At 57.7% G+C, this 56,881-nt stretch carries 54 protein-coding genes and 1 tRNA gene (1 of these 55 running past the window's edge); 27 read left to right on the plus strand and 28 right to left on the minus strand.

Features of this window, described 5'->3' with window-relative positions; translation table 11 throughout:
• The 4 genes from BMZ01_RS04575 to ychF form a co-directional block, all read right to left on the minus strand.
• Positions 1-685, minus strand: partial view of an ABC transporter ATP-binding protein gene (locus tag BMZ01_RS04575; RefSeq protein WP_092284911.1) — the 5' portion only. It extends 107 nt beyond the left edge of the window; 685 of the gene's 792 nt are visible here — the first part of the coding sequence; it begins with the start codon at positions 683-685; its stop codon lies beyond the left edge, outside the window.
• On the minus strand, positions 682-1,446 hold the full coding sequence (locus BMZ01_RS04580; protein WP_092285067.1) for a class I SAM-dependent methyltransferase: 765 nt from the start codon (positions 1,444-1,446) through the stop codon (positions 682-684). Before BMZ01_RS04580 ends, BMZ01_RS04575 begins: the two co-directional genes overlap by 4 nt.
• A gap of 43 nt (positions 1,447-1,489) precedes the next feature.
• Positions 1,490-1,837 carry a cupin domain-containing protein gene (locus tag BMZ01_RS04585; RefSeq protein WP_092284913.1) on the minus strand — a complete coding sequence of 116 codons (348 nt, stop codon included), beginning with the start codon at positions 1,835-1,837 and terminating at the stop codon, positions 1,490-1,492.
• Positions 1,838-2,236: 399 nt separating this feature from the next.
• Positions 2,237-3,322 carry a redox-regulated ATPase YchF gene (gene ychF / locus BMZ01_RS04590; RefSeq protein WP_092284915.1) on the minus strand — a complete coding sequence of 362 codons (1,086 nt, stop codon included), beginning with the start codon at positions 3,320-3,322 and terminating at the stop codon, positions 2,237-2,239.
• Positions 3,323-3,634: 312 nt separating this feature from the next.
• Between ychF and BMZ01_RS04595 the strand changes: the two genes are divergently transcribed.
• The 5 genes from BMZ01_RS04595 to BMZ01_RS11010 all read left to right on the plus strand — a co-directional run bounded on the left by BMZ01_RS04595 (position 3,635) and on the right by BMZ01_RS11010 (position 9,552).
• Positions 3,635-5,284, plus strand: a complete 1,650-nt coding sequence (locus BMZ01_RS04595) for a sodium-dependent transporter (RefSeq protein WP_092284917.1) — start codon at positions 3,635-3,637, stop codon at positions 5,282-5,284.
• A complete protein-coding gene (gene metS / locus BMZ01_RS04600) occupies positions 5,281-5,475 on the plus strand; it encodes a methionine/alanine import NSS transporter subunit MetS (RefSeq protein ID WP_092284919.1) in 195 nt (64 codons plus the stop codon). The genes BMZ01_RS04595 and metS overlap by 4 nt, the downstream gene beginning before the upstream one ends.
• Positions 5,476-5,564: 89 nt before the next feature.
• Entirely contained in the window at positions 5,565-7,202 is a 1,638-nt protein-coding gene (locus BMZ01_RS04605; protein ID WP_092285069.1) for an AI-2E family transporter, read from the plus strand.
• Positions 7,203-7,245: 43 nt separating this feature from the next.
• On the plus strand, positions 7,246-8,334 hold the full coding sequence (locus tag BMZ01_RS04610) for a DNA recombination protein RmuC (RefSeq protein WP_092284921.1): 1,089 nt from the start codon (positions 7,246-7,248) through the stop codon (positions 8,332-8,334).
• Between the two features lie 114 nt (positions 8,335-8,448).
• Positions 8,449-9,552 carry a DUF6542 domain-containing protein gene (locus tag BMZ01_RS11010; protein WP_143067448.1) on the plus strand — a complete coding sequence of 368 codons (1,104 nt, stop codon included), beginning with the start codon at positions 8,449-8,451 and terminating at the stop codon, positions 9,550-9,552.
• Positions 9,553-9,675: 123 nt separating this feature from the next.
• Here the strand turns inward: BMZ01_RS11010 and BMZ01_RS04625 are convergent, their stop codons facing one another.
• Entirely contained in the window at positions 9,676-10,629 is a 954-nt protein-coding gene (locus tag BMZ01_RS04625) for a 4-hydroxy-3-methylbut-2-enyl diphosphate reductase (protein WP_092284927.1), read from the minus strand.
• A gap of 295 nt (positions 10,630-10,924) precedes the next feature.
• On the opposite strand from BMZ01_RS04625, the gene xseA reads away from it, so the two are divergent.
• A complete protein-coding gene (xseA, locus tag BMZ01_RS04630) occupies positions 10,925-12,178 on the plus strand; it encodes an exodeoxyribonuclease VII large subunit (protein ID WP_092284929.1) in 1,254 nt (417 codons plus the stop codon).
• A 26-nt stretch (positions 12,179-12,204) separates the two neighbouring features.
• Positions 12,205-12,468, plus strand: coding sequence for an exodeoxyribonuclease VII small subunit (locus tag BMZ01_RS04635; protein WP_092284931.1), 264 nt, complete (start codon positions 12,205-12,207; stop codon positions 12,466-12,468).
• Here the strand turns inward: BMZ01_RS04635 and BMZ01_RS04640 are convergent.
• A complete protein-coding gene (locus BMZ01_RS04640) occupies positions 12,465-13,040 on the minus strand; it encodes a DUF4245 domain-containing protein (RefSeq protein WP_092284933.1) in 576 nt (191 codons plus the stop codon). The genes BMZ01_RS04635 and BMZ01_RS04640 overlap by 4 nt on opposite strands.
• 187 nt (positions 13,041-13,227) lie before the next feature.
• Between BMZ01_RS04640 and glpX the strand changes: the two genes are divergently transcribed.
• The 4 genes from glpX (at position 13,228) to BMZ01_RS04660 (ending at position 18,437) form a co-directional block, all read left to right on the plus strand.
• Positions 13,228-14,235: a class II fructose-bisphosphatase gene (gene glpX / locus BMZ01_RS04645; protein WP_092284935.1), complete on the plus strand. Its 1,008-nt coding sequence runs from the start codon at positions 13,228-13,230 to the stop codon at positions 14,233-14,235.
• A gap of 257 nt (positions 14,236-14,492) precedes the next feature.
• Positions 14,493-15,899 carry a class II fumarate hydratase gene (locus BMZ01_RS04650; protein ID WP_092284937.1) on the plus strand — a complete coding sequence of 469 codons (1,407 nt, stop codon included), beginning with the start codon at positions 14,493-14,495 and terminating at the stop codon, positions 15,897-15,899.
• A 246-nt stretch (positions 15,900-16,145) separates the two neighbouring features.
• Positions 16,146-16,784 (plus strand): TetR/AcrR family transcriptional regulator, encoded by a 639-nt coding sequence (locus BMZ01_RS04655; protein ID WP_092284939.1) that lies wholly within the window; start codon positions 16,146-16,148, stop codon positions 16,782-16,784.
• A gap of 6 nt (positions 16,785-16,790) precedes the next feature.
• Entirely contained in the window at positions 16,791-18,437 is a 1,647-nt protein-coding gene (locus BMZ01_RS04660; RefSeq protein WP_092284941.1) for an MDR family MFS transporter, read from the plus strand.
• A gap of 299 nt (positions 18,438-18,736) precedes the next feature.
• Here BMZ01_RS04660 and BMZ01_RS04665 read toward each other — a convergent pair whose 3' ends face one another.
• From BMZ01_RS04665 to BMZ01_RS04675, 3 genes are all read right to left on the minus strand, one after another.
• Entirely contained in the window at positions 18,737-19,063 is a 327-nt protein-coding gene (locus tag BMZ01_RS04665) for a hypothetical protein (RefSeq protein WP_092284943.1), read from the minus strand.
• Positions 19,064-19,300: 237 nt separating this feature from the next.
• Complete coding sequence (locus BMZ01_RS04670) at positions 19,301-19,906, minus strand: LGFP repeat-containing protein (RefSeq protein ID WP_092284945.1); 606 nt, start codon at positions 19,904-19,906, stop codon at positions 19,301-19,303.
• Between the two features lie 101 nt (positions 19,907-20,007).
• Positions 20,008-20,670 carry a type 2 periplasmic-binding domain-containing protein gene (locus BMZ01_RS04675; RefSeq protein ID WP_092284947.1) on the minus strand — a complete coding sequence of 221 codons (663 nt, stop codon included), beginning with the start codon at positions 20,668-20,670 and terminating at the stop codon, positions 20,008-20,010.
• 83 nt (positions 20,671-20,753) lie between these two features.
• On the opposite strand from BMZ01_RS04675, the gene BMZ01_RS04680 reads away from it, so the two are divergent.
• Positions 20,754-21,098, plus strand: coding sequence for a DUF5997 family protein (locus BMZ01_RS04680; protein ID WP_092285071.1), 345 nt, complete (start codon positions 20,754-20,756; stop codon positions 21,096-21,098).
• A gap of 61 nt (positions 21,099-21,159) precedes the next feature.
• On the opposite strand, the gene glyA is transcribed toward BMZ01_RS04680, so the two are convergent.
• A complete protein-coding gene (glyA, locus tag BMZ01_RS04685; RefSeq protein ID WP_092284949.1) occupies positions 21,160-22,446 on the minus strand; it encodes a serine hydroxymethyltransferase in 1,287 nt (428 codons plus the stop codon).
• Positions 22,447-22,562: 116 nt separating this feature from the next.
• Here glyA and coaA point away from each other — a divergent pair, with 116 nt between their 5' ends.
• Positions 22,563-23,486: a type I pantothenate kinase gene (gene coaA, locus BMZ01_RS04690; protein WP_092284951.1), complete on the plus strand. Its 924-nt coding sequence runs from the start codon at positions 22,563-22,565 to the stop codon at positions 23,484-23,486.
• 63 nt (positions 23,487-23,549) lie between these two features.
• On the opposite strand, the gene BMZ01_RS04695 is transcribed toward coaA, so the two are convergent.
• The 4 genes from BMZ01_RS04695 to mca are packed head-to-tail and all read right to left on the minus strand — an operon-like array spanning position 23,550 to position 26,096.
• On the minus strand, positions 23,550-24,074 hold the full coding sequence (locus BMZ01_RS04695) for a flavodoxin domain-containing protein (protein ID WP_092284953.1): 525 nt from the start codon (positions 24,072-24,074) through the stop codon (positions 23,550-23,552).
• A gap of 37 nt (positions 24,075-24,111) precedes the next feature.
• Positions 24,112-24,891: an isoprenyl transferase gene (locus tag BMZ01_RS04700; RefSeq protein WP_092284955.1), complete on the minus strand. Its 780-nt coding sequence runs from the start codon at positions 24,889-24,891 to the stop codon at positions 24,112-24,114.
• A 21-nt stretch (positions 24,892-24,912) separates the two neighbouring features.
• Entirely contained in the window at positions 24,913-25,176 is a 264-nt protein-coding gene (locus BMZ01_RS04705; RefSeq protein WP_092285073.1) for a hypothetical protein, read from the minus strand.
• A 32-nt stretch (positions 25,177-25,208) separates the two neighbouring features.
• Positions 25,209-26,096 (minus strand): mycothiol conjugate amidase Mca, encoded by an 888-nt coding sequence (mca, locus tag BMZ01_RS04710; protein ID WP_092284957.1) that lies wholly within the window; start codon positions 26,094-26,096, stop codon positions 25,209-25,211.
• Between the two features lie 141 nt (positions 26,097-26,237).
• On the opposite strand from mca, the gene BMZ01_RS04715 reads away from it, so the two are divergent.
• The 3 genes from BMZ01_RS04715 (at position 26,238) to BMZ01_RS04725 (ending at position 27,952) form a co-directional block, all read left to right on the plus strand.
• Complete coding sequence (locus BMZ01_RS04715) at positions 26,238-26,678, plus strand: DUF4307 domain-containing protein (RefSeq protein WP_177180063.1); 441 nt, start codon at positions 26,238-26,240, stop codon at positions 26,676-26,678.
• A gap of 191 nt (positions 26,679-26,869) precedes the next feature.
• Positions 26,870-27,394 carry a transcription elongation factor GreA gene (greA, locus tag BMZ01_RS04720; protein ID WP_092284961.1) on the plus strand — a complete coding sequence of 175 codons (525 nt, stop codon included), beginning with the start codon at positions 26,870-26,872 and terminating at the stop codon, positions 27,392-27,394.
• 45 nt (positions 27,395-27,439) lie between these two features.
• On the plus strand, positions 27,440-27,952 hold the full coding sequence (locus BMZ01_RS04725) for a hypothetical protein (protein WP_092284963.1): 513 nt from the start codon (positions 27,440-27,442) through the stop codon (positions 27,950-27,952).
• A gap of 190 nt (positions 27,953-28,142) precedes the next feature.
• Here the strand turns inward: BMZ01_RS04725 and BMZ01_RS04730 are convergent, their stop codons facing one another.
• From BMZ01_RS04730 to BMZ01_RS04775, 10 genes are all read right to left on the minus strand, one after another.
• Positions 28,143-28,967, minus strand: a complete 825-nt coding sequence (locus BMZ01_RS04730) for a Bax inhibitor-1/YccA family protein (protein WP_092284965.1) — start codon at positions 28,965-28,967, stop codon at positions 28,143-28,145.
• Between the two features lie 433 nt (positions 28,968-29,400).
• Positions 29,401-29,474: transfer RNA gene (locus BMZ01_RS04735), tRNA-Leu, on the minus strand.
• A gap of 40 nt (positions 29,475-29,514) precedes the next feature.
• A complete protein-coding gene (locus BMZ01_RS04740; RefSeq protein WP_092284967.1) occupies positions 29,515-30,486 on the minus strand; it encodes a Ppx/GppA phosphatase family protein in 972 nt (323 codons plus the stop codon).
• On the minus strand, positions 30,483-31,097 hold the full coding sequence (locus BMZ01_RS04745) for a DUF501 domain-containing protein (protein WP_092284969.1): 615 nt from the start codon (positions 31,095-31,097) through the stop codon (positions 30,483-30,485). Before BMZ01_RS04745 ends, BMZ01_RS04740 begins: the two co-directional genes overlap by 4 nt.
• Before the next feature lie 49 nt (positions 31,098-31,146).
• Positions 31,147-31,749: an FtsB family cell division protein gene (locus BMZ01_RS04750; RefSeq protein ID WP_092284971.1), complete on the minus strand. Its 603-nt coding sequence runs from the start codon at positions 31,747-31,749 to the stop codon at positions 31,147-31,149.
• A 141-nt stretch (positions 31,750-31,890) separates the two neighbouring features.
• Positions 31,891-33,168, minus strand: a complete 1,278-nt coding sequence (eno, locus tag BMZ01_RS04755; RefSeq protein ID WP_092284973.1) for a phosphopyruvate hydratase — start codon at positions 33,166-33,168, stop codon at positions 31,891-31,893.
• 147 nt (positions 33,169-33,315) lie between these two features.
• The gene (locus tag BMZ01_RS04760) at positions 33,316-34,101 is read right to left on the minus strand and encodes a lytic transglycosylase domain-containing protein (protein ID WP_092284975.1); all 786 of its coding nucleotides are present in this window, start codon (positions 34,099-34,101) and stop codon (positions 33,316-33,318) included.
• 81 nt (positions 34,102-34,182) lie between these two features.
• A complete protein-coding gene (locus BMZ01_RS04765) occupies positions 34,183-34,794 on the minus strand; it encodes a MazG nucleotide pyrophosphohydrolase domain-containing protein (RefSeq protein ID WP_317845919.1) in 612 nt (203 codons plus the stop codon).
• A complete protein-coding gene (gene mfd, locus BMZ01_RS04770; protein ID WP_223845917.1) occupies positions 34,787-38,509 on the minus strand; it encodes a transcription-repair coupling factor in 3,723 nt (1,240 codons plus the stop codon). Before mfd ends, BMZ01_RS04765 begins: the two co-directional genes overlap by 8 nt.
• Before the next feature lie 78 nt (positions 38,510-38,587).
• Complete coding sequence (locus BMZ01_RS04775; protein ID WP_092284979.1) at positions 38,588-39,256, minus strand: TetR/AcrR family transcriptional regulator; 669 nt, start codon at positions 39,254-39,256, stop codon at positions 38,588-38,590.
• Between the two features lie 428 nt (positions 39,257-39,684).
• On the opposite strand from BMZ01_RS04775, the gene BMZ01_RS04785 reads away from it, so the two are divergent.
• The 4 genes from BMZ01_RS04785 (at position 39,685) to BMZ01_RS04800 (ending at position 44,096) form a co-directional block, all read left to right on the plus strand.
• Positions 39,685-39,894 carry a PspC domain-containing protein gene (locus BMZ01_RS04785; RefSeq protein ID WP_092285077.1) on the plus strand — a complete coding sequence of 70 codons (210 nt, stop codon included), beginning with the start codon at positions 39,685-39,687 and terminating at the stop codon, positions 39,892-39,894.
• Positions 39,895-40,142: 248 nt separating this feature from the next.
• Positions 40,143-41,396, plus strand: coding sequence for an MFS transporter (locus tag BMZ01_RS04790; RefSeq protein ID WP_223845919.1), 1,254 nt, complete (start codon positions 40,143-40,145; stop codon positions 41,394-41,396).
• A 234-nt stretch (positions 41,397-41,630) separates the two neighbouring features.
• A complete protein-coding gene (gene glmU, locus BMZ01_RS04795; RefSeq protein ID WP_092284981.1) occupies positions 41,631-43,094 on the plus strand; it encodes a bifunctional UDP-N-acetylglucosamine diphosphorylase/glucosamine-1-phosphate N-acetyltransferase GlmU in 1,464 nt (487 codons plus the stop codon).
• 24 nt (positions 43,095-43,118) lie between these two features.
• Positions 43,119-44,096 (plus strand): ribose-phosphate diphosphokinase, encoded by a 978-nt coding sequence (locus tag BMZ01_RS04800; protein WP_092284983.1) that lies wholly within the window; start codon positions 43,119-43,121, stop codon positions 44,094-44,096.
• A gap of 101 nt (positions 44,097-44,197) precedes the next feature.
• Here the strand turns inward: BMZ01_RS04800 and BMZ01_RS04805 are convergent, their stop codons facing one another.
• Entirely contained in the window at positions 44,198-46,033 is a 1,836-nt protein-coding gene (locus BMZ01_RS04805) for a siderophore-interacting protein (RefSeq protein WP_177180064.1), read from the minus strand.
• Between the two features lie 211 nt (positions 46,034-46,244).
• Here BMZ01_RS04805 and BMZ01_RS04810 point away from each other — a divergent pair, with 211 nt between their 5' ends.
• From BMZ01_RS04810 to BMZ01_RS04830, 5 genes are all read left to right on the plus strand, one after another.
• On the plus strand, positions 46,245-47,432 hold the full coding sequence (locus BMZ01_RS04810) for an AI-2E family transporter (protein WP_092284987.1): 1,188 nt from the start codon (positions 46,245-46,247) through the stop codon (positions 47,430-47,432).
• Positions 47,433-47,669: 237 nt separating this feature from the next.
• On the plus strand, positions 47,670-48,308 hold the full coding sequence (locus BMZ01_RS04815) for a 50S ribosomal protein L25/general stress protein Ctc (RefSeq protein WP_092284989.1): 639 nt from the start codon (positions 47,670-47,672) through the stop codon (positions 48,306-48,308).
• A 187-nt stretch (positions 48,309-48,495) separates the two neighbouring features.
• Entirely contained in the window at positions 48,496-49,032 is a 537-nt protein-coding gene (gene pth / locus BMZ01_RS04820; protein WP_223845923.1) for an aminoacyl-tRNA hydrolase, read from the plus strand.
• Positions 49,033-49,138: 106 nt separating this feature from the next.
• Positions 49,139-50,077 (plus strand): fumarylacetoacetate hydrolase family protein, encoded by a 939-nt coding sequence (locus tag BMZ01_RS04825; RefSeq protein ID WP_092284993.1) that lies wholly within the window; start codon positions 49,139-49,141, stop codon positions 50,075-50,077.
• A 7-nt stretch (positions 50,078-50,084) separates the two neighbouring features.
• Positions 50,085-50,798: a maleylpyruvate isomerase family mycothiol-dependent enzyme gene (locus BMZ01_RS04830; RefSeq protein ID WP_177180065.1), complete on the plus strand. Its 714-nt coding sequence runs from the start codon at positions 50,085-50,087 to the stop codon at positions 50,796-50,798.
• A 1-nt stretch (position 50,799) separates the two neighbouring features.
• Here BMZ01_RS04830 and BMZ01_RS04835 read toward each other — a convergent pair whose 3' ends face one another.
• Together BMZ01_RS04835 and BMZ01_RS04840 are read right to left on the minus strand one after the other, a co-directional pair.
• Positions 50,800-51,048, minus strand: a complete 249-nt coding sequence (locus BMZ01_RS04835; protein WP_092284997.1) for a hypothetical protein — start codon at positions 51,046-51,048, stop codon at positions 50,800-50,802.
• Positions 51,049-51,177: 129 nt separating this feature from the next.
• Positions 51,178-52,635, minus strand: coding sequence for a glyceraldehyde-3-phosphate dehydrogenase (locus BMZ01_RS04840; RefSeq protein WP_092284999.1), 1,458 nt, complete (start codon positions 52,633-52,635; stop codon positions 51,178-51,180).
• Between the two features lie 241 nt (positions 52,636-52,876).
• Between BMZ01_RS04840 and pth (BMZ01_RS04845) the strand changes: the two genes are divergently transcribed.
• Entirely contained in the window at positions 52,877-53,542 is a 666-nt protein-coding gene (gene pth, locus BMZ01_RS04845) for an aminoacyl-tRNA hydrolase (RefSeq protein WP_244887587.1), read from the plus strand.
• Between the two features lie 51 nt (positions 53,543-53,593).
• Here pth (BMZ01_RS04845) and BMZ01_RS04850 read toward each other — a convergent pair whose 3' ends face one another.
• Positions 53,594-54,253, minus strand: a complete 660-nt coding sequence (locus tag BMZ01_RS04850) for an HtaA domain-containing protein (RefSeq protein ID WP_092285003.1) — start codon at positions 54,251-54,253, stop codon at positions 53,594-53,596.
• Positions 54,254-54,986: 733 nt separating this feature from the next.
• Between BMZ01_RS04850 and BMZ01_RS04855 the strand changes: the two genes are divergently transcribed.
• Positions 54,987-56,648 (plus strand): peptide chain release factor 3, encoded by a 1,662-nt coding sequence (locus BMZ01_RS04855; RefSeq protein ID WP_092285005.1) that lies wholly within the window; start codon positions 54,987-54,989, stop codon positions 56,646-56,648.
• The last annotated feature ends 233 nt before the right edge of the window (positions 56,649-56,881 follow it).

Consider the following 56,881-nt stretch of genomic DNA (forward strand, 5'->3'; position numbering starts at 1 on the left):
GCGGCGTGGTGATTTCTTGATGGACATGTTGGTCCTCGTTTTCTGTCAGCTGCCAGCCACCCGGTGGTCCGGATAGCAGCAATTGACGGGTAGCAACTTCGGTAAGTTCGGTGCGGTCATGGGAAACCCACACACAAGTCAATTCGGTTTGCGCGATCAGTGTGGCGAGATCCTTGCGCAGGCGCTCCGAGAGCGCCGCATCCAGGGCGGAAAATGGTTCGTCCACTAACAGCAACTGCGGTTTAGTAGCGAGAGCGCGCGCAATGGCGACGCGTTGACGCATTCCCCCAGACATCTGTGCCGGATAAAGGTCATAGGCATCGCCAAGACCGACGCGTTCCAGCCAACCCATTGCCTGAGCAATGGATTGTGGTCCTGGTGGAAGTGGTAGCAGCACGTTGTCGAGTGCATTACGCCACGGCAGTAGGCGCGGTTCTTGAAAAACGCAGGCAAGGTCCGCATCGGGGCGTAAGACAGTGCCCGTATAGTCACTGCTCGTACCAGCAATAATGCGTAGCAAGGTCGTTTTTCCGCACCCTGATGGGCCAGATACCCCGAGAATGTCCCCTGGCGCTAAGTCAAAGGTGAGATCGTCAATAAGGTGCAGCCCACGCCGATACACATCCACATGCAGCAGGTGCAAAGAAGCACCGCCAGAGGCTAAAGACGTGGGCTCGCGGGTCATGACGCCAGTGGTTTACGCGCTACGAAAGCGACTGCCTGCAGGTTGTCATCATGTGTTCGGAACTGTTTGCGCATCTCCATGATGCGTTTACGCGCAGCTGGGTTACGTGCGACATTAAAGAAGAACTTCGCAGCACCCTTCGGCCCCTCATCGCTAATGATGCGTTTAGGTTCCAAGAGGTGCATCGGGTTGGTATCGGAGTATTCGATCTCAAACCCTGTCTCTTCCAGCAGCTCACTCCACAGCGGTACGGTCAAAGGACGCGCACCAACCTTGATGGAACGCGAGAGTGCTTTCGCAATACCCTTCACGAATTCAGGTGAGGCATCATCAGGGCGGATACCCAGCTCATGGATTGCATAGCGTCCCCCGGGAGCAAGCACCCGGAAGGCCTCTTTCATGATGGTGAGCTTGTCTTCATCGGATTGCATAGACAGCATCGCTTCACCGACCACGAGGTCAGCGGAGGCATCATCGAGGCCGGTTTCTTTAGCGTCGGCGCATTCCAGCCTGGCTTGCGGGTAGTTCTCGAGAATCTTCATCAACGCGCTCGTACCCTCCGGATTCGGGTCAATCGCTACGTATTCCGCCGGCTGTTGTTCTAGCAGTATCGAAGCCGTGCGCCCCACACCGGGTCCGAATTCGACAATGCGATCGCCAGCAGCCGGCTTAGCATGCTCAATCAGCCGCTTAGTGAGCTCAATGCCACCTGGTCGCAATACGCGTTTACCAAGTTTGGCCAGCAACCAGTGGCCTTGCATGCGCTGTTCTTCTGGACCGGAGCGCTGTCCGCGCACTTGATTTTTATTCGTGGTCGTGGTCGCAATCCACCATGACGAGCGCCATGTGGCAGGGCTCATCGGCAACCACCGCGTGCCGCTCATCGGGTGCCAAATAGATAACATCACCGGGGGAAAGCACATTGGCTTCACCCGCAACAGTGAAGGTCATTTTGCCACTCAGTAGCTGGACCACAACGGCGCGTGGCGAAGAGTGTTCAGTGAGCTGTTGACCGGCATCCATCGCAAACAACACCACCCGTAACAGCGGATTGTTGACTACCACGCGAGAGGTAGTGGCCTCTTTCGTGATCGGTAGATCAGCGAGTAATTCGGTTACGGCCAATGATTGATTGAGTAGCGTGCGCGCCATCGAAACTCCTCAGATTACGGGTTTATCAGAGGCCTACCTTATCGTGATAAACATAGGAAAGTGGAGGATAAGTTACGATTGTCACACATAAGGTCCCATTTGCCACGCTCTTAATCCGTCCTGAAGGAAACTATCTTCGAACCCCTTACCACCGGCTCTCACCGTTCAACCGATGTCCTTCAGATAAAGTCCACTGGCCGGATTAGGGAGTACACAAAGGCCCCCTCAGCTCAATTTCTTTTGAGAAACGAGTTTTGCTGGACCTACTCAAACTCCACAGGTTGCCGCCGCACCCCAACCAACCGACACCCCGCACCCAAAAGGAAAACCCCGGACCATCTGGCACACTTCCCGCCAAACAATCCGGGGCCAAGCTACTGCGCCCCGCACACAGCCTTCCTACACGTTGAACTTAAACTCCACTACGTCGCCATCGACCATCACATAGTCTTTACCTTCTTGGCGGACCTTGCCCTTGGCACGTGCCTCCGCCATGGAGCCCAAAGCATCCAGGTCCTCAAAGGACACAACCTCAGCCTTAATAAAGCCACGCTCAAAGTCCGTGTGGATCACCCCAGCGGCCTGCGGTGCCGTCGCACCCTGCGGAATCGTCCAGGCACGAGATTCTTTCGGCCCAGCGGTCAAATAGGTCTGCAAACCCAAGGTCGCAAACCCCGCCTTAGCCAAAGAGTGCAAGCCCGGCTCATGCTGACCAACTGATTCCAGCAGCTCAGCGGCCTCCTCCTCATCCAACTCCAAAAGGTCGGCTTCCGTCTTGGCATCCAAGAACACGCAATCCGCCGGTGCTACCAAATCACGCAGCTCCTGCTTGCGCGACTCATCGGTGAGCACACCTTCATCGGAGTTAAAGACATAAAGGAAGGGCTTGGCGGTCATCAGGTGCAGCTCGCGCAGCAGCTCTAAATCAATCTCACCCTTCTTGCTGGCAGAAAAGAGCGTGCGGTCATCTTCTAAAACGGCCTGCGCCTTCTTGGTTTCCGCCACCGCATCGGCAAGTTCCTTATTCTTTCGCGCTTCCTTTTCCAAGCGCGGCAAGGCCTTCTCAATGGTCTGCAGATCAGCCAAAATCAGCTCAGTATTAATAACCGCAATGTCATTGCTGGGATCAACCTTGCCATCAACGTGAATTACATTGTCATCACTAAAGGCACGCACCACTTGGCAAATGGCATCAGCTTCGCGGATATTCGCCAGGAATGCGTTGCCCATGCCTTCGCCCTGCGAAGCACCCTTCACAATGCCGGCGATATCCACAAAGGACACCGTTGCCGGCAGGATGCGCTCTGATCCGAAGATCTCAGCCAAGCGCTTCAAGCGCTCATCAGGTAGCTCCACCAGGCCGATATTCGGCTCAATAGTGGCGAAGGGATAGTTCGCCGCCAAGACGTCATTTCGGGTCAAGGCGTTGAACAAAGTGGACTTGCCTACGTTCGGTAGGCCGACAATTCCAAGAGTTAGGCTCACGATCGACCATCCTAGCAAGCGCCCTACTACCCCCTCCGCGGGGGCGATCCTTGCCTAAACTCACCTATAGCGTGTTAGATATTCGACATTCCACCGAACGTATGACACATGATTGCTCCCCACCCATAGGAGCATCACGCTTACCGCTGTACATCTCCACATATTGGTTTCAATTTCTTCGAGCACCGCTCGCGGTTCTTCGAGCACCCCTCCGGCACCACCCCTTCGCCGCAGCTGGGGGCTCACCCGAAATCAATCACGCGGAAGCTTTCTTTGACCCCTGTCGATTCACGTCCCTGAAAGGTTCAGCTCATGACTGTTGAGCAACCACAGCGCCGCGAAGTGTTCTCCAGCCGCTTTGTCTTCCTCATTGCGGCTATCGGCTCCGCCGTGGGCTTGGGCAACATCTGGCGCTTCCCCTACGTCGCCTATGACAACGGTGGTGGCGCATTCCTCATTCCTTATCTGGTCGCCCTCCTTACCGCCGGCATTCCCCTGCTGTTCCTGGATTATGCGCTGGGTCACCGCTTCCGCGGCTCCGCCCCGCTGACCTTCCGACGCATCCGCGCTTGGTCTGAACCCGTCGGCTGGATCCAGGTTGGTATCTCCTTCTTCATCACCATCTACTACGCCGCCATTCTCTCCTGGGCAGCGCTGTACACGGTGAAGTCCTTCCGCAAGGCCTGGGGCGAAGATCCCGGCACCTATTTCTCCTCGGACTTCCTACAAGCTGATACTTCCGTTACCTTCTCCACCGACTTCGTCGGCCAAATCGCCATTGCCCTCGCACTGGTGTGGATCATCACCATTGTGGTCCTGGCCATGGGCGTGGATAAAGGCATTGGTAAGGCCTCCCGCATCTTCCTGCCCATCCTGACCATCATGTTCATCATCATGGTCATCCAGGCGCTGCTGCTGCCCGGCGCGGCCATGGGTCTCGACGCCCTCTTCACCCCGAACTGGGCTGCCCTTGCTAACCCGACGGTATGGATCGCCGCTTATGGCCAGATCTTCTTCTCGCTCTCGGTCAGCTTCGGCATTATGTTGACCTACTCCTCCTACCTCAAGCCACGCACCAACCTCACCGGCACCGGCCTGGTCACCGGTTTCGCTAACTCCTCCTTCGAGGTGCTCGCCGGTATCGGTGTGTTCTCCGCTTTGGGCTTCATGGCCACCCAGCAGCACACCGAGGTTTCTGAGGTCGCCACTTCCGGCATTGGTCTGGCCTTCATCGCCTTCCCGACCATCATCAACCAAATGCCCGGCGGCGCTATCTTCGGTGTGCTCTTCTTCGGTTCGCTCACCCTGGCTGGTTTCACCTCGCTCTTCTCCTTGATGGAGGTCGTGGTCTCCGCGGTTCGCGATAAGCTCAACCTCCCGCGCCGCGCCACCGCCGTTGGTGTCGGTACCGTCATGGGCCTGATCTCGGTGGCACTATTCTCCACCACCTCCGGCCTGTCCTCCTTGGACATCATGGATAAGTTCACCAACAATATCGGCATCGTTGCCGTCGCCCTCATCGCGATTATCGTGCTGGACTGGGTGCTGCGCCGCATGGATGAATTCGCCGCACACCTCAACGCTGTCTCCAGCTTCCGCGTGGGCACTGTCTGGCGCATCGCCGTTGTGAACGTCACCTCCCTGGTGCTGGGTTTCACCCTCATCCAGGAATTGATCTCCCTGGTCCAAGAACCCTATGGCGACTACAGTCAGCAGCAGATCATGCTCTACGGCTGGGGCGTGCTGGGCGTCATCTTGGCAGTTTCCTTCATGCTCACGGTCGTCCCCTGGCGCGGCACCCAGCTGCTCACTGGTCCTCCCGGCTCGGACTTCGGTGTCGACCCCGAGTTCCGTCGCGTGCTGCGTGAACCACGTCGCCACGCCGATCGTCCGGTTGAGTCCGTGGATCCGCGTCCCGCTGCGCACACCCTGAACAACTCCCAGGAAGGAGATAAAGCATGAGCGGCATCGCAATCATGATGATGACCCTGTTCATCGTCATCATTTGGGGTGGCCTCGCCGCTAGCGTCTTCGCGCTTCGCCGCCACCCAGATGAAATCTCTGGTGAGTTCGGTGACGCCGAGTACGCCCGCAATGAGCTACTCCTGGAGCAGGAATTAACTGCCCAGCAGCTGGCCAACTCCCAGAACTAACCTCATAGCTTCACCTTTCCTACACCCCTACCTCGGCGTTTCTCATGTCCTCCGCCGCCGAGGTGGGGGTGTACGGCACAATGAACACCATGAGCGATCGATCTTCGCGAGATTCCCACAGCACCACCCCCGCCGCCGATTCGGCAGACGGGGGTTCAGCGTGCTCGACTCCCGCAACCCCGCAGTCTTTGGCGAAGAGCAATGCTCGAGATCGGGTGGCTAAGCAGGACACTTCCGCTGCGGGTAGTGCACCTAAAAAGGTAGACACACGCGCTGCTTTGCAGGCCTCCCCGGAGGCAGAAGCCGATGCCGACTTCGTTGGCTTGGATCCAGAGGATGATCGCATCGACCGCATAGTCGTCGTCGGTGAAGGGGTCCGCGCCGCCGCTACTTGGGCGGTTCGCCTACTCATCCTGCTCGCCGTCACAGTGGCGTCCTGGTACGTCATGAAGACCTTTTGGCGCGGCGTACTCCCCGTCCTGCTCTCGCTCATCCTGTGCACCGTGTTGGTTGCCCCCGTCAGTTGGATGCGCAAGCACCGCATCCCTGCCGGTCTTGCCGCAGCCATTACCCTGCTGTGTTCTTTCGCCGGCATGGGAACGCTCATCACCTTCATCGCCCCGGATGTCCTACGCCAATCCCGGATCCTCTACCTCCAGGCCTTTGAAGGCATCCAATCAGCACAGCTGTGGCTCCAAGGACCACCGCTGAACCTCGACCCAGCTGATCTGGACCGCTGGGTGAATGATGCCGCCAAGTGGCTCCAAGAAAACTCCGGGAAAATCGCCGGCGGCATTTTCTCCGGCATTGGCTTAGCCACCACCGCTGCTTTCACCTTGATGGTGGTGCTGGTGTTGACCTTCTTCTTCCTCAAAGATGGCCACCGCTTCCTACCCTGGTTAAGCAATGTGGTGGGGCGGCGTACCGGCTGGCACCTCACCGAGGTCCTCACCCGCGCCTGGACCACCCTTTCTGGTTTCATCCGCGCCCAAGCGCTGGTCTCCCTTATTGACGCCGTCTTCATTGGCCTCGGCATTAAATTAATCGGCGTTCCCATGGCGCTAGCTCTTTCCGTGCTCACCTTCTTCGCCGGTTTTATCCCCATCGTGGGTGCTGTGGTGGCCGGCGCCATCGCCGTCTTCGTGGCCCTAGCCTCCCTTGGTTTAGGCCCCGCACTGCTGACCTTGCTAGTGGTTTTGGTTGTGCAGCAGCTAGAGGGCAATGTGCTCTCCCCTATCCTGCAATCCAAGGCCATGAACCTTCACCCCGTGATCGTCTTGGTGTCGGTGACTATCGGTGGTGGTCTCTTCGGGATCATGGGTGCTTTCTTGGCGGTACCTTTTGCTGCCATGGTGGCGGTTGGTTTCCGCTACTTACAGGACATGACCACGCTGCGCACCGGTGAGAAAACCAGCCAAGACATCACCTTCAGCACCCCAGAAGGTTTATTGGCTGGCCGCTATGCCGAGGAAGCTGGGCGCCGCCTGCGTGAGTCCATGCGCGAAGAATTGATCGTGGTCAATGAAGATATTTTGGATCGCGATACCGAGGACTTGGATGCCGAAGCCACACTACGCACCCCGGAACCTAGCCGCGTGGATCCCACGGTTACCCCATCAGCTTCGCGTACCGATGCCCCCAGTTCTGCTCAAATCCGCAGTAAGTTGCGTCAAACTCGCTCCACCTTAGGCAAGCGACTCGTACGCAAATTCGATAAAAAGCGGTAGTTTCGCGAGGGTCTGACCCACCCCATGCGCTTTACTGGGATGCATGGCTATGCAGATCCTCTTCCTTCTCATCGGTATCGCACTTGGCGGTGCGCTTGGCTGGTTCGCGGCCAAGGCACAGTCGCCGGCGAAAAACGCTGAGCACCCTGCCCCAACCCCCACACCGGCGGCACCGGAGTTGGCGGCGGTGAAGGAAACCTTGGGCGAATTATCCTCTCGCCTGCACACCATGGATCGTGATCGGGCCGGCGCTTATTCTGCCCTGGCTAGCCAAGTACAAGCGATTACGCGTACCTCCATTATGTTGGGTGATCGCACCGAGAAGCTCCTCCAGGCGCTGAAAAGCCCCCAAACCCGTGGGCGGTGGGGTGAGATTCAATTAGAGCGCGTGGTGGAACTAGGTGGCATGGTTAAACACTGCGACTTCGATACCCAGGTCTCACGCACCAAAGAAGGTGCCACGGTGCGCCCCGATATGGTGATCCATCTCAGTGGTGGGCGCCAGATCATTGTGGATGCCAAGGTGCCTTTTAGTTCCTACCTGGATGCGCTTGAAACCCCGGATCCAGAAGAACATGCCGGTTATTTACGCCGCCATGCGCATCAACTTCGGGCACATGTTATGTCCTTATCCACCAAGGATTACATCAGCGCTTTCGACCCCAGCCCGGAGTTTGTGGTGCTCTTTGTTCCGGCGGATCCTTTCTTAGATGCCGCGCTAGAAGTGGACCCAGAGCTACTCGAATATGCCTTTAGCCGCGATATTGTGATTGCCACCCCCACCACATTGTTCGCGTTGCTTCGCACAGTGGCATTGGGCTGGCGCCATGATGATTTGGATAATAAGGCCCGCAGAGTGCAGGAATTAGGTGCGGAGCTTTATACCCGCCTGAACACCATGGCTACGCACTATGACCGCGTGGGCAAGCAATTAGGCAAAACCGTGGAAGCCTATAACGCCACCTTGGGGACTATGGATTCGCGTGTGATGGTTACGGCACGGCGGTTAGCGGAGATCGATATGCCTACCGCACCAACCCGGCGCCCGGTGGAGGTTGATCCGGTGGATGCGTCGCCGCGGCGACCATTGGCGTTGGATTCTGAGGAGTTGTCCTGGGAAACGTGGCAATAGTTCTAGTTCGTTTTAGCCGGACTAGCTGGGGATCAGGCTCGCCTTAGCTGTCAATCCCGTGGCGATCAACATCTTCTCTGCTTCGCCCAAGTAAGATCAAGCAGCGTGTCACACGTGTCCGGTCACCAGAACCCCCGCCCAGGCGAAGGCGACTACTCGCGCGCGCGCAGGGGCGAAGAAAACGCTAGCTACTCGCCTAGCCGAGCACGCAGCGCCAACCGAACGCCGCGGACACGTCCTTATACCCCGAGTACGCGCGGTCAAACCGCCAGAGGCTATGACACGCGTAGCCTGCGGGCTGAAGGGCCCACCAGCCCGCAGGGCCGCCAGCCCCAAGAAGGCGCTCGACCGGAAGGCCCGCTAAGCCCAGGGGGTCGCCGGCCGGTGAGCGGACCACGCCAGCAAGGCACACCGCGCTCGCAAAACACTCCCCGCCAGCAAGGCACACCGCGCCAGCAGGCTGCTTCACGGCGAGCACATAGCCGGCGGGCAAAGCCACAGCAAGGCTTCCAAGGTTTACCCGTGTGGGCAGGCCCCGCGATTATTGCCGCAGCTTTGTTGACTGGGTTATTGATCAGTTTGGGGATGCATGCCTTCGGGTGGCCCTATTTGGTCTGCTTTATTCTCAGCGCGCTGCTGACCACACTTTTTGTGCAGGCCCGTGGGCTATTTATCACGGTGAGCTCGGTGCCCATTTTGTTTGGGATTATCACCCCGATTACCGCATGGAGTGTGTCGCGGGCGATCTCTTTAAATGCTGGGCCACGGTTTTCTACCACCGCGATTATTTCGGCGATCTACCCGATGGTGCAGCACTTCCCGGTGCTATGTGGCACCACCATTGCTTGTGTGGTGCTAGCGATCCTGCGGTTATGGCTGCTTAAGCGCCAACAGAAGCTCAAGGAGAAGGCACTGCTGGAGGCCCGCCGCCGCGATCAGGCAGCCGAACGTCGCAACCTGGAGACCGCTGGGCGGGCTCGCCGCGCTGTGGAAGGGGCCCCCAATGAGCTGAGCGTGGAAGAGCTGGTGCGGCGTAATCGCGAAGCTCGCGAAAGGGCACGCAGCACCACCAGAGTGTCCTATGTGGATCGCGCTTTAAGCCCGGATTCGGATTTGCGGGCAGCGCGCGCGGAACGTACCCAGCGCTATGGGCGTCGCTATCAAGAACAGGCTCATCCGCGGCGCCGCAGCTTAGGCGACGATCTTTATCAGGGCTAAAACTCGCGCCTAAAAAATTTTCCAGGTGCGGCAAAGCCCAAGCACGAACCCACCCGGCAGCATCTGTGGCAGACGTGTGCGGGAGGGTCTCGGGGAAAGCAGAAAACTCTAGGTGCGGGAACTCTAGGTGCGGGCGGGCCTAAGTTCGCGCGGGAGGGCGAAAGTAATTTTTTCGCTAGCGGTGGTGATTTCCTGGATCTCAGTGAAACCGTGGTTAGCGAGGTATTCGAGCACATCACGCACCAGGATCTCCGGCACCGAAGCACCAGAGGTCACGCCGACGCTGGTGACACCTTCAAGCCACACATCATCGATTTGGGAGGCGTAGTCGACCAGGTGCGAGGCCTCGGCGCCATTTTGGAGCGCCACCTCCACCAGACGCTTGGAGTTGGAGGAGTTCTGGGAGCCCACCACGATCATCAGCTGCACTTCCGGGGCGATGGCTTTGACCGCTACCTGACGGTTTTGGGTGGCGTAGCAAATATCATCGCTCGGGGGATTTTCCAGGTGCGGGAAGCGTTCCTGGAGGAGCTTGACGATGGTCATCGTTTCATCCACCGAGAGCGTGGTTTGGCTAAGCCAAATGAGCTTGGTGTCTTCGGGGAAATCAGGCAGAGCACGAACGCCTTCTACCCCATCAACCAAGTGCGTGACCTCGGGGGCCTCACCGGCGGTACCTTCCACTTCCTCGTGGCCTTCGTGACCAATGAGCAGGATCTGGTAGCCCTGGCGCGCGAAACGCTTGACCTCATTGTGGACCTTGGTGACCAGCGGGCAGGTGGCATCCAGGGTTTGGAGGCTGAGCTGGCGGGCTTCGGCGTGTACGGCGGGGCTGACACCATGGGCGGAAAACACCAGGTGAGCGCCTTCGGGAACCTCATCGGTTTCATCGACGAAGATGGCGCCGCGTTCGCGCAAAGTATCAACCACATAGCGGTTGTGCACGATTTCTTTGCGCACATAAACCGGGGCGCCATATTTGGCCAGCGCCTTCTCAACCGTCTCGACAGCTCGATCCACGCCGGCACAGTAGCCACGTGGGGCTGCCAGCAAAACCTTCTTGGCGTGCTCACTCATGCCGTACACGTTAGACGAGTATGAACTTTTCGGCTTGTGTGGGGTACCTAAGTAATCCACGCGAGGCACAAAAGACACCTCAAAGCAAGGGGGAATAGGAGCAAGATCCAACACCAAGTGTGGTGTTTGAGGCGGCGGCGCTCACACGAATAGGTGTGACAAGCAGAATGTGGATAACTTGCGGGCACAGCTGGGTTATTCACAGACCGTAGGCGTGAGGTGCTGCCGAACGGCCGCTGCGCACCGTAGACTAAGCCGTGGTAAATAGCCGGGAACACCGTGGAAGGGTGACACTATGTGCGCCGCGAGTAACCAAGGCCCGACGTCACCGGAACGTCCGTGGCGGGTCAGTCGACTCAACGCTGAACTTAAGGGGTGGATTAATCGCCTAGGTGCGGTGTGGGTGGAAGGTGAGCTCGCCCAGATTAATTACAAGCCCTCGTGGTCTTTGAGCTATTTGACGCTGCGGGATACCGAGGAGCAAAAAAGTATTCGGCTGACCTGCCCCTCCTCTTTGGTGGCGAACTCCCCTACCCCTTTGCAAGAAGGCGCGCGGGTGGTGGTGCATGGTCGCGTGAGCTTCTATGAAGGCCGCGGGGAGCTCTCCATTTGGGTGAGCGAAATCCGGCCGGTAGGTATTGGGGAGCTTTTGGCGCGGATTGAGGCTTTGCGCAAGCAACTAGCCGCCGAGGGGCTATTTGATCCGGCGCGGAAGAAACCGCTGCCTTTCCTGCCGAATTGCGTTGGGCTGATTACCGGGCGTGATTCTGCAGCCGAACGCGATGTGTTGAAGGTGGCGCATGAGCGGTGGCCGGAGGTGCGCTTCACCACGATCCACAGTGCGGTGCAAGGCGCTAATGCGGTGCCGCAGGTTATTGCAGCACTGCAACAACTTGATGCTGACCCCGAGGTGGACGTGATTATTATTGCCCGCGGTGGTGGCTCGGTAGAAGACCTGCTGCCCTTCTCTGAAGAGGCTTTGCAGCGCGCAGTGGCACTATGTCGCACCCCGGTGGTCTCGGCGATTGGCCATGAACCAGATAACCCCATTTTGGATAATGTGGCGGATCTTCGGGCCGCAACCCCTACGGATGCAGCCAAGAAGGTGGTTCCGGATGTTAATGAGGAACGGCTGCTGCTTATGCAGCTGCGCCAACGCAGTGCCGCAGCGCTATATGGCTGGGTGGATCGCGAGCGCAAACAATTAGAAGCGATTCGCTCACGCCCGGTGTTGGCGGAACCAGAACGCCTGATTGGCCTGCACCGTGAGGAAGTGGAGCGCTCCTGGCAGCAGATCCGCCGCGAGATCCGTTACCTGGTGGATCAGGAAACTAATCGCATTGCTTCGCTGCGTTCGCAGGTAGCAGCACTTGGTCCCGGCGCGACCTTGGCGCGTGGGTATGCGGTGGTACAGGTGATTCCGCGGGATCATTCTGAGCCGCAGGTGGTCACCACTATTGAACAATCCCCGCCGGGGTCGCAATTACGTATTCGTGTCACTGATGGTTCCATTAGCGCCGCAGCTATGGGTACCACCCCAGCAGATTAGCCAGCAGATTAGAAGGAAAATTTATTATGAGCAGCCCGAATCAGAATCCCGATGTGATTGGCCGTGGGGTTCCTAACCCCAGTTCCTTAACTCCGGTGGAGGAGCTTAACTATGAGCAGGCCCGCGGTGAACTTCAAGAAGTTGTGCGGATCCTAGAGCTTGGCCAGATGGGTTTGGACGAGTCCTTGACGTATTGGGAGCGCGGCGAGGCCTTAGCGAAGCGATGTGAGGAGCATCTTGACGGGGCTTCTCAAAGAATCGCTAAAGCCTTAGGCGCCGAGGAGGACTAGTCCGAATGCGGTAGTGGTGGGGCGCTGACCGCAGCATCCATGAAGGTGCGGAACTCCTCTTGGGTGGCCGCACCGCTAATAAGCAGGCGAACATCACCCATGTCGATGGCCCAGAGGTCGCGCACATCGCGGTCTTCCGAGGTATAGCGGATGGCTTCGTGGCCGCCGGCGATCTGTTGGCGGGAGTCTTCTTTGCGGAGTTGGCCATCCACGCTTTTGACGGCGTCTTCTAGCTCCACATCGGTTTGGATGAGCTGGAGGTAGCCGCCGTCTGGAGTGACAACACCCATGGTGGGGGCGGGGGTGCCGGCGATGGCGCTGCGGCGCGCGGAGTTGGGGGTCCAGTCTTCTGGCAGTGCGGGTTCGCGCACGGGGAAGTTCATGCCGCGGGCTTCCAAACTGAGGAAGGAGTGCGCATCAACTTCATGGACTGGCCCATTTTCGGGCGTGCCTTTGGAGAAGGTGCACATGCCCGTCGGCCATACCGCTAGCACCACGATGAGGGTGATGAGCGCCAAGGACATCGTCATGTCTTTGCCGCCTTGGAAGATACGAGGTTTCTCTTCAGCCACGGTGCTAAGTATGTCATGTATAAAGCCGAACAGGTCAAGCCCCTCTTTCGGGGGGCTTTCCGGCACTAAGAGTGCGCAATTAGTGGAACAATCATGAGTGGCAGGTGTCGCACACTATTTCTTGCGTCCCACGGCTGGGACGCGACGTTACCTGCGCAGTGACTAACCTTCAGGAGGCCGTGCTCATATGAACGAAACTCACCAGGAAGCCCTAGATCGCAACCTGGCCATGGAATTGGTCCGCGTTACCGAGGCTGCCGCACTGGCATCCGGGCGCTGGGTGGGCCGCGGGATGAAGAATGAGGGCGATGGTGCCGCTGTGGATGCCATGCGCAAGCTCATCAACTCCGTGAATATGGCCGGCGTTGTGGTGATCGGCGAGGGCGAAAAAGATGAAGCCCCCATGCTTTTTAATGGCGAGGAAGTGGGCACCGGGTTTGGTGCTGCGGTGGATATTGCCGTGGACCCCGTTGATGGCACCACCTTGATGGCTGAGGGTCGCCCCAATGCTATTTCGGTGATCGCGGCAGCTGAGCGCGGCTCCATGTATGACCCCTCGGCAGTGTTCTATATGAAGAAAATTGCTGTTGGCCCGGAGGCTGCAGGAAGCATCGATATCGAGGCTCCGGTGGAGCACAATATCAATGCGGTGGCGAAGGCTAAGGGCATTTCGCCTTCGGATGTCACTGTGGTGGTACTCGACCGCCCGCGTCACGTGGATTTGATTAGCGATATTCGTCGCGCTGGTGCGAAGGTGCGCCTAATCTCTGATGGTGACGTAGCTGGTGCGGTGGCTGCCGCGCAGGACACCAACTCTGTGGACATCATGATGGGAACCGGTGGCACCCCGGAGGGCATTATTACTGCCTGCGCCATGAAGTGCATGGATGGTGAAATCCAGGGCATTCTTGCCCCCAAGGATGATGCCGAACGCCAAAAGGCCATTGATGCTGGGCTGGACCTGGATCAGGTGCTGCTGACCAATGACCTGGTTTCTTCGGATAATTGCTACTTCGCTGCCACCGGTGTCACCAATGGTGACATGCTGCGTGGGGTGAGCTACCGCTCTTCTGGTGCTACCACCCGTTCGCTGGTGATGCGCTCGAAGTCCGGCACAATTCGTTTCATTGAGTCGCGCCACAAGCTCGCCAAGCTGCAGGAATACTCCGTGGTGGATTATTCCCCCAAGGTCTAGGCAATCCTCATTCCCCGCAAGCTTCACAACCACCCGGTGTGCTTGCGGGGAATTCTCGTATCCACAAGGTGCGATGCGGCAAACCTTAAGCAACTGCGAAGCCGCGGCTTGACTGCGCAGCGCAGCACGCCGATCTCGAGTAAAGCAAGAGATCTTCCTCACCTCGTGGGGTGAAGGTGGGTAGAGCTCACCCCCTGGAAACCAAAACTAAGCCATACTTGAAAAGACAGATAGCTCTCAACACAGAAGGTGATTGTATGACCGAACAGGAATTCCGCATTGAACACGACACTATGGGCGAGGTTAAGGTACCCGCTAAGGCGTTGTGGCGAGCGCAAACTCAGCGTGCGGTAGAAAACTTCCCGATTTCCGGGCGTGGCTTGGAAGCCGCGCAGATCCGCGCCATGGGCCTGCTGAAGGCTGCGTGTGCGCAGGTCAATAAGGATTCTGGGGTGCTGGATGCCGAGCAGGCTGATGCCATTATTGCGGCTGCGAAGGCTGTGGCTGAGGGCAAGCACAATGATGAGTTCCCGATCGATGTCTTCCAGACCGGCTCCGGGACCTCCTCGAATATGAATACCAATGAGGTTATTGCTTCGCTGGCTCACCAGGCTGGCGTGGAGGTTCACCCCAATGACCATGTGAATATGGGTCAATCCTCCAATGACACCTTCCCCACCGCCACGCATGTGGCTGCCACGGAAGCTGCCGTGAAGGACCTTATTCCGGGCCTGAAGGTGCTGCAGGAATCCCTGGCGAAGAAGGCGCATGAGTGGAAGGACGTTGTAAAGTCCGGCCGCACGCACCTGATGGATGCCGTTCCGGTGACCCTGGGCCAGGAATTCGGTGGCTATGCCCGCCAAATTGAGTTGGGCATTGAGCGCGTGGAAGCCTGCCTGCCGCGCCTTGGTGAGCTGGCTATTGGTGGTACCGCCACCGGCACCGGGCTGAATACCTCCGCTGATTTTGGTGCGAAGGTAACCGAGGAGCTGCGCAAGCTCACCGGTATTGATGAGCTTTCCGAAGCCAAGAACCACTTCGAGGCACAGGCTGCCCGCGATAGCCTGGTGGAATTCTCTGGCGCTATGCGCACCATTGCGGTGTCGCTTTATAAGATCGCCAATGATATTCGCCTGATGGGTTCCGGCCCGCTGACCGGTTTGGGTGAAATTCACCTGCCAGACCTGCAGCCGGGTTCCTCGATTATGCCGGGCAAGGTCAACCCCGTGCTGTGCGAAACCGCCACCCAGGTTTCCGCGCAGGTGATTGGTAATGATGCCGCCATTGCTTTCGGTGGTTCCCAGGGCCAGTTCGAGCTCAATGTGTTCATCCCGATGATGGCCCGCAATGTGCTGGAGTCCTCCCGCCTGCTGGCTAATACTGCCCGCGTGTTCGCGGAGCGCCTGGTTGATGGCATTGAGCCGAATGTGGATCATATGCGCACCTTGGCTGAGTCCTCGCCTTCGATTGTGACTCCGCTGAACTCTGCAATTGGTTATGAGGCTGCTGCGAAGGTAGCTAAGACGGCGCTAAAGGAAGGCAAGACCATCCGTCAGACCGTTATTGACCTGGGCTTTGTTGATGGTGAGAAGCTCACCGAAGAAGAGCTCGATAAGCGCCTTGATGTGCTGAAGATGGCCAACACGGACCGCGATAATCTCTAAGTCCGCTGCGCTTCACCGCTTTAGAGCGACCTAACGCGGTAGGGCGAAGCACTTCCCCTTAACCCCGCACTAGCTAGCACTGCTGGTGCGGGGTTTTGGCTGCGCTGGTGCGGGACACTGCCATGGGACGCACTAGGCCACCCCAGACCCCAAATGTGAGGGGCACAACTGTTTCCTGTAAGGGTCACTAATTTCACGGGGTGCAAACTTTCACTCAGTGCAAGTTTGAGACTATGTTGGTCATCTATGACAGAAGAATCTCTACGAGAAAGCAAGCGTCGGGCTACCCGCGCCGCCATCGAGGAGCACGCCACTCGCCTGGTTGCCCAAGATGGGCTTGAATCTGTCACCGTCGAAGACATTTGTCACGCCGCCGGAATCTCTAAACGCACCTTCTTTAACTACGTTGATGGCAAAGAAACCGCGATCTTCGGCGATCCCCCACGGCCACCCAGCCCAGCTCAAGAAGAAGACTTCTTAGCTCAGCCGCATGAGGATCTACCAGCCGCCGTGATCACCTTGGCTTTCCACCAACTCAGCACCGGTCAATGCATTGATCGTTCCCGCCGCGGGATCGTGATGCGCCGCCGCAAAGAAATCCGGCAGCGGCACCCGGAACTCCTTTTCCAAAGATCCACGCACGTCACCCACGTGTATGAATCCTTGGGAGACCTTCTGGTTAGGTACCTCAACAAGTATCCCGACACCAGGCTTTTACCCGGCCCTGTGGAAAGCGAAGCGCACACCATCCTGGCGCTCGCCGCTTCTGCTTTGCAATTGGGCTTTGTGCGCTGGACTCGCGGAGAGGACACCACCATGGATGCCCTCGAATCCGAATGCAGCGCTGCCTTTAAAGATCTGACTCTAATTTGTGAAAGCCGATAACTTTTGATGACAACTCGCCCACCGCACAACGCGAAACCGAAGAACACCCCCGAGCCCGCAGAGCCCTCCGCAGCAACGAAGGCAACCACGCCCAAGGCGACCCCAGCCAAGGCTTCCGCCACTGCAGCTCCGCACAAGGACATTAAGTTCATTATCGCCGCGCTCATGCTCTCTATGCTCATGAGCTCCCTTGGCCAAACCATCTTCGCCACCGCGCTGCCCACCATCGTCGGTGACCTCGGCGGTGCAAACCACATGTCCTGGGTGATCACCACCTTCTTGCTCGGCCAAACCATCGCCTTGCCCATCTTCGGCAAAATCGGCGATCAAATCGGCCGCAAGGGCCTCTTCCTTTTCGCCAACGTGCTCTTTATGAGCGGCTCCGCCATCGGCGCACTATCTACCAGCATGAGCATGCTGATTATCGGCCGCGCCGTCCAGGGTGTCGCCGGTGGTGCCCTGATGATCCTTTCCCAAGCGATCACCGCCGAGGTCACCACCGCCCGCGAACGCTCCAAGTACATGGGCATCATGGGTTCGGTTTTCGGCGTCTCCGCAGTGCTAGGCCCGCTACTAGGCGGCTGGTTTACCGATGGCCCCGGCTGGCGTTGGGGCATGTGGTTCAATATCCCGATCGGTTTAGCTTCCTTTATCGCCACCGTTATTTTCCTCAAGCTCCCGCGCCGCGAACGCGGCAAACTGCAGCTTGATTGGCTCGGCACCATCACCATGGCCATCTCCACCGCAGCCCTGGTTCTCTTTGTCACCTGGGGCGGCAATGAGCACCCCTGGACCTCCCCGCTGATCCTCAGCCTCATTGCCATCTTCGTGGTCTTCGCCATCCTCTTTGTGCTCATTGAGCTGCGCGCCAAGAACCCGCTGGTACCCATGACGCTCTTTAAGACCCGCAACTTCGTGCTCACCACCGTCGTGGGCCTGGGTGTGGGTGTGTTCATGTTCGGTTCCCTGGCCTACCTGCCCACCTACCTGCAGATGGTGCACGCCATGACGCCTACCCAAGCTGGCCTGATGATCATCCCCATGATGATCGGCGTGATGGGCACCTCCATTAGCGTTGGCGCCATCATTGCGCGTACCGGGCGTTATCGCATCTACCCGATCGTTGGCATGGTGATCACCTCCCTCGGGCTGGTGCTCTTAAGCTTCCTCACCCCCGATACCTCACTATGGGTGCTGGGTATTTACCTCTTCATCTATGGCTTCGGCGTGGGCTGCACCATGCAGGTGTTAGTGCTCATCGTCCAAAACTCCTTCCCACTGTCCATGGTGGGTACTGCCACCGGCGCGAATAACTTCTTCCGCCAAATCGGTGGTTCCTTAGGTTCCGCGCTCGTCGGTGGGCTCTTCACCTCCGGGGTGGTCAATAACCTCGCCAAGAACGTGCCACCAGCTATCGCCTCGCTGGGCGACAAGGGCGCTGCCGTCACCCAGCAATTCCAAGAACTCGGCTCCGCCTCCCGACTCACCCCGCACCTGGTGATGAATCTCCCGGAACCGGTCCGCAGCGCCATCCAGCTGGCCTACAATGATGCGCTCACCCCCGTGTTCCTCATCCTCGCCCCGCTTGCGCTGCTCTGCGCCGCAGTGGCGTGGGCGGTGCGTGAAGAAAAGCTCTCCAAGACTATTTCTTAAGCTTTCCCCGAGACCCGCCGGCCCCCGCAGCACAGTCTTTTAAGGCGTGCCGCGGGGGTTTCGCTTTGCCGCACCTAGTTGGTGTTATGCCGGAGTTGGCGAGATAACTATGGCGGTCCGCCGAAAAGGCTACCTACAAGGATTCACATCTAGAGCCATCAACATAGGACGCGATGCTATCTCACGGCTCAAAGCACAAGGGCACGGACCAGCCCATTCTCGCTAAAGGCTATTACTGTGTAGCCTCAACCACTTCCTTGGATCGGTAACCAAACTTCCCAAAAGTCGGAAGAGTGTGATCAAAGCTCCTCGTAGGGGCGGACTTCTTCGGGTACCCCATCGCGTTCTTGGCGGCGTTGGGCAACCGAGATGCTCATAAAGGGGATGGCGATGGTGATGATGGAGGAAAAGGCCACCACTGCCCTGGCGAAGGTGGAGCCATTATTAAGCACACTGATAAAGGGGAAGAGGAAGGCTGCTAGCCCTGCTAGTGCCAGTACTAGGGCGATGCCGGGTTTAATGCGAGTCCAGGAAAAATGTGGGCTGATGACGCCTCGTTTATTGCCGAGGTAGACGATCATGAAGAAGAAGTACACGCCCATTGCCGGTATTTGAAACAAGACCATCGTGCGACTGGAGTCCTTCGGGGGCGGCTATGTGTGCGGGGAATAAGGGGGTGAGTCTTTGTGCGGGTGAATCTGACATTCATGTGCACTTGTTCATGCTTAGATTAGCTGCAGTTTCTTTGCTTGTCAGAGCCAGCCATACCTTCCCAACCTTTGGGTGTCAGGAGCCTTCAACTTTCGGCGCAGACACAAAAGCACCCTCCGGTAAAAACCGAAGGGTGCGAAGCACAGCTTTTATTAGTTGTTGACGATGGTGGGTTGGAAGTCACCAATTTCGCCGGTAGCAGAGGTCCAGGTGATCTGGCCCTTTTGGAAATCGGACTGCCAGCCGTTGGTGATTTCCTTTTCATCGCTGGTCGGCAGGCCCAGGTCGGAGTCAACGCCACCCTGCTCGATCCAGGTTTCCAGGATCTTGCCCTGGATCAGGTGTGCGCCGGTCTCCGGGGTGAAGTAGATGCGACGGTGCTCGCCTAGGTACACGACATCGGCGTCGCCTTCCTTGGTGACCTTGCTAATGCCGTCGAGCTTCTCGACACCGCCGAGCTCTTCGATCTTGGCGGCAATATCGGCCGGCACCTGCTGGCCATCAAGCTCCACCATCTCCACAGCCTTGGTTTCGGTGGCGGTGGCAGTTTCGGTAGCGGTTTCGGTGGCGACCGATTCGCTGGCGCTGGTTTCAGCGCTGTCGGTGGCAGTAGCGGTGGTGGTGCCGGTGGTTTCGGTGGCCGTTGCGGTTTCGGTTACTTCTTTGTCTGCGTCGTCGGTGGTGCAGGCGGTGAGACCAAGGGTCAAGGTAGCGGCGCTAAGAGCAACAACCGAGGCAGTACGCAAAGAAAAAGTCATGAGGGCCTTTCAATAGGGCTGGGAAATAGTATCTAAGGGATTCTGTTGGGTGAAGCAGGATCCCCTCTATCCACCTTGCCTATTGATAAAAAAATATGCAATTAACGGCGGCGTTTCTTTACCGGATTGTGATTCTTTCGGCGCTGCTGTTTCGCCAAGGTTTTCTCCCGCGCGGTGCGTTTCTTCTTTACTTCCCCGCGTGAGGAACTAGCCCGGCGCCCCCTGGCTACTGCCACGAAATCTTGGATCTCTGGGCTGTCCTTTTCCTTCAACCACACCAAGGCAATGGGGGTGGGTTCGCCATCGACAAAGGGCAAGGGGCGAACGAGTTTCTTCGATAAGGTCTTCAATAAGGGCCCGGGGGCTTTGACCACACCCACATTCGCCGCGACGATGCTTAACCCCTCGCGCACTGCGGAAACGTCAATCACCCCATCGCTTCCGGGTTCCCAATGGCAGGGTTCATCCGCAATATCGGCTTGGGTGAGCGGCTGGCCGACTTCGGCATAAACGCTTTCTTTGGGCACTGCTACGCCGGGGGATTCCTCATAGAGGCGAACCAAATGAAAACGTGCGTCTAGCTCAGCGCCTGGGAAGAGTCGCGGGTCTGGGAGCCTTAATAACACGATCTCGGATAAGCCCTGCAGCAATTCTTTTAAGGGGTCTTCGCTTCCCCATGCCTCTAACCCCTGGGGGTGGCGGCTGCGATAGCGCTCCAGCCATTTACCTGGTTCGGTTCCGGTGACAAAGCTAAGGCGCAACATGATCTGCGATTCTAGTCGAGGGTAGTGATAGCGTGGAGCACGTGAATGAAGAATCCGCTGTACGTACCCCGTCCGGGACCGCCATGAAGCCGCAGACGGCGGCAAAGAAACTTGGCATTTATCTCCCGGCAGCCCCGGAGGAGTTCCAAGCATCCGCTGTCACCCACGCTGAGCTGCGCGAACTCTTGAATAATCCGCCGCAGTGGCTCGCTGAGTTGCGTGCCAATGGCCCGCACCCGCGCCCGGTGGTGGCACATAAGCTCGGCATCACCATTGCAGCCCTCAAGCGCAATGATATGGATAAGCCACTAACCACCGCCGAGATTAAGGCCTTGTTGGAGGATCAACCAGAGTGGTTGCGCAAGGCGCGCACGGCCTTGGCGGAAGGCCGCGAAGCTGCGGAGAATCGCGCTAAAGAAGGCAACTAAAAAGAAAGCACCCCAGGTGAGGGGTGCTTTTCTTATGCGCTGTCGGCTTAGGGCCTATGGTTTAGTAGAGCTTCCACTCCTCCAAGCCCTCATACAGCGGATACTGCTCAGCCAGCTTGGTGACGCGGGCGCGCAGGGCATCCACATCAGCGTTCTTGCCGGCCGCCAAGGTGGTGCCAATAATATCGGCGACCTCGGTGAAAGCCGCAGTATCAAAACCGCGGGTGGCCAGCGCCGGGGTGCCAATGCGCAGGCCAGAGGTGACCATCGGCGGGCGCGGATCGAAAGGCACCGCATTGCGATTAACAGTAATGCCCACCGCGTGCAGCAGATCCTCGGCTTCTTGACCATTCATGTCAGAGTGGCGCAGATCAGCCAACACCAGGTGCACATCCGTGCCACCGGTGAGCACATCCACACCGGCGGCCTTACAGTCCTCCGCGGTCAGGCGCTCAGCCAACAGCTTCGCACCTTCAATGACGCGCTCCTGGCGTTCCTTGAATTCCTCGCTGGCGGCAATCTTCAAAGCAACAGCCTTCGCAGCGATCACATGCATCAAGGGACCACCCTGCTGGCCGGGGAAGACCGCGGAGTTCAGTTTCTTGCCCCACTCTTCCTTCGCCAAGAGCAGGCCAGAACGCGGGCCGCCTAAGGTTTTGTGCGCGGTGGAGGACACCACATCAGAGTGCGGCACCGGGGAGGGGTGCAGCCCGGCAGCCACCAGGCCAGCAAAGTGCGCCATATCGGTCCACAGCTTCGCACCCACCTCATCAGCGATCTCGCGGAAAGCCGCGAAATCAAGGTGACGGGGGTAAGCGGACCAGCCGGCAATAATCACATCGGGGCGTTCCGCCAGGGCCTGCTCGCGGACCTTATCCATATCAATGAGCATGGTGTCTTCATCCACACCATAGGCAGCAACCTGGTAGAGCTTGCCGGAGAAGTTGATCTTCATGCCGTGGGTCAGGTGACCACCATGAGCCAAATTCAGGCCCATGATCTTATCGCCAGCATTAATCAGGGCGTGCAGTACTGCAGCATTAGCCTGCGCACCAGAGTGCGGCTGTACATTGGCAAACTCCGCACCAAACAGCGCCTTGGCGCGGTCACGGGCAATATCTTCCACCACGTCAACGTGCTCGCAGCCGCCATAGTAGCGACGCCCGGGGTAACCCTCGGCGTACTTATTGGTCAGCACGGATCCTTGGGCCTGCAGCACCGCGCGCGGCACAAAGTTTTCCGAAGCAATCATTTCGAGGGTGTCACGCTGGCGATGCAACTCGGCGCGCATCGCCTCAGCAACATCCGGATCTACCTCGGCGAGGGGCTGGTTAAATGAGCCGTTCACGGGTCACCTTTCAAGTTTGGGCCTGTCATGCTCCTCACATCCTAGCGCGCTTTGTGAGGGTAGCGAACACACCCGCGGTGTTTCGCCATTAAGGTCATCCGGGGCACAATAAGCACATGGCCCGCCAAGACACCAGCCCTTACCTGGATTTCGATCGCAGTACCTGGCGCGCCCTGCGTAAATCCATGCCGCAGGTGCTCACCGAATCCGAGGTCATCGCCCTGCGCGGCGTGGGTGAAAATATTGACCTCGATGAGGTCACCGATGTGTACCTGCCGCTTAGCCGTCTGATCCACCTCCAGGTCGCCGCCCGCCAGGAGCTCACCGCCGCCACCGAAACCTTCCTCGGTTCACCGCCTGGGCATGTGCCTTTCATCATTGGCATCGCCGGTTCCGTGGCGGTGGGCAAATCCACCACCGCCCGCCTCTTGCAGGTACTCCTGCAGCGCTGGGAGTCACACCCGCGGGTGGATCTAGTGACCACCGATGGTTTCCTCTACCCCGCCGCTGAACTTAATCGCCGCGGCCTGATGCAGCGCAAGGGTTATCCAGAAACCTATGAACAGCGCAAACTCTTACGCTTTGTCACCGAGGTGAAATCCGGCAAGGCCGAAGTCGCCGTCCCGGTGTACTCGCACACCCTGTATGACCGTGTGCCTGATGAGGTGCAGATTGTGCGCCGCCCCGATATTTTGATCGTGGAGGGGCTTAATGTGCTCCAAACTGGGCCAACACTCATGGTCAGTGATCTTTTCGACTTTTCCGTTTATGTCGATGCCCGCATTGAAGATATTGAGCGTTGGTATATCGAGCGCTTCCTCCAATTGCGCGAAACTGCTTTCCGCGCCCCCGGCGCACACTTCTCGCACTATGCGGACTTAGGTGACTCCAGTGCCCGCGCCAAAGCCCGCGAGATCTGGCAATCCATTAACCTGCCGAACCTGGTGGAAAATATTTTGCCCACCCGCGTGCGCGCTTCCCTGGTGTTGCGTAAAGACGCTGACCACACCATTAACCGCGTGCGAATGCGCAAGCTTTAGTTTTGCTTTGCCCGAGACCCGGTGGTGGGAGTTTTCAGGTGCGTTGCGGTGTGCTTCAGGCAACTATGCCGCGCCGGGCTGGTTATGAAGCCACGCGATGATGGGATCTAATTCTGCGAAATCCACCTGCGAGATATCGCGGTTATAGCCAGCAATCATGGCCTGTTCATTGGCATCGGGGTGCGGCTTGGCTTTCAAGGCCTTAATAATGCCCCACATAATCGCTTTGTGTTGGCGCGATAAGGTGCTGTATTTCAGCTCCCCGGGTAGATAAAAGCGCTGCACAAAGGGGGCTTTATTGCCTAACGCATTGCCTAATTGATCGCGTGATTCCGCCGCTTCTTTTAGCGACATTCCCACCACACACCCTGCAACCGGGAAGCGTTGCAGGGTCTGGGCATCAATGGAATTTAAGGCCTCAGCCACCGGGAGTTTCGGGCCATGGACATAAGACATAACAATGGTTGGTCCGCTGACCTGAATATTCTCAATGGGCTGGACGGTGGTATCTAATCGGCGGGCTAATTCGGCAGCATAGCGATCAGTGCTGCCGTAATTACTGGTGGCGAAAATGGCTGGTGTATTCATAACAGGCAAAAGGTGGGGTGTGTCAGAGGGGGTGAGTTTAGCGGCCGAAGCGACGCGAACGGCGGGAATAGTCGCGCAAGGCACGCAAGAAATCAATGCGTCTAAAGGCCGGCCAATAGGTGTCGGTGAACCAGATTTCAGAATAGGCAGCCTGCCACAGCAAGAATCCACTAAGGCGCTGCTCACCAGAGGTACGAATAACAAGATCTGGGTCTGGCTGCCCAGAGGTGTAGAGGTGTTTGGATAGTGATTCCACACTCACCCCATCAGAAAGCTTCTTGGGGTCAGTGCCGTGGGAAAGCTCATCATCAATGAGTTCGCGAACCGCATCCACGATCTCTTGGCGGCCGCCATAACCTACCGCCACATTCACCGTCACCCCAGAGGAATCCTGACGGCTATGGGTGGACTCAGCGGCTTTAGTGAGCTTGGTGGCGATCTCTTCGGGCAATAGATCAAGATGCCCAACCATATTCACGCGGCAGTCATAATCTGGCTGCGCGAGTTCTTCCACCACATCAACAATGATGGAGAAGAGTAAATCCAATTCGCTGGAGTCGCGGGCGAGGTTTTCGGTGGAGAGCAAATAGACGGTCACCAGCTCCACTTCGGTGCTTTCGCACCAGCGCACCATCTCGCCAATTTTCTTCGCGCCAACGCGGTGACCATGACTAACGTCGACGAAACCCGCTTCCCTAGCCCAGCGCCGATTGCCATCGCACATGACGGCAACATGGCGGGGCTGGTTTTTGCCTTCGAGCTCTCGGCGCAAACGCGCTTCATAGAGCGGGTAAAGCAGTCGGGGGAGGATATTCACGTACCCCAGTCTAGTCCCCGGCTAGAGCCAATGTTTACGTCGGCGATCCAACACTCCGGCTTCCGCCATCGCCTTATCTAAGGTCTCTTCATCGAAAAGATCAATGCCATGTTCTTCGGCGAAAATCCGGCGGCGATTCATCCGCGAGAAGCGGCGGTGGAAAGCCCACCCCAGATACAGCACCACCACAGCCAAACCGGCGAGAATCAGCAAACCAATCGGCGAGGCTTTACCGAACTCCGGACCGAGCGGCCCACCTTTTTCTTGCTGGGCCAGGATGAACATCCCGGTCGAGTACACCGCATCGCTTAGGGCGTTCACCGCTCTACTCCTTCTTCCTCAATGCCTGCGAAAAGATCGTCTTCCGGAAGAGTAGTGGCCACTCGGGTTTTAGCTAACTCGAATTCTTCCGTCGGCCAATACTTTGCCTGCACATCACTAGGAGTGCCAAAGAAAGCACCCGCGGGGTCAATCTGGGTGGCATGCGCACGCAAGGATTCCTCCCGCTGCGGGAAGTACTTAGCGCACTCCACCTGCGTGGTTACCCGTGCAAAAATATCTGCTTTATTGCGCTTATAACGCTCCAACATGGAGGTATAGGGGCTGGGTTTGCCTTCCTCAATGAGCAGATCATGGAAGATCTGCATGCGTTGGCGAATAAACCCATGCGTGTAATAAAGCTTCAGCGGGGTCCAGGGCTCCCCTGCTTCCGGGGCGAAGGTGGGATCACCGGCTTTCTCCCACGCGATCATGCTGGCCTCATGCACCTTGAGGTGATCAGGGTGCGGGTAGCCACCATTTTCGTCATAGGTAATGATCACATGCGGCTTGAATTCGCGGATCACCTTAATAACAGAGGTGGCGGCTTCTTCGGGCGGTACCAGCGCAAAGCAGCCCTCGGGAAGCGGTGGCAACGGGTCCCCTTGGGGAAGACCAGAATCCTCATAGCCCAACCAGCGGTGCTCCACCCCTAGGGCAGCAACCGAGCGCGCCATCTCTTCTTTACGAATCGCCGGCAGGTTCTCTAACACGCCGGGTTTTTCCATGGCGGGATTGAGGATGTCTCCACGTTCCCCACCGGTGCAGGTCAGCACCATAACGCGGTGCCCTTCAGCAGCGTAACGCGCCAGGGTGGCGGCGCCCTTGCTGGCTTCATCATCAGGGTGGGCGTGAATGGCCAGAAGCCTCAAAGTTGGTGAACCCATCGTTCCTGGTTCAGTCCTTCCCTACAAGTTTGTGTGCGGCCTAATGTGCCCATCCTAATGCCCGTTCAGCTAAAAGGGTTAGGATGGTGCCCAAAGAGGGCCACTGTGGCTTCAGCCTTTCATAGCTTCAGCAAGGATGACATGACTAAAAATAATCCGCGACGTCCGGCGACGCGCTATGCCGCTGGTGCTTCCCGCGGTGAGCAATCCACCTGGTCTGGAAAACTCCTGGCGATTTTCATGGTGGTGCTACTAGCCGTGGTGATTATTGCTTTCGCAATGTTCCTGCGTTATCGCGATCAGGTGGAAGTTACTGCCACGCACCGCGACCATGAGCGCCTTGATGACCACACCTTGCAGGTCACCTTAGATATTGACCGCAAGCACGTGGATAAGCCCTCCTATTGCATTGTCACTGCGAAGAACTACGACATGGCTGAGGTGGGTCGCCGCGAGCTGATTATTCCACCGGGTGGGGAACGCATGAGCACCTATCAGGTCACCATCCCCACGCGCGATATTGCGGTGGCTGGAGATGTGTATGGGTGCTCTACCCATATGCCCTCTTATATGGATTACTAATCCGCACCTGAACACCGCGGGCTCATAAGCACTTATGTTAGAATCCGCGGTGACGAATAGCCGGTGCTACGCTGCTTGCTTCTCACCCCTTGGCCCTGGGTGCTTGACACACCTAGGGCATTATTGTGTGTTTGCGAGCTGGTATTATCAGCGCCCCATTGACTGAAGAATCATCCCCAAGGGAGAACACCATGGCAGAGGATCAAAAGCAGTACATCACCCCGGAAACCAAGGCGAAGCTGGAAGCTGAACTCCAGGCCTTGATTGACCACCGCCCGGTGGTAGCTGCGGAAATCAATGAGCGTCGTGAAGAAGGCGACCTCAAGGAAAACGCTGGCTATGATGCTGCCCGCGAAATGCAGGATCAAGAAGAAGCCCGCATTAAGCAGATCTCTGAGATCCTGGCGAACTCCACCACCGAACGTTCCGGCATTGTTGAAGGTGTCGCACACGTCGGTTCCGTGGTGCACGTTTATTACAACGGTGACGAGAACCAGAAGGAAACCTTCCTGATCGGTACCCGCGCCGCCGCCTCGGATAATAAGGACCTGGAGACTTATTCGGAGCAGTCTCCGCTGGGTGCCGCCATTATTGGCGCCCAGGAAGGTGATACCCGCGAGTACACCGCCCCGAATGGCAACACCATCACCGTCACCATCGTGTCGGCCGAGCCCTATAACTCGGAGAAGGCTGCCACCCCGCGCGCCAAAAACTAGCGCTACTCCCCCCATTTTGTTTGAAGTAAGGATTCCTGCGTCGCTATGACTGCCCTGCGTAAGACTTTGCTGATCGGTACCACCGGCCTGCTGGCTATTGGTTTAAGCGCCTGCACCCCGCCCGGTGAGGTTGACTCCACCGAGAAGGTTGACACCGCGCAGAGTTTCTCTGCCCCGACTAATGCTGCTGACTCCACGGAAGCAAGCAGCACCTCCACCACGACGTCCACGGCCACGACCACCACCTCTGAGGCCGCTAAGTCGGAACTGCCCGGTTATATCAACTGTGTTGGCAGCCCCTCTACTGAGCCGGATGCCATCGCGCTCTCCTGCCTGAATGATCATGATTCCTTGAAGGACATCAACTGGTCCAAGTGGACCGCCGATGAGGCAGTGGGCGTGGGAACCCGTGAGGTTAACGACTGCTCCCCGAACTGCCAGGATGGCCAGAAGGTCACCACTGAGAACGTGAAGGTTGTGCTTTCTGAGCCGACCGAAAGCTCCCAGGGCCTGGTGTTCACCCAGGTTGAGGTTGATGACGTTCGCATCGAGCTCTAAGAGCAGCTCGAACCCAACTTCATAACAGAAGTTTTTAAGGGCCTGTCCCCCACCGCTCCCGGATTGTTCGGGAGTATGGGAGGCAGGCCCTTCATTTTTGTCTCATGTGGGGGCTGTGGGGCATAGAAATACTCCCCACCAGTTGGAAGTCCAACTCATGGGGAGTACTAGGCGCTTGTGCCCTTGCGGCTTAGCTATTTCGGAAGTAGCTGAGCAGGCGCAGGATTTCGGTGTAGAGCCACACCAGGGTGACAGCCAAGCCCAGTGCCACGCCCCAGGCGTAGTTAGCCGGAGCGCCAGAGCGGATGAGCTTATCAGCCACATCGAAGTCCTGGAGGAAGCTCATGGCAGCCAGGCCGATGCACACCAGGGAGAAGATGATGGCCAGGGTGCCGCCATCACGAAGCGGGTTGCTGCCGGTGAACATGGCCAGCAGCAGGTTGCCGACCATCAGGATTAGAACGCCAACCAGAGCGCCGGTGAGGATGCGGGTGAACTTCGGGGTCACCTTCACAGCACCGGTCTTGTAGACGAAGAGCATGCCCAGGAAGACACCCAGGGTGCCGAGCACGGCTTGGCCGATCATCACACCAGCATCAGCGCCGCTGACCAGAACGTTGGTGAACATCAAGGAGATGCCACCGACGAAGAGACCTTCGAAGGCTGCGTAGGTCAAGGTGATGGCTTTGGAGCCGAACTTGCGCTTGAAGGTGCCCACCAACACGGTGATCAGACCACCGATGGCACCGACGAGGGTCAGCATCATTGCCAGGCTGGGGTTGTAGCTGGCCAGCATGAAGTTGAAGATGGCACCGACAATGATGATGCCTAAGGTGATGCCGGTCTTGGTGACCACATCGTCGACGGTCATCGGTCGGGTGTCGTCAGTCGTCGAGGGCGGGAAGCCCAGGGTCGGCTGTTCGTACTGGTCGAATGCGGGGGAAGCCTGCTGGTAGGAATTCCGCCCACGCGAACCGGCACTCAGAGAATTTAGTACAGGGTTGCTGCTACGCATGTTGGGGGACCCCGTTCCTTTCCTAGCAATAGTGAGTCTTTATTCGAGGTTCATTGGGTACAACGCAACCACCGTTGATTTAGTTCCCTGAACCCTGGGAAAATTTTTTCTTGCCCAAAAGACTTAAGAGCGCTGCGCGGGGAGAATAGGATGAGCGCACAACAGATGGCCTTATGCGGGTGGCTGGTAGTTCGTGTTCTACTCGCGTCGAAGAATAAAGCCGGCGCGGCACACTCCAGTTTTTTGCGAGCCCCAAGCGCGCGTGCCCTGCCCCGGCTCCGGTCTCGGGGAAAGCCAAACCCTGCATATGCAAAACCCCAGGTGACTGTGTGTGGCCACCTGGGGGTTGAAGAATACGCGCCGATTAAATGGACACTTTTTGGACACCATCCCAGGTAGCATTTTCGCTTTAGGGCCCCTACCTGGCATTTTGTGCCCCCACTGGGATTCGAACCCAGACTGGACTGATTTTAAGTCAGCTGCCTCTGCCGGTTGGGCTATGGGGGCCCTGCGATGCTGGGGTTGATGCCCGCACCGCGGTATTACTTTACTGCATCATCGCCGGGGATGTTTCCACCAGCCCTGCAATAATGCCATCGAGAATATCCTTTTCGGAAATCACTATCGAGTTCACGCCTGTTACCTGCGGAATCATTTTTGCGATTCCATCGACAACCATGGTTCCGCCGGAAATAACATCCGCGCGGCCGGGGTGAATCACCTTGTTTTGGGCTAGCTGAGCGCTTGGGAAGCCGCGCAATTGTTTTGTCAGCACCTGCAGGGCGTCCAGACGCAGCTCAGAGCAATGTGTTGCTCGCGGATCGTATTCCTCTAGCCCCTGGGCAAGCGCGGAGAGAGTGGTGAAGGTGCCGGCGCAACCGACGAAGGTGCGGGCCTTATCAATGGGCACCAGGAGCTTTACTCGCTCTAGGCGTTCGGCGACGTAGTCTTCGGCGATCTCGATTTCGTTGGCGGTGGGCGGGTCGGAACGCATAATGCGCTCGGAGATGCGCACGCATCCCATCTGGGCGGAATGCGAACCGTAGATGGCGCCATCGTGCTCGCCGACGATGAACTCGGTGGAGCCACCGCCAAGATCAATAACGCAGAAGGGGCCGCGGTCGGCCGGCAGATCAGCAACGGCGCCGCGGAAGCTTAAGGAGGCTTCCTCTTCCCCACTGATGACTTCGGCGACTGCACCGGGGCGGACTTCGCCGAGGAGCTCGGCGGTCATATTGAAGAAGTCATTGCGGTTGCTGGCATCGCGGGTGGCAGAGGTGGCCACCATGCGCACATCTTTGACTTGCTCGAATTTCATGACCTGCACGTAGCGTGCCAGGGCAGCGCGGGTGCGGTCAATCGCTGCGGGGTCTAATTCCCCGGTTGCGTCGACACCTTTGCCTAAGCGCACGATCTCCATGGTGCGTTGGATTTCGCGTTGGCGCCCCTGTTCGTCTGCGTCGACGATGAGCAAACGAATTGAGTTAGTGCCGCAATCAACGGCCGCCAAGCGGGTCATGAAAGCATCTCCTGCTCTACTTGGGCATTAATCTCTTCGGCTGTGGGGATGCCGAGGTCTGAGGGGGTGGGCCAATCCGCGGGGATGGCGGTGCCCCGCAGGGCGGGGTTCTCGGCAGCCAAAGCGACCGCTTCAGTGCCTAAGCGGACGCGCTTTGGGCCTTCGGCAAGCGCGTAGGCGATGAGTACGTGGAGACACTTGACGCGATCTGGCATGCCGCCGCCGGAAAATGTCGTGCCTAGATCTTCGATCGCGTTGCGGGTGGCGAGGAAATGTTCGTGGGCTTCGCGGTAGTCGCGGGCTAGTGACTCATCGCTTTCTAGGCGCGCCGTCATCCACTTCATCACGTGCGCTACTTCTAGGCGGGAGGCTTCGGCGGTAAGGCGTGGGTCCGTGAGGTAGTAGAGCGTTGGGAAGGGAGTGCCGTCCGGTAAGCGCGGTGCTGTTTTAATAACGCCCGGCGCCCCATCTGGGCAGCGGTAGGAGATTTCTAGCACCCCGCGGGGTTCGCGACCGAGTTGTTCGGCAACGGCGGCGAGATCTTCTGCGGTGGGCGCTTGCGCGTTGGGTGCTTCTGCGTTGGGGCTGTGGTTTTCGGGGACGGCAGTCATGAATGCCATTCTCTCACGATGCGCTGGCCGAAGGAGAAGCACCAGGCGACTAGGGTTGCGGTGCCTCTGCCGGGGCGTCCTGTGGTGCCTCTGCCGGGGCTTCAGCCGGTGCTTCAGCCGGGGCTTCCGCTGGCAGCTCTTCCGGTTTCTCCACCGGCAACTTCATCTCGGGTTTCGAGTCTTTATTTTCGTCTTCCGGAGCCACCGTCACTGAATCCCACAACACCTCGTACCACGCCTGCGGGGTCTCATCGTGCTTAGTGCGTTTTTCGACAGTGCCGGAGCCGGTCATTCCCGGATCAATAATCCTAAAGGCGCGAGTTCCTTCCGGAATCACCCCAAGTCGGCGGCGGGCCTGCTCGTCCACATAGGCATCATCGGAATAGCGCTCAATTTCTTCCTTCAAGGCTTCTACTTTCTTGGCCTTGACCTCATTAGAAGCACTAATCCGGGCGATCTCGGTGCGCTGCTCAAAGTAATTATGCAGCGGCGCATACATCACCCCCAGGGTCAAAATGGCGACAAACAGCATGACCAGCACCTCACCTAGGGAAAGGCGAGGCAGGGCCGGCATCCGGAAGGTGCGAGGTTTCTTCGCGCCGGTGATCTCCCGGCTGGTTACCGGTACCTGCTTCTTACTCTCTGTAGCCATAGGCTTTTAAGCATAGCGCCACATCAGCCACATGAGTACACCCCACGCACATGCTTCCCAAAATGATTACTCAGATTAGGGAAGCGCGCGTGGGGTGTAGCGAACTTAAGGAGCTAAGACAGCACCTTCAGCTTCGCAGCCTTAGGCCTTGAAACGCGGGAAAGCGCTGCGACCAGCATAGGTGGCGGCGTCGCCCAGTTCCTGCTCAATGCGAATCAGCTGGTTGTACTTAGCAACACGCTCGGAACGAGCCGGTGCACCGGTCTTGATCTGGCCACTACCAACGGCAACCGCAAGGTCAGCGATGGTGGTGTCCTCGGTTTCACCGGAACGGTGCGAGATCATGGTGGTGTAGCCAGCGCGGTGAGCCATCTCAACAGCGTCGAGGGTCTCAGACAGGCTACCGATCTGGTTAACCTTCACCAGCAGCGAGTTGCAGGCGCCGGTGTCGATACCCTTTTGGAGACGCTCTGGGTTGGTGACAAAGAAGTCGTCGCCCACGATCTGAACCTTGTCGCCCAGGGCGGCAGTCAGCGAGGCATAGCCTTCCCAGTCATCTTCAAAGAGCGGGTCTTCAATGGAGACGATCGGATATTCTTCGACCAATTCGCCATAGACCTTGGCCATGTCTTCAGCGGAGTGTTCGCCGCCTTCAAACTTGTAGACGCCATCCTCGTAGAACTCAGAAGAAGCAGCATCCAGAGCCAGGGCAATATCCTTGCCCGGTTCGTAGCCGGCCTTCTTGATGGCTTCCATGATCAGGTCCAGTGCAGCCCTGGTGGATTCCACGGAGGGGGCGAAGCCACCTTCGTCACCCAGGCCGATGGACAGGCCCTTAGCCTGAATCACGGACTTAAGGTTGTGATACACCTCGGCACCCATCTGCAGGGCCTGAGCGAAGCTCTCGGCACCGATCGGCGCGATCATGAATTCCTGGATATCCACGCCGGAGTCAGCGTGAGCGCCACCGTTGATGATGTTCATGCAGGGAACCGGCAGGGTGTGGGCGTTCGGGCCGCCAATGTAGCGGTACAGCGGCAGGTCTGCGGATTCTGCAGCGGCCTTCGCCACCGCCAGGGACACACCCAGGATGGCATTAGCACCCAAGCGGGACTTGTTGTCGGTGCCGTCCAGCTTGATCAGGGTTTCGTCGATGAGGCGTTGATCATCAGCTTCGAAGCCGGCGATCTCATCAGCGATTTCCTCGTTGACATTTTCGACGGCCTTCAGGACACCCTTGCCCTGGTAGCGGTCGCCGCCATCACGAAGTTCGTGGGCTTCGTGAATACCGGTGGAAGCACCGGAGGGAACGCCGGCCACGCCGTGCGCACCGTCATCCAGCACGACGCCGGCCTCGAGGGTGGGGTTGCCACGGGAATCCAGAATCTCGCGGGCGTATACGTGAATGATGTCTGCCACTAGTGGCCTCCTATTTAACGATGAATCTTCGAACTATGTGAGTTCTTGCCCGATTCTTTCCGAATCGTGCCTGAGTCCGATTCTTCCAGAAAAACTTGCGCTCTGCCGGACCAGGGGGACTTTGGGGCCCGAATCACAGCAAAAGTACTAGTAAACGGTCCGCCGCTCGGCATAAGCGTTAGCTGCCTCACGCACTTTGAGCATGTATTCCGTCGATTGGTTATAGGCATGGATAGCGGAACGCCACTCTTCCGGGTCCGTTAGATTCCGTCCCGCGCATAAAAGATGCGCCGCCGATAATGCCGCATCATCAATCTGCTGCGGATCCGCCTTCCCATCCCCATTGGCATCGCGCCCAAAACGCGCCCAGGTGGTGGGAATAAACTGCATGGGCCCCACTGCCCGATCAAACTCCGTGTCCCCATCTAATTCACCATTATCAGTGTCCCGGATTTCCATAAACCCATTGCTGCCATCTAATGCCGGGCCCACAATCGGCGGCTCCACATAACCCTCGGCATTAATCTTCGAGGGCGAAAACACCTTCCCGGAGTAACTGCCATGTTGGGTTTCCACCCACCCAATACCCGCCAGGGTCGTCCAACTTAGGTGACATTCCGGCCACGCCTGCGCGGCAATTAACTCAGCATTGCCATAGGCCTGCAACGCAGCCACCGGAATCCCAGTGTCTTTAGCAATCGGTTCGGCCCAAAAACCCAGTTTCAAGGAGGTTCTTCCCGGCGCGTGCACATCAATCATCGGGACTTCTTCGCCGCGTAGCGGTGGCACATTCTCCGGCAGCGGATCTGATCCGGAGTATTTATTCGCCGGCCCGAAACTAAAGAGCCCCACCCCGACCATAATGATGGCCATCACCATGGCCAGCACTGAACCGCAGCCGCAGCCCAGCGCCCGGCGAACTCCTTCATTCATGCCGACTAACCCTATCTGCCCTTGGTGTGTGGGGCCTCTTTAGAACCTGTGGTTCTCCTGTGTGCAAGCGAAAACCGCAGTTTAGGAGCGTTTTCCTTCCTGCCATAAACGTTCCTGCTCCGCCACCGGCACCATCTGCGTGCGCGAGGCATCAAAAAGATAAGGCGCCCGCACCCGCATTTTCTCCACAAAGGCCGTCGCCACATCAGCTAGTTCAAAATCTTCGGCGATCTCGGCATGGAAGAGCACCTGCAAGAAAATATCGGAAAGCTCATCTCGCAGATGCTCCGAATCGGCGTTTTTCTTCACGGCCTCGCTAAATTCCGCGGTTTCTTCGACCAAATAGGGCAATAAACTTTCGTGGGTTTGCTGCGCCTCCCACTGCCCAATCTGCCGCGCCCGCGCCATTACTTGCTGCGCCTGCGCAATCGGATCCTGTCGCGTGGGCACCTCCACCACCGTGGCTCCCGCAGCGATCGCCGCCTGCACCTCCGGGTCGCACTCATCGGTGCTCACCAGGGTGCCCGCGGCACTATCGCGGCTAACCAGATCACTTAAATTCCAGCGCACCTTAATCGGCACTTCATCGGTATAGTGCAGCGGATTCGACACCGCCCCAGCCAATTCCATCGGAATCATCGTCGGCCATCGGGCATCGAGCAGCAGCACAGTCATGGCGAATATCTTACCCACGCGTTTTCTTCGAGGCTTTCCCGAGACCGGCGGGTGCGCCCCTGCGCTTGCTTCGGGAGGATTCCCCGACGCTCACCACACGAGTTTCCTTGCTACGCGAATCCTCCTTTTTATTCTCCCCGCTGACACTGACCGCCGGCAGATCAAAGAGGGTGCATAAGGCATCGGCAATCCACTGCACTAAATCAATATCGCGTAGCTGCGGGTCCGTGAGCTTCGGGCCTTCCTTCGGGAAAGGCAATTGCATAGTTTGGGCAGCAGCACGATATTGGGAACCTGGGAAGAGTCGACCCAAACGCACCTGCTTGGAGTCCGGCAATTCCACCGGGTGCAGCTTAATGCGATTACCCTTCACCCCAATATCAGCAATACCTTGGGTACGGGCCAATTGCCGCAGCCGGGCGATTGCCACCAGGCGGCGAACTTCTTGGGGTTCTTCCCCATATCGGTCGCGCAGTTCCTCTAAGACGTGCACCAAGTCACCTTCATCAGTGGCTGCCGCGATCTTGCGATAGCTTTCCAGGCGCAGTCGCTCAGAGTTGATATAGCTTTCTGGAATATGCGCATCCACAGGTAGATCAATATGGATTTCCTTCGGGCCTTTATCGGTGGCATCCAAAGGTTCCCCAGAAGCAAGCGCACGGAAGGCTTCCACGGCTTCCCCTACTAGCCGCACATAAAGGTCAAACCCAACCCCAGCAATATGCCCGGATTGTTCTGCGCCCAGCACATTGCCGGCACCGCGCATCTCTAGGTCCTTCATAGCTACCGCCATGCCGGCACCTAAATCATTATTTTGCGCAATGGTGGCCAAACGGTCATAGCTGGTTTCTGTCAGCGTCGCGCCCTTGGGATAGAGGAAGTAGGCATAGCCGCGTTCCCGGGAACGCCCCACGCGCCCACGCAGCTGATGCAGCTGCGAAAGCCCCATGTGGTGGGCGTTTTCCACAATCAAGGTATTGGCATTGGCAATATCCAACCCCGTCTCCACGATCGTGGTGCACACCAACACGTCATATTCGCGATCCCAAAAGCCCTGCACGGTTTTTTCCAACAGGTCTTCACTCATCTGTCCATGCGCCACCACCACATGCGCTTCTGGAACCAGCTCCCGAATCTCCCGGGCCTTCTTCTCAATATCAGAGACCTTGTTATGAATGAAGAAGACCTGGCCATCGCGCAGCAGCTCGCGGCGAATAGCGGCGGCTACCTGCTTATCTTCCTGCGGGCCCACATAGGTCAACACCGGGTGGCGGTCCTCCGGTGGGGTGAGGATCTGCGTCATTTCCCGAATCCCCGCCATGGACATTTCCAAGGTGCGCGGAATCGGGGTGGCAGACATAGTCAGCACATCAACGTGGCTGCGCAGAGCCTTGATGTGTTCCTTATGTTCCACACCAAAGCGCTGCTCTTCATCCACAATCACTAGTCCCAGGTTCTTCCACTGCACCCCGGTCTGTAAGAGGCGGTGAGTGCCCACCACAATATCGACGGTGCCATCAGCTAACCCAGCGAGAGTCTCTTTCGCTTCTTTAGCGGAGGAAAAACGCGAAAGCCCACGGATTTTCACTGGGAACCCAGCCATGCGTTCTTCGAAGGTGGCCAAGTGCTGTTGCGCCAATAATGTGGTGGGCACCAAAACGGCTACTTGTTTGCCATCTTGGACGGCTTTGAAGGCGGCGCGAACGGCAACCTCGGTTTTGCCATATCCCACATCACCAACAATCACACGGTCCATGGGCACGGGCTTTTCCATGTCCTCTTTTACCGCTTCGATGGCCAGCAATTGGTCTTCGGTTTCTACGAAGGGGAAGTTGTCTTCCATTTCGCGCTGCCATGGTGAATCTGTTGCAAAAGCATGCCCCGGTGCGGCCTGGCGTTTGGCATAAAGCTGCACCAATTCGGCTGCGATTTCACGGACCGCGGCGCGTGCCCGCTTCTTGGTTTTCTTCCAATCCGAACCACCCATCTTCGACAAGGTGGGAGATTCTCCGCCGGTATATCGGCTGAGCAGATCCAAAGATTCCATCGGCACCCACAGCTGGTCTGCGGGTTGGCCGCGTTTGCTGGGGGCGTATTCCAGCACAATATATTCCCGCCGTGAGGTGGAACCCCCACTATGCATGGTGCGTTCTGCCATCTTGAGGAAACGCCCAATGCCGTGGGTTTCATGCACCACATAATCCCCGGTCTTCAAGGCCAAGGGATCTACCCGGTTGCGGCGCTTCGCGGGGCGACGTTTCGCCCCAGCAATATCACCGACGCGGTTACCGGTTAAATCAGTTTCGGTAATCACCACTAAAGGTGCTGCACCCTTGGCGTGGAAAATCAGGCCAGCGTGGCTAAGCGCATGATAAAGGGTTACTTCCCCACTGCTTGGCTGCCACCCAGGGCGAGCAACCTTGGTGGGAATGCCTTGTTCTAAGAAGCGCTCCTTCATGCGCTTAATAGCACCTTGACTAGGCGCAATGAAAGCTGCGCGCCCACCTATGCGCATATGTTCGCGCAAGAGGGCCATCATCTCTTCAATGGCTTTAAGCTCACCGCGAGGCTGTGGGGCGGGTTCAAAATCCAGGGGCAGAATCTGGTCTTCGGAGGCCTCAAACATTCCAGGTGGGGCGAAAGTCCACCACGGGCAGCGGTTTGTTTCGGCGCTTTTTTGCAGGGACTCATAGCTGCGGAAAGAACTCGCCTCAAGGTCCAAACCTTCCGCCGCGATCGGGCCATGCGCACCCATTGCGGCTGCTTCCCAACCAGCAGCTAAGAACTCTTCATCCGTATCCGCTAGGTCCTGGATGCGGGTGCGCACTTTTTCTGGGGAGCTGATCAACACATGGGTGCCTGGGCTCATCAGCTCCGGCAGGCTCACCATGGGGGTGTCCACTAAGGCGGGGATGAGTGCTTCCATGCCATCAGAAGGCGTGCCCTCTGAAAGCCTAGTTAAAAGTTCAGAAAGCACCGCATTCCCCGTATGGGTGCGCGCTAATTCCGCAGCGCGCGCTTGGATGTCTTCGCTCAGTAGCAGTTCGCGGGCTGGATAAACTTCTAGGCTTTCTACCGTGAGTTCGGGGATGGTGCGCTGATCAGCCACAGAGAAGTGCCGCATTTCAGAGACCTCATCGCCCCATAATTCCACGCGAACCGGGTGGTCATAGTTCGCCGGGAAGATATCGATAATCCCACCGCGAACCGCGAATTCGCCGCGCTTGGCCACCAAATCCACATGTTGGTAGGCATAGTGCACCAGGCGATTGACCAAGTTTTCTGCGTCTTCGCCTTCTTTAAGGCTGATGGGTTCTCGGCCAGGGTTTTCCGCCAAGAGCGGTTGGCATAAACCGCGGGCGGCGGTCACCACAACCCGGAAGTCACCTAGGTGGTGCAGCACTTCGGCGCGTTTGGCAATAATGTCCACCCCGGGGCTCATGCGCTCATGCGGAAGGGTTTCCCAGGAGGGGAACCAGGCGACCTTTGGCCCCATCATGGCTTTGAGTTCAGCTACTAAGTCTTCGGCTTCACGGCCGGTTGCGGTTACCACCAATACGGGGGTTTTCTCCGCTAATGCCGCAATCGCCCAGGGGCGGGTTTGGTCCAACCCCTGGATGTGCAGCTCTGCTTCCCCCACATGGGTCAGCAGACCAGTGATTTTCGGGTCCTCTGCCGCTACGCGCATCAACCCCGCAAGCATTGCCGGGGCCGTCTTAGTGCTTCCAGCCATGCCCAACACCGTACCGCGCGTCTATCGCCGCAACGCGATTAGCTCCCCCTAGCTCATCGCTGCCGCAGTGGGTGCAATCTAGCTTGAGGTGGGGGTTTCTTCCTCCTGGTGATACTCCTTATGTTCGGCAATCTCATCGAGCACAGTTTGAGACAACATAGGGTCGGTTTCCATTCCCGATAGCCCATTCCAGCAGAGGTTGATGATGTGGGCGGCCACCACCTCTTTATCGGGGCTTCGTTCATCAAGCCACCACTGTGCGGTCATCGACACCATACCGACTAGGGCCTGGCCATAAAGCACCGCCATATCTGGATTCAAGCCGTTGCGCTTAAATGCTCGGGCGAGGATGTGCGCTACTTGGCCGACCGCCGCATTCAACAAGGTTGAGTAGCTGCGTTCTTGGCCTGGGGTCATATCGCGCACCAGGATTTGGAAACCATCGGTTTCTTCTTCCACGTAGGTCAGTAGCGCAATCACGGCTCTTTCGATGCGTTCCCGGGATCGACCATGTTGTAGCGCATCCGTAATAATGCGCTCTAGGTGGAGCATTTCGCGGTCAACAACTACCGCATAAAGCCCCTCTTTACCGCCGAAGTGCTCATAGACCAGCGGCTTGGAAACACCTGCGCGAGCAGCGATGTCCTCCACCGAGGTGCCATCGAAGCCGCATTCCGCAAAGGCGGTGCGCCCAATGGCAATCAGTTGTTCTCGTCGCTGTCGGCCAGTCATTCTTTGTCGAACCATAAACCCCACCCTAGCCTGCGACTTGTGTTTTCACTGGGGTCTTCAGGTATCCTAGTTCGCGCACCTGAAAAATAACCTCAGGCGCGATTCCCCATGGTGTAATTGGCAACACTACGGTTTTTGGTACCGTCATTCTAGGTTCGAGTCCTGGTGGGGAAGCTTCCTACACCTCTTCAGATAGCGCGTATGAGCCGCTGCGAAGAGGTGTTGTTCTTTGTTTGCCCAGGGCGCTTTTCGGATTTTCCTGGGCTACTCGCGTTAGCGAACCAAGGAGGCGCGGCACACCCCTGCTGCCTGCCTACCGTCACCGTGGTGTGCGGGACCCGCAGCCCAGGGTCTCGGGGAAAGCAAAAATTACAACTGATCTCAAGCGGCTCCTGCACTTGGCAAAATGGGATATCTCAACGTTTGAAGGAGAGCTGTTGATGATGATCCCCGAAAGTAAGTGGCGCAGAAGTGACGAAGATAAGCTCATAGCCGGGGTCTGCGCTGCAGTAGCCGAGGGCTACGGGATCTCAGTCAACACCGTCAGATGGCTATACACGCTAGCTGCGTGCTTCGCGATGCCCACGGTGGTGTTTATCTACTTATTTCAGTGGTTCGTCTACCCAAAGGCAGATCCCACCGACACCGAGTAGCACCAGGCGCACCCCCAGGGTGAGACTTAGGATTTTGGGGTATTTCCTGAGGGGACCCATTCTTTAAGTTCCTTTAGGGTGGGGCGTAGGATCGGATTTGTTGCTGACAAGGAGCCCTCGTGACCCCCTGCCCGCACCTATAGTGCTGCCTGTGTTTACGATCCTGATTAGAAAAATCACGCAGGCGCAGATGACTTTTAGGAACAATCTCTCGCTGCCTAAATTAAGGAAAGGTGTCGCGCTAAGAAATGGCAGATTTCGAATCCATGTCGCCCAAAGAATTAGAGAAGTATAATGCTTCTCGCTTCGTTTGGTCGAACGGACTTCAAGGAATCGGCGATCAAATCGTCTCCGCCAAAACCGTCCTCCCCTGGCTCTTCCAAAGCGCCGGGGTTCCTGGGTTCTTCACCGCGCTTTTAGTCCCTATCCGCGAATCCGGCTCCATGTTGCCTCAAGCAGCGTTATCGGATTGGGTTACCTCGCGGCCATCCCGGAAAAATATGTGGATCCTTGGCTCTACTATTCAGGGTGTCGCCGCGCTGATGATTGGGCTTTCCGCTTTCTTCCTTAAAGGAATTGCGCTGGGCATTACGGTAGTGGTGTTCCTGTCTATCCTGGCGCTCGCCCGCGCCCTGTGCTCCATTACCTCTAAGGATGTTCAAGGCGAAACCATCTCCAAGGGGCGCCGCGGTTGGGTATCAGGCCGCGCCGCTGCTTTCGGTGGTGGCGTTACCCTCGTGGTTGGTTTAGGGATTGCGCTTTTGCACCAAGACCTTCCCAGTTGGGGGCTTGCTTTATTGATGATTGCCGGTGCCTGCGCCTGGCTGATCGCCTCCATTATTTTCCGCACCATTAAAACTCCCGAGCACCCGGGAGAACACAAAGACATTAATCGCGGGTGGCTGCGCAGCTGCGTGGACTTACTCAAAGAAGATAAAGACTTCCGCAAATTCGTGGTGGTACGTTCCCTGCTACTGGTCACCTCACTTTCCACCGCTTTTATCGTCTCCTTGGCCCACAGTCTGGGACATTCCGCCGGCAGTTTAGGTTTCTTTATTACCGCTTCTGGTTTAGCCGGGCTCCTTGGTGGACGTATTAGTGGCATCTGGTCGGATGCTTCTTCTAAGCGCGTAATGAGCTGGTGTTCCTTCGCCACCTCACTGGTTTTGGTCGGTGTTGTTGCTGCCGCGCATTTCCTGCCCATGTCGGCTAATGCCATTGTGTTGCCGCTTGGTTTCTTCCTGATCAACCTCTTCCACACCGGGGTGCGGGTGGCGCGTAAAACCTACATTGTGGATATGGCCGAAGGCGATCAACGCACCCGCTATGTTGGTGCGGCGAACTCGCTGATGGGCCTGATCTTGTTGGCTACCGGCGCGATCTCCGGTGTGATCGCTGAACTCGGGCCCTCGGCGGCACTGATCTTCCTGGCCACCATGGGCTTTATTGGTTGCGCTATGGCCACCCAGTTGAAGGAAGTTTCCGTCGGGCGCCAAAAATAAGGCAGCTGCACCAGGTGTGCTGCTACGCCCTGTGCGGGGGCAACACCACCATATGTAGTGAGCAAAAAGACGCAGACTTAGGCACCCACCATGGGCTGGGCGACTATGCTGAACAAACGTTAATAATCACAACACCGCATACCCGCTGACCGATCCTCGATAGAGAGGCCCCCGCCGACTGTGACTTCACCAACGACTTCAACCAACTCCACCCCAGCTAGCACCCAACCCCCCATGGGAGACCCACAGCCTGAATGCGCAGTGGTTATCCTCGCCGCTGGGGCAGGCACCCGAATGAAGTCGGCTACCCCTAAGCCCCTGCACTCCATCGGTGGTCGCAGCCTCTTAAGCCATAGCGTGCACGCCGCCGATGGTATTGATCCCACCCGGATCGTCACCGTTATTGGACATGGCCGCGAACTCATGGCCCCCGCACTTGCCGATATCGCCAAAGAACTAGACCGCGAGATCGACCACGCAGTACAGGCCGAACAAAATGGCACCGGCCATGCCGTGCAATGCGGCCTGGAACCACTAGAAGATTTCCACGGCACCGTGCTAGTCACCAACGCCGATGTGCCCCTGCTTACCGCCGATACCTTGGCACGCCTGCTCAAGGCACATACCTCCGCACCCACTGCGGTCACCGTGCTCACCATGAAGTTGGATGACCCCACCGGTTATGGGCGCATCGTGCGTAATGAAGATGGCGAAGTCACCGCCATCGTGGAGCAAAAAGACGCCGATGAAGATGAGCTCGCCATCCAAGAGGTCAACTCCGGGGTCTTCGCCTTCGACGCCGATATCCTGCGCGAAGCCTTAAAAGAGCTCAAAGCTGATAATGCCCAAGGCGAGCTCTACCTCACCGATGTTCTCGCCATCGCCCGCGAAGACGGCCACCCAGTGCGCGCCCACCAGGCTCGCGACCCCCGCGAACTCGCTGGGGTTAATGATCGCGTGCAGCTGGCTGAAGCCGCCCGCGAGCTCAACCGCCGCCTGGTGATCGCCGCTATGCGTGGCGGTGCCACCGTCGTGGATCCAGAAACCACCTGGATTGATGTGGATGTCCGCATCGGCCAAGACGTGACCATCTTGCCGGGCACTCAGCTTCAAGGCACCACCACCGTCGCCGATGATGTGTGCGTCGGCCCCGATACCACTTTGATTAATGTCAGCGTCGGCCGCGGCGCTAGCGTCACCCGCACCCACGGCATGGATTCCTCCATTGGCGCCCGCGCCACCGTTGGGCCCTTCACCTATATTCGCCCCGGCACCGTGCTAGGCGAAGAAGCCAAACTCGGCGGCTTCGTGGAATCCAAGAACGCCACCATTGGGCGTGCATCTAAGGTTCCGCACCTCACCTATGTGGGGGATGCCACCATCGGCGAGGAATCCAATATTGGTGCCTCCAGCGTGTTCGTGAACTACGACGGTGTGAACAAACACCACACCACCATCGGCAGTCACGTACGTACCGGCTCAGACACCATGTTTATCGCCCCCGTTAATGTCGGTGATGGCGCCTATTCCGGGGCGGGTACAGTAATCAAAGAGGATGTTCCTCCGGGAGCTCTGGCCGTCTCCGGCGGACACCAGCGCAATATCGAAGGCTGGGTCCAACGTAAGCGGCCAGGTACCCCAGCAGCCCAAGCTGCTGAGCGTGCCCAGCAATCACACGCCGAACACGAAGAACCCTAACCAGGAAGGCTGATTCCGCACACCATGACTGCCCACTGGAAGCAAACCCACAAGAACATGATGTTGTTCACTGGGCGCGCTCACCCTGAACTCGCCGAGGCCGTAGCCCGCGAACTCGGCATCGAGATCACCCCAACCACTGCCCGCGACTTTGCCAACGGGGAAATCTTCGTTCGCTTTGAGGAGTCCGTCCGTGGCTCCGATTGCTTCGTCCTGCAATCCCACACCCAGCCGCTGAATAAGTGGCTGATGGAACAGCTCATCATGATCGATGCGCTCAAGCGTGGTTCCGCCAAGCGCATCACCGCGATCCTCCCCTTCTACCCCTACGCCCGCCAGGATAAGAAGCACCGAGGCCGCGAACCGATCTCCGCTCGCCTGGTCGCCGACCTTCTGGCCGCCGCCGGCGCAGACCGCATCGTCTCGGTGGATCTGCACACCGACCAAATCCAGGGCTTCTTTGATGGCCCCGTGGATCACATGCACGCCATGCCGATCCTCACGGACTACATCAAGTCCAAGTACTCCATGGATAACCTCTGCGTGGTCTCCCCGGACGCCGGCCGCGTGAAGGTCGCCGAAAAGTGGGCCAACACCCTCGGCGATGCCCCCATGGCCTTCGTCCACAAGACCCGCAGCGTGGATGTCGCCAACCAGGTTGTCGCCAACCGCGTTGTCGGCGATGTGGATGGCAAGGACTGCATCCTCCTGGATGACATGATCGACACCGGCGGCACCATCTCCGGCGCTGTCGGCGTGCTCAAGGAAGCCGGCGCCAAGTCCGTGGTCATCGCCTGTACCCACGGCGTATTCTCCGACCCGGCGCGCGAACGCCTCAGCAAGTGCGGCGCGGAGGAAGTCATCACCACCGACACCCTCCCGCAGTCCAAGGAGGGCTTCGATAATCTCACGGTGCTTTCCATCGCTCCGCTGTTGGCAAAGACCATCCACGAGATCTTCGAAAATGGTTCCGTGACCACGCTCTTCGAGGGCCAGGCTTAATCTCGAGATCGGCGTTCCTCAACGCCGCCGCCTAAGCCAGGGCTTTAAAGGGGGTGAGGGTTAGCCTCACCCCCTTTTTTTTATGCGCGAATCCCCAAGGCTTAAGCCCTGCGCTTAAGTGGCACCAGCACCCCAACCCAACCGCAGGGAATGGGCTGCCCCATCAGCTCCCAGCCGGCTGCGTGTACTTCCTTCAGGGCTTCTTCTTGGGTGGGCACATAGCCGCCGGTGGTGCACATGCGGCGTAGGTCCTCAGCAATTACTTCCGCTGCCGTCTCCCCTGCCTGCCCAGCACATTGTGCTGGGGTGAGCACAAAGAGGTGCTGGCATTGCAGCTTCGAGAGCGTATCCACTACTCCGGCTTGGTCCTGCAAGGCCCAGGGATCTACCGCGATAATCACATCCGCGCCTTCTTCTTCCGGCCATAGCGATCCGCTGAGCTGAACGCCCGGGTAGTGCCTTTCTAGGTGCCGTACCCATTCTTTAGCGCCCGCACCTATCACCTTTAAGCTGGGGTTTTCTCCCTGCAGATAAGGCGCAAGATCCACTGCCTGTGGAAACGCCGCTGCGCCTCGCATCGCATCATGAGCCAAGGCTTCTTCTAGGTCAGCCACCGCATCGCTGTGGTAGCTATCGCCTTCAAGTAGCTTCATCCAGCTATCCCCCAGGGTGGGGATCTCCTGGCTAGTATCTCCAGCTACTGCCTGCGGCAAGTTAAAAAGCGCGAATTCAGCCATCGCCTCGGTGGATTCCATATGATGCGCCACCATCGAACCAGGATCCGCAAAATCAGTGCCCAAAATCCCCAGCTGCCAGGTCTTCGATTCCTGATCCCAGGTAACTACCTGCAGCGGAACCAAGGCCCTTAAAATCCGATCCAGGTTATGTACCGCCACCGGGCGGCCTTCTTCGGCCAGGTGCTGCGCCATCGCCTCAGCGGTATCCATGCCCTGGTAAATCAACCCGCATAGATCCAGCTCCAAGGCGGTGCGCACCACCATCGCCGGCGCAATAGAGGTGGCCTTTTCTAAGGCATAAAGCGCCGCCATCCGCGGATCCCCCGCCGCCGGTCGCTGCTGCTGCACCTGTGCGCGCGCTTTTTCCTCCCGCGCTTTCTTAGCCTGCGCCACGCGACTCACCCCGGTATCTGCTCGCCAATAACCAGTAATGTCCTGGTTCTTGCGATCAATCCGGCGCTCATTAAATAACCGGCGCATGGGCTTGAGCTTCATTGCTTCCCCACCAGCCCACACAAATCCTTCCCCCTCGGGGAATTGCAACGAATGCACCAAGGTGGGCAGCGATTGGCCCTGTGAACGAATCGCTGTATAGATCTGCGCATCCGCCTTGGTATTCAGCTCCGCCGGCACATGTTCGCGTTCTGCTACCTCCAGGCACACAATCACCGGGTGCCCTTCCGGGAGTTCCTCCAGGCAGCGTTCAATAGCCGGTAAGGCAGTCTCATCACCGGCGAGCAATAACCAATCCGTATGGATCGGCAAGCTGGCATGTGCCGGTGGGCCTGCAACCCAAATTTTGTCCCCTGGTTTCGCCGTGGCCGCCCACTCAGCTGCCAACCCACCTTCATGGCGAACAAAGTCCAAGGTCATGCGCGAAGCATCCGGGTCAATCGCACGGATCGTATAGGTCCTCGATAGCCCCAAGCTGATGGGGTCCCAATCGAGTTTCCCATTTTCTTTAATGCTGGGTAGGTGCTGCTTGCCGGTGGCCGGGTCCGGCAAAATAATGCGCACATCATCATCAAAGCCGGTACTTGCCATGGGGAGCTGTTCTACCCCTTGGGTGATGCAAGCGCCCATCCCAGGGCCGCCCACAATAATGCGGATCATTGCTGGGGTGTGGTCGAAGACCTCCAGCACATCCAATTCCCGCAGGCAAATCCGTCGAATATCAACATCGCGGCTACGCGCAACCATAGGTGCATCCTTAATCCACACCATCACTTAAGCGGCGTGGGTGTCTACGTTCACAGAGGCTAGCCTAACTCTACCGAAAGTGGTTTTAGCGGCAAGCGCTTCTTTGCCTCTGCCCCCCACATCCACCTGGTACAGCAGGCTTTTCGCAGCTGACAGGCAGCTCACAGCCCACGTACTTTTACTTAGCAAGATCAAAGGGTAGAACCAAGGTATGAAAGCAAGCTGGCTGGAACGCCTCCGCCGCGATATCCCCTACCCGGTGGTCCTCACCGCCGTCTGGTCACTGTGCGCCATGATTATTGCCGCCGGCGGCTGGGTGGCAGCTAATGCCATCGGGCGGCTTCGCATTGTGATTATCCCACTGGCCATCGCCTTGCTCCTAGCAGCAATGCTCGCACCGGTAGTCCGCATGCTGCGCCAACGCGCACACTTGCCGGCCGCCGCCGCAGCCCTGGTCGCGGAATTCGGTCTTATTGCCATTGTGGCCACCGGGTTTATTACCGCCGGCACCCAATTCGCTTTGGGCATGAATAACCTCTGGAATTCCGCGGCCGAAGGGCTCGACCAATTCAACCAGTGGTTAGTTGAAGGCCCACTGCACACCGATCCGGTGAACTTCAATTTCTTCGATAGTGTTCCTAGCTCCGCCACCAGCAACCTCGCCAGCAGCGCATTGTTGGTGGGCGCCACCACCGCGGATCTGCTTGCCGGTGCTTTCATTTGCTTGATTGCGCTTTTCTTCTTCCTGCTTCAAGGCGAAAGTATTTGGCGCTTCCTGCTGAACTTTGCGCCTAAAGATAATCGCCAAAAATTCCATGAGGCGATGCGCCGCGGTTGGGTGAGCTTAGGTGCCTATGCCCGCATGCAGCTGGGTGTGGCAGCCATTAATGCCGTGGGCATTGGCTTAGGCGCTTTGGTGCTCAAACTCCCCCTGGTTATCCCCATTACCGTGGTGGTTTTCCTTTGCTCCTTCGTGCCCATTGTTGGTGCCCTGGTCAGTGGTGTCTTCGCCGTGCTCATTGCTTTTGTCGATGGTGGCCTCTGGATGGCCGTTATCATGACCATCGTGGTGATCGTGGTGCACTTCGTGGAAGCCCACCTGCTCCAACCCTTCCTCATGGGCCATGCCGTCTCGGTGCACCCCTTGGCGGTGATTGTGGTGGTCGCTGCTGGTACCTACCTCTTCAAACTCCCCGGTGCTCTTTTTGCGGTGCCGCTTACCGCGTTGTTGAACTCTGCGGTGCGCTACACCGTGGGTAAGGATCCTTTCCCACAATTAGGTACCCAACCGGTAGAAAATTTGGGCACTCGAAAACCCACTATCAAAGTGCATACCCGCCCCATGAAATTCCCGGGCACAGATAGTGATGCTGAGGAAGCCCAATCCACTAGCACCTAGCATTGAGCACAGCCGGAAGGCGTGCTAGGATTCCATAGGTCTCGGCGAGGGCTGAGCTTCCTAGTTTTAGGAACTCCAGCCGTTATCGACGCGATGATGATCCCCAGGATGCTATTCACCTGCGGAGACTCGACGAGCGCATACGCGACAACGAGTTTCTCGCGGGTTTTCTTTTTACCTGCGCGGTCAACGTCGCATAAGGCAAAACACTAACTACATTCTGAGGAGAACAGCCACATGGCTAATAAGTACCCCACTCTTAACGGCACCGTACGCACCGAGTTCGGCAAGGGCGCTGCCCGCCGCGCCCGCGTTGCCGGCCAGGTTCCGGTCGTCATCTACGGCCCGGATCTCGAGTCCCCGATCCACATCACCATCGATCGCCTCGAGCTGACCGCCCTGATCCGTAACCACGGTGTCAACGCTGTTGCCGGCATCAACATTGATGGCGAAGAGCACCTCACCATGGTCAAGCACATTGACCAGAACGTGCTGACCCTTAATATCGACCACATGGACCTGCTGGCCATTACTCGCGGCGAAAAGGTCGAGGTTGAAGTTCCGGTTGTCGTCGAAGGCGAATCCGCCCCCGGCACCATGTTCATTCAGGACATGTACACCATCCGCGTCGAAGCAGACGTGCTCTCCATTCCGGAAGAAATCACCGTCTCCGTGGAAGGCATGGAAGTCGACTCCCGTATCGACGCTGGCGATGTCGAGCTGCCCGAAGGTGTCACCCTCATCGACGAGCCTGACCTGCTGCTGGTCACCGTCGTCTACCCCGAGGTTGATGAAGAACTCGAAGCTGCCGCTGAAGAAGCCGAAGAAGGCGGCGCCGAACTGGGTGCCGAGTCCGAAGAAGAGTCTGAGGAATAATTCCTACAGCTTCGCACTAGCCCTCGTGGCTTAAAGCACCACGCCCGCCCTACCCCACACCAAGGAGTAGGGCGGGCGTTGCGCATTCCAGGACTCTGCTCATGGGAGAATGCCCCATGTGGCTGCAAAAAAGACTTCCTCGAAGAACACTCCCCAACGACTCGCTGATAGCACCCGACCGGTGCTCATGGTGGGCTTAGGCAACCCCGGCGCTAACTACCAAGGCACCCGCCACAATATCGGCCACGAAGCCGTATCAGAGCTACTCAGCCGCGCCTACCCCATGCCCGCTAGCTTGGGCACCCATAAGCGCACCAACACTGATATTGCTGAGCTCAAACTCTCACAGAGCAATACCCCCATCATTGCGGCGCGCTTGCGTTGTTTTATGAATCTATCTGGCACCCCTACCCAAGCGCTAGCGCAATTCTTCAAGGTACCCAGCGGCAATATCATCATTGCCCATGATGAATTAGAGCTCCCGCTTGGCGAAGTTCGCCTTCACCGCGGCGGTGGGGATCATGGGCACAATGGTCTAAAGTCCATTAGCCAGGCACTCAAAACCAAGGATTATTTCCGCCTCGCTTTAGGTATTGGTCGGCCCCCGGGTCGGATGGATCCGGCGCGCTATGTGCTCAAGCCTTTCCCCCGCGCAGAAGCTGTGGAGGTACCCATTATGTGCGCTGATGCGGTGGATTTGGTGGAAAAGCTGCTCGATTCTTAAACCCCAGCTCACCCCCTAGGTGTGTGCCAGATGAGGTGATGGGTTTAAACTCTCTACCAAGAATGTGACGCCGATTACGCAAGCACGATTGTTGGGAGAGCAGTTCATGGCCTATCAGCCCGCGCACCTACGCCTAGCCACCATTAGAACCGGCAGCGCCACCCGCGCTGCCTTGGTGCTTTTCGCCGCCCGCCAGGGTGCGATTACGCGCGATGATTTCGAGGCCACCGATCTCCTCCAAACCATCACCATCGGCAACTACCGCGATGTCGGTGAGCTCCTTCATAACCCGCATTGGCGCCAGGAAGTTGAAGCTACCTTAAACCTCGGTGAGCAACACTATGTGCCGGTGCGCGCTAAGGATTTAGCGCAGCCGATCCTAGAGCCTAAGAAGATCATCTGCGTGGGCATGAACTATGCCAACCACATTGCCGAGATGGGCCGCCCAGCCCCCGAGTTCCCCACCCTGTTCATTAAATTCCCGGATGCTCTCACCGGGCCTTTTGATGATGTCCATGTCCCAGCAGAACTCAGCGATGCCCTGGATTATGAGGGCGAATTAGCGGTAGTTATTGGTGCCCCGGCTTATCGGGTGTCCAAAGCGCAGGCCGGTAACTATATCGCTGGTTTTGCGATTATGAATGACTACACCTTGAGGGATCGCCAATATCGCACCTTGCAATGGCATCAAGGTAAATCCCTCTTCCGCTCCGCTGGTTTCGGCCCCTGGGTTACCGTGACTAACCCTGATAACCCGCAGCATGCCGGGGTGTTAAGCACCACGGTTAATGGAGAGTTGCGTCAGCATGATAGCTGCGCTGATCTGGTTTTCGACCCCACCGACCTGGTGGAATATATCTCACACCTCTACCCGCTTAACCCCGGTGATGTGATTGTCAGCGGTACCCCTGGCGGGGTCGGGCATGCCCGTGAGCCTCAAAGCTATTTAGGCCATGGCGATATCACCCGCATCAGCATCGACAACCTGGGGCATATTCAAAACCGCACCTTGATCGACTCCGCCACTGATGCAGCAGAAAGGTAGCCCCGCCATGAGTTTTCAGGATCTTCCCTTAAGCGAACAACGCGGCCTGGTTAACCAAGCCGAGGAACTCTATCAGCGCTATCTCCACCAACTCAGCGATGAAGACCACCGCGGCCCTTCCCTGCTTCCGGGCTGGACCCGCGGGCATTTAGTAGGCCATGTGGCCGCCAATGCCGCGGGCATGACGCGCCTGGTGAACTGGGGTATCACCGGCGTCGAGCAGCCCATGTTTGCTTCCCGGGATGCCCGTAACCAAGAAATTGAGGATCTATCTACCCTCCCGCTAGCAGATCTCATTGAGCGTCATACCCAGGCCGTTGAGGTATTAAATCAGGCCTGGGATCAGGCTGCCGAGATCGGTGATCAGGCCTGGGATTCGCGGGTGAAGAATGCCCATGGGGTGGAGATGCCCATGCGGCGGACCTTGTGGATGCGTAGCCGTGAGGTATGGGTGCACACCATGGATCTCAATAATGGCGCGCACTTTGATCAGATCCCGGAGATTATGCTGCGCGGCATCATGGCGGAGGTCTTAAAAGATTGGCGTGCTCATAACCGCGGCCGCGATTTGGTGCTCATTGAAGATGACACCCATGCTGCCTTCGTGGTGGATGAGGCAGAAACGAATGTCACCGAGGTTCACGCCCCGGATTTAGCAGGTGTGGTGCGTTGGGCTACGGGGCGTGCCAAAGGCCACCCCGAGCCCCCGCAGTGGCGTTAGTTCACCACTTTCGGGCTTCTTTCAGCAGCTTCGCTAGGTTCGGATCATCGCGTTCAAAGGCCCCGGATTTCAGTAGCCGGGTATACACCACCGGGCAGCTCTTGCAGCGGGGCTTGGAGCGGCAGCATTTCTTCTTCACTTTCAAGCCCAGCGGGTTCAAAGTGACCTTCACGCCTTTATTGGAGCTTTTTGGGTGCGTGTGGAGTTGTTTCTTCAACTTCTTCCGCTTCTTGGTCTTCTTTTCACCCATGGGGATTAAGCTTAGCCAGCCCTAGCTGAATTTAAAAAGTAAAGCCCCGCGCAGAACACGAAAGTGCTCCGGCGCGGGACTTCGCGGCAACCACAGCTACCTCATTTCGGCAGCCATGGCCACAACGCCTTATTTAATGTCGCTGGGATTCACACGTGCCGGCAGCACCGTCGGGCGGGCCCCAGCAACTTCCTCCACAATGCGAATCACCTGGTTGGAGTAGCCGTACTCATTGTCGTACCACACATAAAGCACCAGGTAGCGGCCATTAGCGATGGTGGCTAGACCATCAACAATGCCGGCATGCGTGGTGCCCACAAAGTCGGTGGACACAACTTCCGGGGAGTGGATGTAGTCGATCTGCTGGCGCAGGTTGGAGTGCAGGGATACCTTGCGCAGGAAGTTATTCACCTCATCGGCTTCCACTTCCTTCTCCAGGTTCAGGTTCAGCACCGCCATGGACACATCCGGGGTGGGAACGCGGATGGCATTACCGCTGAGCTTGCCTTCAAATTCCGGCAGCGCCTTGGATACGGCCTTCGCGGCACCAGTTTCGGTGAGCACCATATTCAATCCGGCGGCACGGCCACGGCGCGGTCCTTTGTGGAAGTTGTCGATCAGGTTCTGGTCATTGGTGAAGGAGTGCACGGTCTCCACGTGCCCATGTTCCACGCCATAGCGATCATTGATCACCTTCAGCACCGGGGTGATCGCATTGGTGGTACAGGATGCGGCGGTGATGATGGTGTCTTCATCCTTAATGTCGCCATGGTTGATGCCATAGACAACATTCTTCAGGTCACCCTTACCCGGCGCGGTCAACACCACGCGGGCCACGCCCTTGGACTTCAGGTGCTGCGAGAGTCCCTCGCGGTCACGCCAACGGCCGGTGTTATCCACCACGATGGCGTCTTGAATGTCATAGGCGGTGTAGTCCACGGTGGCGGGGTCATTGGAGTAAATGACCTGGATCGGGGTGCCATTGGCCCAGATAATATTCTTCTCACGATCCACCGAGATGGTGCCATCAAAAGCACCGTGGACGGAGTCGCGGCGCAGCAAGCTGGCGCGCTTCATAATGTCATCTTCACCGTTTTGGCGTACCACCACGGCACGCAAACGTACGCCACCATAGGCGGCCTCGCGGGAGACCAGGATGCGGGCCAGCAGACGACCAATGCGGCCGAAACCATAGAGCACCACATCGGTGGATTCGATTTCGCGGGCGGCCCCCAGCACCTCAGCGAGTTCCTTTTCCAGGTAGGCGCGAAGATCGGTCTCCCCGGAGCGCTCAAACCCGGTGGCCAGGCGGCCAAGGTCAATCGAGGCGGTGCCCAGATCCATTTCCGAGAGTTCCTTGAGGATGGGTAGCGTTGCCTGCAGCGGCAATTCGCGGTCAGTGATGCGGCGAGCATAGCGGTGGGACTTGATGATGTCGATATCGGTGACATCAATCAGCAGGCGCCCAAAAATGGAGGTGACCACATTATTGGTGCGCTGAAGCTGAGAAATCAGGGGCAGCATTTGCTGCGCAAGATCGATGCGTTCATTCCAATCCTGCTGGCTGGCCTGGGTATTCGCGGTCATGCGGGGGCTCTCATCCTTTAACGAGTGCGGACAATTGGAGTCTTTATACGGGCGAGCAGTCACAATCTGCACGGGACTATGACCTCACCCCTCAACCTTAACGCGTTTGTGGTGCAGCCATGTCCGAAACGGGTACCCCCGCTCTCCCCCACCTTTGCTGAGCTATCCCGAGACCCGCGTCCCCCAGGTTGAGCGCTCATTCTTAAGGTGTGAGCTGGTGTGCGGAAGAACATCACCGCATATGTGCAAAGCTAGAGTGATGTTCTCCTTGTTTAAGTGGCTACCCCGTTTTCGTGTCCGCCAAACCCCCACCCACACCGCTGAGCCCGCAGCGGCATTGGGTGATCCGCAATGGTTGGTGATGGGTGTAGGTAACCCCGGCGCGCAATACGCCGCTACCCGCCACAATGTGGGTTATATGGCTATTGACCAGCTGCTGGGCCAAGAGCGCCTTGAACCTATCCGCGGGATCCCAGTACGCATGGCCAAAGTTTTAGTGGGCGACACAGTAGTAGGTGTGCTGCGTTCTACTACGTATATGAATGAATCTGGTTTAGCGCTCGCCCCGCTGGCCAAGAAGTTTGATATTCCCGTTGAGCGCATCATTGTGGTTCATGATGAGCTTGATATTGCGGTCCAGCAGGTCAAGATTCGGGTTGGGGGAAATGAGAACGGCCACAATGGCCTCAAGAGCTGCTCGAAGGAGCTGGGGACCCGCGATTATATTCGGGTGCGCATTGGCATTGGGCGCCCTCCCAAAGGCCAATCCATTAGCGATTGGGTGCTTAGCCCCATCAGCTCTGATGTACCCATGACCGCTGCGATTATGCGGGCAGCGCAGGCGGTTCGGCTCATTATTAGCGAGGGCGTACCCAGCGCGCAGAACAGCATCCATACCAAGAAATAAAAAATCCCCACAGCGCTTAAAAAGCGCGCAAGGATTTAAGGGGCTAGCTACTTAGCGGAAGAGGCCACCGAAGATCTGGAAGATGCCGCCGAAAACACCATTGAAGATGCGGGCGAGGAAGTGCAGCAGCTTGTAGAAAGCGGCGTACACCGGGCCACGCTTGTGGTTACCGAGATCCGGGGTTGCTTCCTCGGTGGGGGTAGCTTCGGTAGTGGTTTCCTCAGTGGAGGTCTCCGGAGCCGGGGTCGGAGCCGGGACCACGGGCTGGCCGGCGTCGCCGCCACACCATGCGCCGTGCGCATCGAAGGGCATGACTTGCTGGCCAGCAGCGAAGGCGCCACCGAAGGCTTGGGAACCTTCTGTGGTCAGCACGGTCGTGGAATTACCGAAGCCCACGGTGTGGGTGGTGCTTTCCGGCTCGAAGAGGGTGATATCGGCCAGGATGACATCATCACCGGAGGTGGTGCCGGCAGCGGTGGTGGCGGTGTAATCGTCCTGCAGCTGAGCGGTGGTGCCGTTGAGCAGGATCTTGAGGTCGGTGATGGTGCTATCGACCTGGGGCATCACAACGTGCATGCCGCCGGTGAAGGAAATGACATCGTTGCTGGCGCTGGCGACCGGGAAGGTCACCGGGCCATAGGCTTCGTGGAAGGCACCGTCGACGGCGCCGAGCTTGACGCCGCTGGCGAGGTTCTTGGCTTCACGCAGGATGCTGCGGTCGCCGGCTCACTTGGCGACACCGTGGCAGACGCCCGCGGGGCCCGTCGGATAGGCCTGGGCGATGGCCGGAGCGACAAGGGCGCTCGCGACGATGGGTAGTGCGGTCTTCTTCATGTGTTCTCCTAAAAGAAAAATCTGTGTTGACAGTCGAGAACCTCTTGTGTGAGGTGACTATGTGCCAGTTTCCGGAGCGAGGGACTGACAGCCTTCCCCCGCTATAGATATGGATTCAGTAGATCACGGATCGATAACAACATGGAACCGAGGCTTGAGTGTAAGGCGCTGCTAAGCGGAGGGCAATAGCGCATCTGGCCAGGTAAAAGGTTAAAGTTGGGAGCGTCAAAAATTGGGGTTGCTTATTGAGAATGCGTGTGTCCATAAAGTTGTCAGACTTCGAGCAGGTCAGACCTCTTTAGTAATTAATCAAGCTGATGCGCACCGATTGATTTTGAGACCTAAACGGTTTTATCTCGGAATCATATTTGTAATAAAAGGCACTAAGGCTAAGCGAGCTTTCGTGCACATGGCCCTCAGCCAGCACCGATGTTTAACTTAATTCGGGGGTAAAAAGGGACTACTCGCGTTTAAGCGGCGAAGAAGGCGCGGCAAAGCTGCGGGAGAGTGCATAGCCGCAGGGTCTCACCTTGGCGTACCCCCTCCCGATCTCGGGAAGCATGCCCCAGATGCATAAGAAGTGGCCGCTAGGGCACTATCGTGGTTCGGTATGAGCAACGCCCCCACTTCGAACTCGAATGCCGCTAGCGCTGAGGCAGCGCGCCGGCGCACCTTTGCTGTTATTGCGCACCCAGATGCTGGTAAGTCCACCTTGACCGAAGCGTTGGCGCTGCATGCGCACATGATTTCGGAGGCCGGGGCGGTGCATGGCAAGGCCGGGCGCAAGTCGACGGTCTCGGACTGGATGGAAATGGAGAAGGATCGCGGCATTTCCATTGCGTCCTCGGCGCTGCAATTTGAGTATGCCCCGGCTGGCTATGAGGGCGAACCCTACATGATTAATTTGGTGGATACCCCTGGTCACGCGGATTTCTCGGAGGATACCTACCGTGTGCTGACCGCGGTGGATGCGGCCGTGATGTTGATTGATGCGGCGAAGGGTTTGGAGCCGCAGACGCTGAAGCTTTTCCGGGTGTGTAAGGCGCGCGGGTTGCCGATTATTACCGTGATTAATAAGTGGGACCGCGTGGGTCGTGAACCCTTGGAGCTGGTTGATGAGATTGTCTCCGAGATTGGGTTGCAGCCCACCCCGCTGTTTTGGCCGGTTGGTGAGGCCGGGGATTTCCGGGGGTTGGCGAGGATTAATACCGATGGTGAAGCCGAGGAATATATCCACTTCATTCGCACCGCCGGTGGCACCACGATTGCGCCGGAGGAGATTTATGCCCCTGAGGATGCGGCGGAAAAAGAAGGTGAGGCCTGGGAGACCGCGGCTGAGGAGGCTGAGCTTTTGGCGGCTGATGGGGCGGTGCATGATCAAGAAAGCTTCTTGCATTGTGAGACCTCTCCGCTGATTTTCGCTTCGGCGATGTTGAACTTTGGTGTGCACCAGATTCTGGACACGCTCTGTGCTTTAGCGCCCTCCCCGGGTGAGCGTTTAAGCGATGAGCATGCTGTGGATGAGTCCACCACTGCGATGGATTCTTTCCGTGGGGTGGGCGATGAGTTTTCCGGTGTGGTGTTTAAGGTGCAGGCCGGGATGGATAAGAATCACCGAGACTCGCTGGCCTTTATGCGAGTTGTGTCCGGGGAGTTCGATCGCGGGATGCAGGTAACGCATGCGCAATCTGGTCGGAGTTTCTCTACGAAATATGCTTTGACGGTGTTTGGGCGCACGCGTTCGACCGTGGATACTGCCTTCCCGGGCGATATTGTGGGTTTGGTTAACGCCGGCTCCTTAGCGCCGGGGGATACGATTTATGCCGGCCGTAAGGTGCAATACCCGCCGATGCCGCAATTCGCTCCGGAGCATTTCCGTACCCTGCGGGCGAAGTCTTTGGGCAAGTACAAGCAATTCCGCAAGGCCTTGGAACAGTTGGAGTCTGAGGGTGTGGTGCAGATTCTGCGTAATGATCTGCGCGGCGATGCCGCCCCGGTGATGGCGGCGGTGGGCCCCATGCAGTTCGAGGTGATGCAGGCGCGCATGCTCAATGAGTACAACGTGGAGACCGTGACCGAGCCGATCCCCTACTCGGTGGCGCGCAAGACGGATGCGGATTCTGCGGAGGATCTGGGCCGGCAGCGGGGCGTGGAGATCTTTAATCGCACGGATGGGGAGTTGATTGCGCTGTTTGGGGATAAATGGCGTTTGCAATTTATCCAAAAGGAGCATCCGGAGTTCACCTTGGAGCCCATGGTGGCAGATGACTAATTAGCGCTTCTGCAGAGTTTCTGAGGGTGTTTCTGGGGAGATGGTGTGTGCTATTCGCGCACTTCATCTCCCCTTCTTTGTTAACACCAAGTATGTGCTTTTGAACTGGGACATTTCGGGTGCGCGGCGGGTTGTGTGAGGACTATTTGGCATGAATATTCAAGGACTTGAGCATTTGGCAACCCTAATTGCCTTTGAGGCACGGTCAGTGTGATTGCGGGCGACTTGGGGTT

Origin of the sequence: Corynebacterium spheniscorum (assembly GCF_900113445.1) — a bacterium.
In the GTDB taxonomy this organism is placed as follows: Bacteria; Actinomycetota; Actinomycetes; order Mycobacteriales; family Mycobacteriaceae; genus Corynebacterium; species Corynebacterium spheniscorum.

Coding starts and splice junctions, on each gene's coding strand:
- BMZ01_RS04580 (WP_092285067.1), bottom strand. CDS start 1,446: ATGCAAGGCCACTGGTTGCTGGCCAAACTTGGTAAACGCGTATTGCGA.
- BMZ01_RS04585 (WP_092284913.1), bottom strand. CDS start 1,837: ATGGCGCGCACGCTACTCAATCAATCATTGGCCGTAACCGAATTACTC.
- BMZ01_RS04595 (WP_092284917.1), top strand. CDS start 3,635: ATGACTGTTGAGCAACCACAGCGCCGCGAAGTGTTCTCCAGCCGCTTT.
- metS (WP_092284919.1), top strand. CDS start 5,281: ATGAGCGGCATCGCAATCATGATGATGACCCTGTTCATCGTCATCATT.
- BMZ01_RS04605 (WP_092285069.1), top strand. CDS start 5,565: ATGAGCGATCGATCTTCGCGAGATTCCCACAGCACCACCCCCGCCGCC.
- BMZ01_RS04610 (WP_092284921.1), top strand. CDS start 7,246: ATGGCTATGCAGATCCTCTTCCTTCTCATCGGTATCGCACTTGGCGGT.
- BMZ01_RS04625 (WP_092284927.1), bottom strand. CDS start 10,629: ATGAGTGAGCACGCCAAGAAGGTTTTGCTGGCAGCCCCACGTGGCTAC.
- xseA (WP_092284929.1), top strand. CDS start 10,925: ATGTGCGCCGCGAGTAACCAAGGCCCGACGTCACCGGAACGTCCGTGG.
- BMZ01_RS04635 (WP_092284931.1), top strand. CDS start 12,205: ATGAGCAGCCCGAATCAGAATCCCGATGTGATTGGCCGTGGGGTTCCT.
- glpX (WP_092284935.1), top strand. CDS start 13,228: ATGAACGAAACTCACCAGGAAGCCCTAGATCGCAACCTGGCCATGGAA.
- BMZ01_RS04650 (WP_092284937.1), top strand. CDS start 14,493: ATGACCGAACAGGAATTCCGCATTGAACACGACACTATGGGCGAGGTT.
- BMZ01_RS04655 (WP_092284939.1), top strand. CDS start 16,146: ATGACAGAAGAATCTCTACGAGAAAGCAAGCGTCGGGCTACCCGCGCC.
- BMZ01_RS04660 (WP_092284941.1), top strand. CDS start 16,791: ATGACAACTCGCCCACCGCACAACGCGAAACCGAAGAACACCCCCGAG.
- BMZ01_RS04665 (WP_092284943.1), bottom strand. CDS start 19,063: ATGGTCTTGTTTCAAATACCGGCAATGGGCGTGTACTTCTTCTTCATG.
- BMZ01_RS04670 (WP_092284945.1), bottom strand. CDS start 19,906: ATGACTTTTTCTTTGCGTACTGCCTCGGTTGTTGCTCTTAGCGCCGCT.
- BMZ01_RS04675 (WP_092284947.1), bottom strand. CDS start 20,670: ATGTTGCGCCTTAGCTTTGTCACCGGAACCGAACCAGGTAAATGGCTG.
- BMZ01_RS04680 (WP_092285071.1), top strand. CDS start 20,754: ATGAAGCCGCAGACGGCGGCAAAGAAACTTGGCATTTATCTCCCGGCA.
- coaA (WP_092284951.1), top strand. CDS start 22,563: ATGGCCCGCCAAGACACCAGCCCTTACCTGGATTTCGATCGCAGTACC.
- BMZ01_RS04695 (WP_092284953.1), bottom strand. CDS start 24,074: ATGAATACACCAGCCATTTTCGCCACCAGTAATTACGGCAGCACTGAT.
- BMZ01_RS04705 (WP_092285073.1), bottom strand. CDS start 25,176: ATGTTCATCCTGGCCCAGCAAGAAAAAGGTGGGCCGCTCGGTCCGGAG.
- mca (WP_092284957.1), bottom strand. CDS start 26,096: ATGGGTTCACCAACTTTGAGGCTTCTGGCCATTCACGCCCACCCTGAT.
- BMZ01_RS04715 (WP_177180063.1), top strand. CDS start 26,238: ATGACTAAAAATAATCCGCGACGTCCGGCGACGCGCTATGCCGCTGGT.
- greA (WP_092284961.1), top strand. CDS start 26,870: ATGGCAGAGGATCAAAAGCAGTACATCACCCCGGAAACCAAGGCGAAG.
- BMZ01_RS04725 (WP_092284963.1), top strand. CDS start 27,440: ATGACTGCCCTGCGTAAGACTTTGCTGATCGGTACCACCGGCCTGCTG.
- BMZ01_RS04730 (WP_092284965.1), bottom strand. CDS start 28,967: ATGCGTAGCAGCAACCCTGTACTAAATTCTCTGAGTGCCGGTTCGCGT.
- BMZ01_RS04740 (WP_092284967.1), bottom strand. CDS start 30,486: ATGACCCGCTTGGCGGCCGTTGATTGCGGCACTAACTCAATTCGTTTG.
- BMZ01_RS04745 (WP_092284969.1), bottom strand. CDS start 31,097: ATGACTGCCGTCCCCGAAAACCACAGCCCCAACGCAGAAGCACCCAAC.
- BMZ01_RS04750 (WP_092284971.1), bottom strand. CDS start 31,749: ATGGCTACAGAGAGTAAGAAGCAGGTACCGGTAACCAGCCGGGAGATC.
- BMZ01_RS04760 (WP_092284975.1), bottom strand. CDS start 34,101: ATGAATGAAGGAGTTCGCCGGGCGCTGGGCTGCGGCTGCGGTTCAGTG.
- mfd (WP_223845917.1), bottom strand. CDS start 38,509: ATGGCTGGAAGCACTAAGACGGCCCCGGCAATGCTTGCGGGGTTGATG.
- BMZ01_RS04775 (WP_092284979.1), bottom strand. CDS start 39,256: ATGGTTCGACAAAGAATGACTGGCCGACAGCGACGAGAACAACTGATT.
- BMZ01_RS04785 (WP_092285077.1), top strand. CDS start 39,685: ATGATCCCCGAAAGTAAGTGGCGCAGAAGTGACGAAGATAAGCTCATA.
- BMZ01_RS04790 (WP_223845919.1), top strand. CDS start 40,143: ATGGCAGATTTCGAATCCATGTCGCCCAAAGAATTAGAGAAGTATAAT.
- glmU (WP_092284981.1), top strand. CDS start 41,631: ATGGGAGACCCACAGCCTGAATGCGCAGTGGTTATCCTCGCCGCTGGG.
- BMZ01_RS04800 (WP_092284983.1), top strand. CDS start 43,119: ATGACTGCCCACTGGAAGCAAACCCACAAGAACATGATGTTGTTCACT.
- BMZ01_RS04805 (WP_177180064.1), bottom strand. CDS start 46,033: ATGGTTGCGCGTAGCCGCGATGTTGATATTCGACGGATTTGCCTGCGG.
- BMZ01_RS04810 (WP_092284987.1), top strand. CDS start 46,245: ATGAAAGCAAGCTGGCTGGAACGCCTCCGCCGCGATATCCCCTACCCG.
- BMZ01_RS04815 (WP_092284989.1), top strand. CDS start 47,670: ATGGCTAATAAGTACCCCACTCTTAACGGCACCGTACGCACCGAGTTC.
- pth (WP_223845923.1), top strand. CDS start 48,496: ATGGTGGGCTTAGGCAACCCCGGCGCTAACTACCAAGGCACCCGCCAC.
- BMZ01_RS04825 (WP_092284993.1), top strand. CDS start 49,139: ATGGCCTATCAGCCCGCGCACCTACGCCTAGCCACCATTAGAACCGGC.
- BMZ01_RS04830 (WP_177180065.1), top strand. CDS start 50,085: ATGAGTTTTCAGGATCTTCCCTTAAGCGAACAACGCGGCCTGGTTAAC.
- BMZ01_RS04835 (WP_092284997.1), bottom strand. CDS start 51,048: ATGGGTGAAAAGAAGACCAAGAAGCGGAAGAAGTTGAAGAAACAACTC.
- BMZ01_RS04840 (WP_092284999.1), bottom strand. CDS start 52,635: ATGACCGCGAATACCCAGGCCAGCCAGCAGGATTGGAATGAACGCATC.
- pth (WP_244887587.1), top strand. CDS start 52,877: ATGTGCAAAGCTAGAGTGATGTTCTCCTTGTTTAAGTGGCTACCCCGT.
- BMZ01_RS04855 (WP_092285005.1), top strand. CDS start 54,987: ATGAGCAACGCCCCCACTTCGAACTCGAATGCCGCTAGCGCTGAGGCA.